Genomic DNA, 56,366 nt, shown 5'->3' with positions numbered 1-56,366 from the left:
CGAGGCGCTCGTCGAGCGCGGGCATGTTCTCGTCGAGGAGCGCCATCTGCTGGGCGAAGCGCGGGTCGTGCGGCGTGTCGGCGAAGATCACCAGCGGCCGGGCGACCCAGAGGAGCTCGGCGAGCGTCGGCGTCTCGGCCGGCGTCTCGGCGGCCACGGGCACGGGCGCCGCGTCCGCCGCGGGGTCGGCGGCGAGGGCGGGCACGGCGAGGGTCGCCACGAGCGCGGCGGCAAGGCGGATCGGCATGGCGTCTCTCTCCCACGAGAGAGATAATCGCATCCGGACGGGATGCGAGAGGAAATCGGAGGCGGGGCGATGAGCGGGGCGGATCTCGGCAAGTGGCGCGAGCTGGCGCAGAAGGAGCTGAAGCGCGCGCCGGAGAGCCTCGACTGGGCGACGCCCGAGGGGATCGTGGTCAAGCCGCTCTACACCGCGGCGGATCTGGAGGGCGTGGCGCATCTCGGCGGCCTGCCGGGGATCGCGCCCTTCGTGCGCGGGCCGCGGGCGACGATGTATGCAGGCCGGCCGTGGACGATCCGGCAATATGCCGGGTTCTCGACGGCGGAGGCGTCGAACGCCTTCTATCGCAAGGCGCTGGCGGCGGGGCAGCAGGGCGTGTCGGTGGCGTTCGATCTCGCCACGCATCGCGGCTATGACAGCGACCACCCGCGGGTGGTGGGCGACGTCGGCAAGGCGGGCGTCGCCATCGACAGCGTCGAGGACATGAAGATCCTCTTCGACGGCATCCCGCTGGAGAAGGTCTCGGTGTCGATGACGATGAACGGGGCGGTGATCCCGATCCTCGCGAACTTCATCGTCGCCGGCGAGGAGCAGGGCGTGCCGCGGGCGCAACTCTCGGGGACGATCCAGAACGACATCCTCAAGGAGTTCATGGTGCGGAACACCTACGTGTATCCGCCCGAGCCCTCGATGCGGATCGTCTCGGACATCATCGGCTACACCGCCCGCGAGATGCCGAAATTCAACTCGATCTCGATCTCCGGCTATCACATGCAGGAGGCGGGGGCGAACCTGGTGCAGGAGCTCGGGTTCACCATCGCCGATGGCAAGGAATACGTGAAGGCGGCGATCGCGGCGGGGATGGACGTCGACGAGTTCGCCGGGCGGCTGAGCTTCTTCTTCGCGATCGGGATGAACTTCTTCATGGAGGCGGCGAAGCTCCGCGCCGCGCGGCTCTTGTGGCACCGGGTGATGACCGGGTTCGGGGCGCAGAAGCAGTCGAGCCTGATGCTCAGGACGCATTGCCAGACCTCCGGCGTTAGCCTGCAGGAGCAGGACCCCTACAACAACGTGGTGCGCACCGCCTACGAGGCGATGGCGGCGGCTTTGGGCGGCACGCAGAGCCTGCACACGAACGCGCTCGATGAAGCCATTGCGCTGCCGACGGAATTCTCGGCGCGGATCGCGCGGAACACCCAGCTCATCCTCCAGGAGGAGACCGGGATCACCCAAGTCGCCGACCCGCTGGCGGGGAGCTACTACGTCGAGGCGCTGACGGCGGAGCTGGCGGCGAAGGCCTGGGCGCTGGTCGAGGAGGTGGACACGCTCGGGGGAATGACCAAGGCGGTGGCGAGCGGCATGCCGAAGCTGCGGATCGAGGAGAGCGCGGCGCGGCGGCAGGCGGCGGTCGACCGCGGCGAGGAGGTGATCGTCGGGGTCAACAAGTACCGCCTGAAAGAGCAGGAGCCGATCGACATCCTCGACGTCGACAACGTCGCGGTGCGCGAGGCGCAGGTGGCGCGGCTGGAGCGGATCCGGGCGACGCGCGACGCGGCGGCCTGGGAGAAGGCCATCGCCGATCTGGAGCGCACGGCGCGCGAGGGCGGCAACCTGCTCGCCGCGGCGGTCGAGGCGGCGCGGGCGCGGGCGAGCGTGGGGGAGATCTCGGACGCGATGGAGAAGGTGTTCGGACGCCACCGCGCCGAGGTCAAGACGCTGGCGGGCGTCTACGGCGCGGCCTATGAGGGCGACGAGGGCTTCGCGGCGATCCAGAAGGACGTCGAGGCCTTCGCCGAGGAGGAGGGGCGTCGGCCGAGGATGCTGGTGGTGAAGATGGGCCAGGACGGGCACGACCGCGGCGCGAAGGTGATCGCGACCGCCTTCGCCGACATCGGCTTCGACGTCGACGTGGGCCCGCTGTTCCAGACCCCCGAGGAGGCGGCGCAGGACGCGATCGACAACGACGTCCACGTCGTCGGCATCTCGTCGCAGGCGGCCGGCCACAAGACGCTGGCGCCGAAGCTGATCGAGGCGCTGAAGGCGCAGGGCGCGGACGACATCATCGTCATCTGCGGCGGCGTGATCCCGCAGCAGGACTACGACTACCTCCACGGCGCGGGGGTGAAGGCGATCTTCGGGCCGGGGACGAACATCCCCGACGCGGCGCGCAACATCCTCGGGCTGATCCGCAGCGCCCGCGCGCAGGCGGCGGAGTAGGGGGCATGTCCGGGCTGCCGGTCTTTCTCATCAATCTGGACCGTCGCCCGGACCGCCGCGCCTACATGGAGGGCCAGCTCGCCGCCATGGGGCTTTCGCCGACGCGCATCCCGGCGAAGGACGCCGAGACGGTGAGCGACGCGGAGATCGCCGCGGAGGTGGCGCTGAGCGACCATCTGATCCGCATGGGCCGCGGCAGCCAGTGCAACGCGCTCAACCATTTCGAGATCATGCGGCGGCTGGTCGCCTCGGACGCCCCCGCCGCCATCACGCTCGAGGACGACATCGAGCTGTCGCCGGACCTCGCCGGCTTCGCGGCGAGCGGCGACTGGCTGCCGGAGGGGATCGGCATCGTCCGGCTGGAGAAGTGGTCGCGGCGGGCGACGAAGAAGCTGCTCGGGCCGGAGATCGGGCGGAGCCCGGCGCCGGGGCGGACGCTGCGGCGGCTCTACTCGCGGATCGGCGGCTCGGGGGCCTACGTCATCACCCGGGCGGCGGCGGCGCGCATCCTGGAGGCCAAGGGCATCCTGCGCCATCCGATCGACCACCTGCTCTTCAACCTCAACATCTCGCCGCTGGCGCGCGAGGTCGGCGTGGCGATGGTGGTGCCGGCGCTGGCGCGGCAGGCCTGGGGGCAGTTCTCCTCCGACATCGCGGCGACCCGCAAGGCCGAGCCACGGCCGCTCGCGGCGCAGCTGCGGCGCGGCTGGTACGAGGTCAACCTCGCGCCCTCGCAGCTCGGGGCGATGCTGTTCCGCGGCGCCCGGCCGGTGCGGATCGACTATGCGGAGCGGACGGCGTGAAGGTCGCGGTCGGCACGGTCAAGTGGGGCACGCGCTTCGGCCCCGACTACGTCAACGTCATCTATCGCGCGGTGCGCGAGAAGCTGGGGATCCCGCACCGCTTCGTCTGCCTGACCAACCAGCCCGAGGGCATCGACCCGGGCGTGGAGGTCATGCCGGTGCCGGAGTTCGGCGTGCCGGAGGTCGAATGGACCAAGCGCGGCTGCTGGCCCAAGGTGGCGCTCTTCAAGGAGGGCGTCTTCGCCGACGACGAGGTGGTGCTCTATCTCGACCTCGACGTGCTGGTGGTGGGCGATCTCGACGCCTTCCCGAAGCTCCTCGAGAACGACAGCGCCTTCTACACGCTGCGCGAATGGAACCCGGCGCTGCTGCGGCTGCTGCCCGTGTCGATGCGGCCCGACCGGGGCAGCCAGGGCTCGGTCTATGTCTGGCGCGCCGGCGAGCAGCGGCATGTCTTCGCCGATTTCACCAGCCGGGTGGAGGAGGTGCGGGCGAGCTACTGGTCGGACCGCTTCTACCTGCCGAAGGTCGCCAGGAACCCGCGCTATCTGCCCTATGACTGGTGCCTGAGCTTCAAGAACCATTGCCTCGCGCCCTGGCCGCTCAACATCGTGCAGCCGGACGCCAGATTGCCGCAAGGCGCGCGCATCATCGTGTTCCACGGCAAGCCGCGGCCCATGGACGTCATGGGGCCGGAGGGCGTGCGCTGGGGCTCGAAACGAAGGTCTGGCGATCGGCCCGTGACATGGGTCAAGGACTACTGGATCCGCTACGGGGGAAAGCTGCCGTAGCCCGAGCCCGCCTCAGAACGGGAAAAAGAAGGGGGAATACATTGTGACCGAGACGAGCGGCAGGGAGAACGCGCGACAGGCGGCGTTGGAATATCACGAGTTCCCGCGCCCGGGTAAGCTCGAGATCCGCGCCACCAAGCCGATGGCGAACCAGCAGGACCTCAGCCGGGCCTACAGCCCCGGCGTCGCCGAGGCCTGCCTGGAGATCAAGGCCGACCCGTCGATGGCCGCGCGCTACACGACGCGCGGCAACCTCGTCGCCGTGGTCTCGAACGGCACCGCGGTGCTCGGCCTCGGCAATATCGGGGCGCTGGCCTCGAAGCCGGTGATGGAGGGCAAGGCGGTCCTCTTCAAGAAGTTCGCCAACATCGACTGCTTCGACATCGAGGTGGACGAGAAGGACCCGGAGAAGCTCGCCGAGATCGTCGCGAGCCTGGAGCCGACCTTCGGCGCCATCAACCTCGAGGACATCAAGGCGCCCGACTGCTTCGTGGTCGAGCGGCTCTGCCGCGAGAAGATGAAGATCCCCGTCTTCCACGACGACCAGCACGGCACGGCGATCGTGGTCGGCGCGGCGGCGATCAACGCGCTGCGCGTGGCGAAGAAGGACATCGGCGAGGTCAAGATCGTCTCCACCGGCGGCGGCGCGGCGGGCATCGCCTGCCTCAACATGCTGCTGAAGCTCGGGGCGAAGCGCGAGAACGTCTGGCTCTGCGACATCCACGGGCTGGTGTGGCAGGGCAGGGCGGAGGACATGAACCCCGAGAAGGCCGCCTTCGCCCAGGCGACCGACCTGCGGACGCTGGCCGACGTCATCCCGGGGGCGGACCTCTTCCTCGGCCTCTCCGGCCCCGGCGTGCTGAAGCCGGAGATGGTCCGGCAGATGGCGGAGGATCCGATCATCCTCGCGCTCGCCAACCCGAACCCGGAGATCGACCCCGAGGCGGCGCGCGCCGCCAACCCGCGGGCGATCATCGCGACGGGGCGGTCGGACTATCCGAACCAGGTCAACAACGTCCTCTGCTTCCCGTTCATCTTCCGCGGCGCGCTCGACGTCGGCGCGACCGAGATCAACGACGAGATGGAGATCGCCTGCGTCGAGGGCATCGCGGCGCTCGCCCGCGGCTCGTCGAGCGCCGAGGCGGCGGCGGCCTACCAGGGCGAGCGGCTGTCCTTCGGGCGCGACTACCTGATCCCGAAGCCCTTCGACCCGCGGCTCCTCGCCATCGTGGCCGGCGCCGTCGCCGACGCGGCGATGAAGAGCGGCGTGGCGACGCGGCCCGTCGAGGACCTCGACGCCTACAAGGAGCAGCTCAGCCGCTCGGTCTACCGCTCGGCCTTCATCATGCGCCGGGTGTTCGAGGCGGCGAAGTCCTCGGTGCGGCGCATCGTCTTCGCCGAGGGCGAGGACGAGCGGGTGCTGCGCACCGTGCTCGCCATGGGCGAGCAGCAGCTCGACGACCGGGCGATCCTGATCGGGCGGCCCGAGGTGATCGAGCATCGCTGCGAGCGGCTGGCGATCCCGATCAAGGTCGGGCGCGACTTCGACCTGGTGAACCCCGAGGACGACCCGCGCTATCGCGAGTACTGGGGCACCTATCTCTCGATCATGGAGCGGCGCGGCGTCACGCCCGACCTCGCGCGCGCGATCATGCGCACCAACACCACGGCGATCGGCTCGGTGATGGTGCATCGCGAGGAGGCCGAGAGCCTGATCTGCGGCACCTTCGGGCAGTATCTCTGGCACCTGAACTACGTCCGCCAGGTGATAGGCTCGCCGAAGCTGAAGCCGATCGGGGCGCTGTCGCTGATGATCCACGAGAAGGGCGTGCTCTTCGTCGCGGACACCCAGGTGAACGCCGAGCCGACGCCGGAGCAGATCGCCGAGATCACCATCGCCGCGGCCCGCCACGTGCGCCGCTTCGGGCTGGAGCCGAAGATCGCGCTCTGCTCGCACTCGCAGTTCGGCAACCTTGACACCGACTCGGGCCGGCGGATGCGCGCCGCGCTGCACATCCTCGACGCGCAGGAGGTGGGCTTCGTCTACGAGGGCGAGATGCACTCCGACGCGGCGCTCGACCCGCAGTTGCGCGCCCGCATCTTCCCGAACTCGCGGCTCGAGGGCGCGGCCAACGCGCTGATCTTCGCCAACACCGACGCGGCGAGCGGCGTGCGCAACATCATCAAGATGGTCGCCGGCGGGCTCGAGGTCGGGCCGATCCTGATGGGGATGGGCAACAAGGCGCATATCGTGACGCCCTCGATCACCGCGCGGGGGCTGCTCAACATCTCGGCGCTCGCGGGGGCGCCGGTGCAGAGCTACGGCTGAAGGGGGGACGTGCATGGGGTATCGTGAGGTCTACGAGGGGTGGAAGGCCGATCCGGAGCGGTTCTGGCTGGACGCCGCCGGGGCGATCGACTGGGTGCGGCCGCCGAGCCGCGCCATCGACGACACGCGGGCGCCCCTCTACGGCTGGTATGACGACGCCCTGTGCAACGTCTGCTGGAACGCGGTCGACCGCCATGTGGAGGCCGGAAACGGCGCCCGCACGGCGATCATCCACGACAGCCCCGTCACCGGGACGAAGAGCACGACCAGCTACGCCGAGCTGCGCGACCAGGTCGCGCGGCTCGGCGGCGCGCTTCAGGCGCGCGGCGTCGGCAAGGGCGACCGGGTGATCATCTACATGCCGATGATCCCCGAGGCGCTGGTCGCCATGCTCGCCTGCGCCCGGATCGGGGCGATCCATTCGGTGGTGTTCGGCGGCTTCGCGGCGCCGGAGCTCGCCGTGCGCATCGACGACGCGCAGCCGAAGGCGATCCTCGCCGCCTCCTGCGGGCTCGAGCCCGGGCGGACCGTCGCCTACAAGCCGCTGGTCGACGCGGCGATCGAGATGGCGGACCACAAGCCCGGGACCGTCATCGTCTTCCAGCGCCCGCAGCTCGCCGCGGATCTGACCCCCGGCCGCGACCTCGACTGGCACGCCGCGCAGGCGGGGGTGGCGCCGGCCGAATGCGTGCCGGTCGGCGGCATGGACCCGCTCTACGTGCTCTACACCTCCGGCACGACCGGCCAGCCCAAGGGCGTGGTGCGGCCCTCCGCCGGCTACATGGTCGCGCTCGCCTGGACGATGCGCGCCGTCTACGACGTGAAGCCCGGCGACGTGTTCTGGGCGGCGTCGGACGTGGGCTGGGTCGTCGGCCACAGCTACATCTGCTACGCGCCGCTGCTGATCGGCGCGACCACCATCGTCTTCGAGGGCAAGCCCGTCGGCACGCCGGACGCCGGCACGTTCTGGCGGGTGATCTCCGAGCACGAGGTGCAGTCGTTCTTCACCGCCCCGACCGCCTTCCGCGCCGTGAAGCGCGAGGACCCCTCCGGCGAGTTCGTGCGGAAGTACGACCTGAGCGGGCTCCGCCTCGTGTTCCTCGCCGGCGAGCGCGCCGACCCCGACACGATCCTCTGGGCGCAGGACCAGCTCAAGGTGCCGGTGATCGACCACTGGTGGCAGACCGAGACCGGTTGGCCGATCGTGGCGAACCCCGCCGGGATCGAGCTCCTGCCGGTCAAGCTCGGCTCGCCGACCCTGCCGCTCCCGGGCTACGACGTGCAGATCCTCGCCGAGGACGGGACGCCGCTGCCGGCGGGCCAGCTCGGCGCGGTGACGATCCGGCTGCCGCTGCCGCCCGGCACGCTGCCGACGCTCTGGAACGCCGAGAAGCGCTTCATCAAGAGCTACCTGACGACCTTCCCCGGCTACTACGAGACCGGCGACGCCGGCATGATCGACGAGGACGGCTACCTCTACATCATGGCCCGCACCGACGACGTCATCAACGTCGCCGGCCATCGCCTGTCCACCGGCGCGATGGAGGAGGTGCTGGCGAGCCACCCGGACGTCGCCGAATGCGCGGTGATCGGCGTCGCCGACGCGCTGAAGGGCCAGGCGCCGCTCGGCTTCCTCTGCCTCAACCGCGGCTGCGAGCGCAGCCCGGACGACGTGATCAAGGAATGCGTCCGCCTCGTGCGCGACAAGATCGGCCCGGTCGCCGCGTTCAAGACCGCCGTGGTCGTCGAGCGCCTGCCCAAGACCCGCTCGGGCAAGATCCTGCGCGGCGTCATGGTCAAGATCGCCGACGGGGAGGACTACAAGACCCCGGCGACGATCGACGATCCGGCCATCCTCGGCGAGATCGGCGAGAGCCTGTCGCGGCTCGGCCTGCCCGCCAAGGCCTGACCCGGACACGACACGGCGGCGCCCGAACCTGGTTCGGCCGCCGCGGAATGCGAGAATCCGCTTGCGTTTTGTGCGAGCCTGATAATCTCTGGTTGAATATCGCAAGTGCAGCACGCCTCAAGCGTGGTCTGGCGGGCGGCGGGACGGAGGCCGGGGGCGCTCTCGCATGGTCGTGTCGGGCAGATCGATTGCCGGCCTCCTTCTCTACGGCCTGCTGGCCGGGACCTCCTTCGCCGCCGCGACGGAGGACCCCGCGCTCACCCTGCGCCGCCGCGCCGAGGTCTATGCGCTCACCATCGACGAGCTCGACGCGCTGCCGCAGGCGACCATCGTCACCGAGAATGAATTCTCGGACGGACCAGTGGCTTATCGCGGCCCTCTCATCCGGGACGTGATCGCGCTGCTGGCGCTTTTCGAGTTCGACACGCTGCGCTTCACCGCGGCGAACGACTACTACATCGACATCCCGACGGAGGATTTCGAGCGCTACGACGTCATCGTCGCGACCGAGGCGAACGGCGTGCGGCTGTCGCGCCGGGACAAGGGGCCGCTCTGGCTCATGTATCCGATCTCCGGCAACGCCGAGCTGGACGCGCCCGAATATACCGAGCGGCTGATCTGGCAGCTCGTCGAGATCGAGGCGCCCTGAGCCGATGCGGGCGCCGCAGCGATACCTCGGACTCGTGGTCCTCCTCGCGATGGCGGGCTTCGCCGCGCTCGGCTACCAGTCGATCCGCCGCGACGTCGAGAGCCTGCGCGCCATCAGCCGCGAGAACATCCTCTGGACCGCGACGCAGATGGAGGTGGAGCTGCTCCGGTTCCAGCTGAGCGTCGCCGACCTCGCGGCCGCGCCGACGCCGGAGGCGCTGGACGCGATGCGGGAGCGCTTCAACATCCTGTGGAGCCGCGTCTTCATGATGGGCGCCGGCCGGATCGGCGAGCTGATCGAGCGCTACGACGAGGGCTTCGACTCGATCCCGCGCTTCCAGCAATACCTCAAGGAGCTCGACCCGGTGCTGGCGGCGCTGCGTCCCGACGACGCCGCGCAGGTCGCGGTGATCCGCCAGGAGCTGGTCACCTTCCAGCACGACCTCCGGCTCTATACGCTGCGCGTGGTGCGCGGCGACACCGAGGCCGCGGCGGCGGTGCGCGACCGCCTTCAGCTCAGCTCGCAGATGACCGCGGCGATCAGCCTCGCCGCCATCCTGCTGAGCGCGCTGGCGCTGGCGCTGATCCTGCGCGAGAACCGCCGCCAGCGCGAGATGGCCGAGCTCGACCGCCGCCTCGCCCAGGAGGCCGAGACGGCGAGCCGCGCCAAGTCGCGCTTCCTCACCACGATGAGCCACGAGCTGCGCAACCCGCTGAACGGCGTCCTCGGCCCGCTGGCGCTGCTGCGCCAGAGCGACCTGCCGGCGCGGCAGCGGCGGCTGGTGGAGCAGGCGCAGCAGTCGGGGGCGGCGACGCTGCAGATGCTCTCCGGCCTCCTCGACCATGCCGAGCTGCAGGACGGGCGGCTGCGGATGCGCCGCCAGCCCTTCCGGCTCGGCGCGCTGGCGGAGGGAGTGGGGGCGGCGCTGGCCGATGCGGGGGAGACCGGGATCCGGGTCGAGGCGACGAGCGAGGCGGGCGACGTCCTCCTCGGCGACCTCGTCCGGCTGCGCGACATCTTCGTCAACCTCGGGGCCTACGTCCGCGCCAGCGCCCGGCCCGGGACGGTCGAGATCGCGTTCGCGCGGCAGGCCGGGACGCTGGTCGGCGAGCTGCGCTTCGTCGCCGCGGATCCCTCGGCCGACTGGAAGCTCGAGCTCGTCACCGGCCTCAACGAGCCGACGCCCGACCAGCTCACCTCCGAGGCGCTGCGCCCGCTGATCGCCCGCGGCCTGATCGCCGCCGCCGCCGGGGTGCTGGAGCTCTGCGACGGCGCCGGCCAGCGCCGCTCGATGCGCGTCGTCATCCCCGCGCCGTCCGTGCGCCAGGAGCCGCTGCGCATCTGGCTGGAGACCCGCTCCGGAGCGCTCGCCGCGATCTACCGCGCGTCGCTCCGCTCCGACCGGGTGAGCTTCGTCGACCGCGACGACGCGGGCCCGGTCGACGTCGTGCTGGTCGACGCCTCCAGCCTCGCCGAGGAGACGCTGATGGCCCGCCTGCGCGCCCGCCACCCCGGCGCGCTCTTCGTCTCCCTCGGCGCGCCGGACCGGCCCGAATCGTTCGACGACATCGTCGAGACCCCCGCCGACATGGGCCGCCTCCGCCACCGCATCCTCGGCGACGCCGCCGGCTGACGCCGGGCGAGGGCGCGCCCCGCCGTCGCGCCCGCCGCCGGCGGGCTCGCCGGCCGCCCGGCGACGCCGGCGGCCATCCCCTGCGCCGCTCCGGCCCGAGCCGGCCTTCGGCGGCGGGGCCCTGCGACGCCGCCGGCCAACCCATGCGCCTCCCCCGGCCGCGGCCGACCGTCGCGTGGCCCGGCCTCGGCGGCGCCCGGCGGCTGCCCCGCGCACGGCCTGCCCCGCGCACGGCCTGCCCCGCGCACGGCCTGCCACCGCGCACGGCCTGCCACCGCGCACGGCCTGCCCCGCGCACGGCCTGCCACCGCGCACGGCCTGCCACCGCGCACGGCCTGCCACCGCGCGCGACCGGGCCTGCGTCTCCGCGCGATGCGATTTGCATTCCGCCCGCCGCCCGCCCTATGAGCGGGCCGGGCGCCGTCGGGGCGCCCCGCCGAGAGGACCGCCGCTTGCCGATGGAACCCGCCCCCGAGCCGGCCTGGCGCCTGTCCGTCGCCCCGATGATGGACTGGACCGACCGCCACTGCCGGTTCTTCCACCGCCGCCTCACCCGGCGGACGCTCCTCTACACCGAGATGGTCACCACCGGCGCCGTCCTCCACGGGCCCCGCGAGCGCCTGCTCGCCTTCCACCCCGAGGAGCGCCCCCTTGCGCTCCAGCTCGGCGGGTCCGAGCCCGCGGCGCTCGCCCGCGCCGCCGCCATCGCCCGCGATCTCGGCTTCGACGAGATCGACCTCAACGTCGGCTGCCCCTCCGACCGCGTGCAGTCCGGCTGCTTCGGCGCCGCGCTGATGCGCACCCCGGGCCTCGTCGCCGACTGCGTCGCCGCGATGATCGCCGCCGCCGGCCCGGTCGAGGTCACCGTCAAATGCCGCATCGGCGTCGACGACCAGGACCCGGAGGCCACGCTCCCCGCCTTCGTCGCCCTGATGGCCGCCGCCGGCGTCCGCCGGGTCGCCGTCCACGCCCGCAAGGCCTGGCTGCAGGGCCTGAGCCCGAAGGAGAACCGCGAGATCCCGCCGCTCGACTACGCCCTCGTCCGCCGCGTCAAGGCCGCCTTTCCCGGCCTCGACATCATCCTCAACGGCGGCGTCCCCGGCCTCGACGCGGCCGAGGCGCATCTCGCCGCCGGGCTCGACGGCGTGATGATCGGCCGCGCCGCCTATCACGAGCCGGCCCTCCTCGGCGCCGCGGACCGCCGCCTCTACGGCGCCGCCACCCCGGACGTGCCCCCCGAGGCGGCCGTGCAAGCGATGCTGCCCTACATCGAGGCCGAGCGCGCCGCCGGGACGCCGCTCGCCCGCATCACCCGCCACATGCTCGGCGCCTTCGCCGGCCGGCCGGGAGCGCGGACGTGGCGGCGCATCCTCTCCGAGGGCGCCCACCGCCCCGACGCCGGCCCGGAGCTGGTCGAGCGCGCCCTCGCCGCGATCGGCCCCGCCGGGCCCGCCCTGCACGCCGCGGGCTGACGGAAGCGCCCCCCGGCGCGCCCTCGTCGGGCGACCGCCGAAAGGGGAAACCATGCGCCGCGCCGCCTCCAGGCCGTTCGCCTCCTCGCTGCCCTCGCCGGCCGGGCCGCGGCGCAGGGGCCGGTCGACCTGGAGACGCTGGCCGGCGCGGAGCGGACGTAAACGCCTACGCAAGGCGCAGATGATCGCATACGTGAAACCAATAAGCCCAAAATTCCATCAATCAGGATGGTTCGCCAAAAATTAGGGCGTCCATCCTTGACGCTAGTTTCCCCTCGTCGTCAGCGTGCCGGCATCGGACCGCCGATGGCGGCGCGCGGCCCAATGGCTCGCCTGCGACCACAATACCCGAACGAGGAGGGGATCGATGAAGGGACTGACCAGTTTCCGGCTCGGCGCGGCGCTTGCGGCGATGCTCGCCGCCGCCCCGGCGCTTGCGCAGGAGGGCGAGCCGATCAAGGTCGGCATCCTGCATTCGCTCACCGGCACGATGGCGATCTCCGAGACGACGCTCAAGGACGTCATGCTGATGCTCATCGAGGAGCAGAACGCCAAGGGCGGCCTGCTCGGCCGGCCGCTCGAGGCGGTGGTAGTCGACCCCGCCTCCGACTGGCCGCTCTTCGCCGAGAAGGCGCGCGACCTGATCGCCACCCAGGGCGTCGACGTGGTGTTCGGCTGCTGGACCTCCGTCAGCCGCAAGTCGGTGCTGCCGGTCTTCGAGGAGCTGAACTCGATCCTGTTCTACCCGGTGCAGTACGAGGGCCAGGAGAGCCAGCGGAACGTCTTCTACACCGGCGCGGCGCCGAACCAGCAGGCGATCCCGGCGGTCGACTACCTGATGAACGAGGAAGGCGTCGAGCGCTGGGTGCTCGCCGGCACCGACTACGTCTATCCGCGCACGACGAACCAGATCCTCGAGGCCTACCTCAAGGGCAAAGGCGTCGCGGCCGAGGACATCATGATCAACTACACGCCGTTCGGGCATTCCGACTGGCAGACGATCGTGAGCGACATCAAGGCCTTCGGCTCGGCCGGCAAGAAGACGGCCGTGGTCTCGACGATCAACGGCGACGCCAACGTGCCCTTCTACAAGGAGCTCGGCAACCAGGGCGTCTCCGCCGCGGACATCCCCGTCGTCGCCTTCTCGGTCGGCGAGGAGGAGCTCGCGGGGCTCGACACCGCGCCGCTGGTCGGCCACCTCGCGGCGTGGAACTACTTCATGTCCGTCGACACCCCGGAGAACGCCGAGTTCATCGACGCCTGGCACAAGTTCATCGGCAACGACGACCGCGTGACCAACGACCCGATGGAGGCCCACTACATCGGCTTCAACATGTGGGTGAAGGCGGTCGAGGCGGCGGGGACGACGGACACCGACGCGGTGATCGAGGCGATGAACGGCGTCGCGGTGCCGAACCTGACCGGCGGCCTCTCGGCGATGAGCGTCAACCATCACATCACCAAGCCGGTGCTGATCGGCGAGATCCGCGACGACGGCCAGTTCGACGTGGTCTGGGAGACTAACGGCCTCGTGCTCGGCGACGAGTGGTCGGACTACCTGCCCGAGTCGAAGGACCTCGTCGGCGTCTGGCGCGCGCCGATGCAGTGCGGGAACTTCAACACCGCGACCGGCGAGTGCGGCGGCGCGACCAACTGACCTCCCGAGCCTGCGCCGCGCCGGGCCGCCCCCCGGGGCCCGGCGCGGCTTTTCCCCGACGGAGCCCGCGCCCCGATGATGCGTCCCCTCGCCGCCCTGCTCGTCTGGCTCGCGCTCCTCGCGGCCCCGGGCTTCGCCCAGACGCTCGAGGAGCTGATGGTCCGCCTTCCCGACGGCAGCTTCAGCGACCGCGCCGAGGTGGTCGGGGAAATCGCCCGCACCGGCGACCCGCGCGCCGTCGGCGTGCTGGAGGCGCTGGGGGCGGGCGAGCTGCAAGTGCGCAAGGACGACGGCGCCATCCTGCGCGTCACCGGCCGCGGCAGCCGCGCCCAGGGCTTCGACCCGCTGACCGGCGCCGGACTCGGCCCCGTCGCCGCCCGCTCGACCGAGGCGATCAAGATCAACAACGGCCTGCGCCGCACCATCCGCGCCGCCCTCGGCACCATGACGCTGGCGGACCCCGACCCCGCCCGCCGCCTCGACGCCGCCGCGGCCGCCTTCCGCGCCGCCGATCCCGAGGCGCTGCCCGCCCTGCGGGCCGCCCGCGCGGCCGAGAAGGACGCCGCCATCGCCACGGCGCTGGACGCCGCCATCGCCATCTCCACCCTGAAATCCGACGCCCCCTCGGCCGAGCGCGTCGCCGCGGTCGAGCGGGTCGCCGCCGCGCCGGCCCGCGACGCCGTCGCCGCGCTGACGCCCGTCGCCGCCGACCCCGACCCGGCGGTCGCCGAGGCCGCCGCCGACGCCGTCGCCGCCATCGAGGCCCGCCAGGCGATGTGGAGCCACGCCCGGAACGTCTGGTTCGGCGTCTCGCTCGGCTCGGTCCTGCTCCTCGCCGCCGTCGGCCTCGCCATCACCTTCGGCGTGATGGGCGTCATCAACATGGCCCATGGCGAGCTGATCATGCTCGGCGCCTACGCCACCTTCGTCACGCAAGCCCTTATCCGCGCCCACGCGCCGGAGCTCTTCGACTGGTCGCTGCTCATCGCCGTGCCGGTCGCCTTCCTCGTCGCCGGCGGCGTCGGCGTCGCCATCGAGCGCGGCATCGTCCGCCATCTCTACGGCCGCCCGCTGGAGACGCTGCTCGCCACCTGGGGCGTCAGCCTGATCCTCCAGCAGACGGTGCGCACGATCTTCGGCCCCACCAACAAGGAGGTCGGCAACCCGTCCTGGATGGCCGGCGCCTTCCAGCTCGGCGAGCTCTCGATCACCTGGAACCGCTTCTGCATCCTCCTCTTCGCCATTGCCGTGTTCTTCGGGCTGCTGTTGCTGCTGCGCCGCACCGCGCTCGGGTTGCAGATGCGCGCCGTCACCCAGAACCGCGCCATGGCGGCCGAGATGGGCATCCGCACCGGCCGCGTCGACGCGCTGACCTTCGGCCTCGGCGCCGGCATCGCCGGGCTCGCCGGCGTGGCGCTCAGCCAGATCGACAACGTCTCGCCGAACCTCGGGCAGGCCTACATCATCGACTCGTTCCTCGTCGTCGTCTTCGGCGGCGCCGGCAACCTCTGGGGCGCCTTCGCCGCCGCCTTCTCGCTCGGGATCGCCAACAAGCTCCTCGAGCCCTGGGCCGGCGCGGTGCTGGCGAAGATCCTGATCCTCGTCTTCATCATCCTCTTCATCCAGAAGCGTCCCCGCGGCCTCTTCCCGCAGCGCGGCCGCGCGGCGGAGGCGTGACGATGGCCCCGCAGTCCGACCGCCTGATCGACGCCCGCATGGGCGTCTTCCTCGCCGCGCTCTTCGTCGTCATCGTCGCCGTCCCCGCCGGCAACCTCCTCGCCACGCCCGGCTCGGCGCTCCACGTCCCCTCGACGCTGGTCGCGCTCCTCGGCAAGTACCTCACCTACGCGCTCCTGGCGGTTTCCCTCGACCTCGTCTGGGGTTACGCCGGCATCCTCTCCCTCGGCCACGGCGCCTTCTTCGCCTTGGGCGGCTACGCGATGGGGATGCACCTCATGCGCGAGATCGGCGCCCGCGGCGTCTACGCGAACCCCGAGCTGCCCGACTTCATGGTCTTCCTCTCCTACGAGCGGCTGCCGTGGTTCTGGCACGGCTTCGACATGTTCTGGTTCGCCTGCCTGATGACGCTCCTCGTCCCCGGCCTCCTCGCCTTCGTCTTCGGCTGGTTCGCCTTCCGCTCCCGCGTCACCGGCGTCTACCTCTCGATCATCACCCAGGCGCTCACCTACGCCCTGATGCTCGCCTTCTTCCGCAACGAGATGGGCTTCGGCGGCAACAACGGCCTGACCGACTTCCGCGACGTGCTCGGTTTCCCCCTCTCCGCCGACACCACCCGCGCCGCGCTCTTCGTCCTCTCCGGCCTCGCGCTCGCCGGCGGGCTCCTGCTCGCCCGCGCCATCACCGTCTCGAAGCTCGGCAAGGTGCTCGTCGGGGTGCGCGACGCCGAGAGCCGGACCCGCTTCCTCGGCTACCGCGTCGAGCACTACAAGCTCTTCGTCTTCACCGTCTCGGCCATGCTCGCCGGCCTCGCCGGGGCGCTCTACGTGCCGCAGGTCGGCATCATCAACCCCTCCGAGTTCTCGCCGGCGAGCTCGATCGTCATCGTCATCTGGGTCGCCCTCGGCGGCCGCGGCACCCTCGTCGGCGCCGCCCTCGGCGCGCTGATCGTCTCGGCGGTCGAGTCCTGGCTCACCTCCGCGGCGCCGGAGGCCTGGGTCTTCGTCCTCGGCGCGATGTTCGTCCTCGTCACCATCTTCCTGCCGCGCGGCGTCCTCGGCCTGATCGAGGACGTGGCGGCGAAACGCCGCGGCGCGCCGGCCGCCATCGCCGCGCCCGAGCCCGCGGAGTAGCGCCCATGAAGGAAACCCAGCTCTACCTCCAGGACGTCCACCGCGCCTTCGACGGCTACAAGGCGATCAACGGCCTCTCCATCGCCATCGCCAAGGGCGAGCTGCGCGCCGTCGTCGGCCCGAACGGCGCCGGCAAGACCACGATGCTCGACATCATCACCGGCAAGACCCGCCCCGATACGGGGCGCGTGGTCTGGGACGAGGACGTCGACCTCACCCGCCTCGACGAGGCGGAGACGGCCCGCCTCGGCATCGGCCGCAAGTTCCAGAAGCCCACCGTCTTCGAGACCCAGAGCGTCGAGGACAACCTGATGCTCTCGCTCGCCGGGCCGCGCGGCGTGCCCACCTCGCTCTTCCACCGCCTCACCGGCCGCGACCGCGCCCGCATCGACGAGCTGCTCGAGACCGTGCGCCTGACCGAGGCCCGCCGCCGCCTCGCCGGCAGCCTCAGCCACGGCCAGAAGCAATGGCTGGAGATCGGGATGCTGCTGGCGCAGGACCCGCAGCTCCTCCTCGTCGACGAGCCCGCCGCCGGCATGACCGACGCCGAGACCATGCGCACCGCCGAGCTCCTCGTCTCGCTCGCCGGCAGGCACTCCGTCGTCGTCATCGAGCACGACATGGACTTCGTCCGCGCGCTCGACTGCAAGGTCACCGTGCTCCATCGCGGCGCGGTGCTGGCCGAAGGCTCCCTCGACCACGTCTCGGCCAATCCCGAGGTGGTCGAGGTCTATCTGGGGCGCTGACACATGCTCTCCGTCGAGGACATCGACCTCACCTACGGCGCCAGCCAGGCGCTGCGCGGCGTCTCCGTCGTCGCCGAGCCGGGGCAGGTGACCTGCGTGCTCGGCCGCAACGGCGTCGGCAAGACCTCGCTGATGCGCGCCATCTCCGGCCGCCACGCCGTCAGCCGCGGCCGGGTGATGTGGGAGGGCGCCGACATCGCCCGCCTGCGCCCCGACGCCCGCGCCCGCCTCGGCGTCGCCACCGTGCCGCAGGGCCGCGAGATCTTCCCGCTGCTCACGGTGCGCGAGAACCTCGAGACCGGCTTCTCGCTCCTGCCGCGGCGCGAGCGGCGCATCCCCGATACCGTCTTCGACCTCTTCCCCGTCCTTCATGAGATGATGGGCCGCCGCGGCGGCGACCTCTCCGGCGGGCAGCAGCAGCAGCTCGCCATCGGCCGCGCCATGGTCACCGACCCGCGGCTCCTCCTGCTCGACGAGCCGACCGAGGGCATCCAGCCCTCGATCATCAAGGACATCGGCCGCGCCATCCGCTACCTGCGCGATCAGGGCCGCATGGCGATCGTGCTGGTCGAGCAGTATTTCGACTTCGCGGCCGAGCTCGCCGACCGCTACGCGGTGATGGACCGCGGCCGAGTCGTCCTCGCCGGCCCGGCCGCCGAGGTGGACCCCGACGAGGTCCGCCGCTGGATGACGGTATGAGCGTGAAGCGCGCGCCATTCCTGGGCAGGTGCGGCAGAAATCTGCCTATCCGCCGGGCGCCGGCCGCCACGCGACGGAAACCGCGCGCTTTTCCTTGATACTGCACCGCAGCAAGGCTATGTTGATGACAAGCGTAAATGGTGCATCAGGTAATCCGGTAGCGTTGTTCGTAGTCGAGGGGCCGTCTGGCGAAAGCCGGGCGGCCTTCTCGTTTTCCGCGTTCTGGTTTGTGCGCCGCAACCTGAGATTGCACCGCGCGACCCATTCCACGCTGATCTATCTATAGTTGCGGCCTCCTCACATAATTGTGAGCCGAGCGTCGCAGTACTGCTTCGCCGCCGCCGCGCCGCCGCCACGCCGAGATGCGCCAGCGCCGCCCACCCGGCGTCCGCCACGGGCGGCCGTCTCAGCCGGCGGTCAACGGCATTCCAGCCGCACCTTGTCGGCGAAGAGGGCGCCGACGTCGTCCTTCGGATCCTCGTCCACGCCGATCTCGGCGAGGCTCAGCTGGAGCGCGACCAGCCGCTCCGTCGGCTTGAAGGGCTCGACCTCGGCGGCGCAGCCCTCGGCGGGGCCTTCGATCCTCGGGGCGTCGGTGACGGCATAGCCGGTGAAGTACGTCGGGTCGTAGACCTCGACCACCGCGTGGCGCGGGCGGAACGGCTGGGCCACGCGACGGTTGAAGCGGATCACCGCGCGCCCGTCGGGCTGCACCTCGGCCTCCGCCGCCTCCGGCCCGCCGAGCCCCACCGGGCGGCCGTCGCTCGACAGGTAGGAATCCCCCGCGAACCCCTCGACCCATTCGGTCTGGTAGGCGGCGAGCCGGGTTTCCTCGTCCGCGGTCAACGCCTTGCCGGCGTCGATGCCGAGATCCTCGAGCATCGTGTGCGAGCTGATCGCGTCGTAGACCCAGGTCACCCGCAGCTCCGACAGCCGGCCCTGCGGGTCGAACAGGAAATCGACGCCGCCGTCGATGAAGACATGCGGATGCGCGAGCGCCGCGCCCGGCGCGAGCAGCGCCGCGACGGCCGCCGCCCGCAGCGTCCCGCCCCGGCTTGCCCGGCCCCGGCTTGCCCGATCCTGTCTCCGCGCCATCGTCCGCTCCCGCGTCGGCGAGCGGGATACGCTCCGGCGCGGCGCTTGTCACCACCCGCGAGGGCGGCGGTCAGACCGGCGGCGCCAGGCAGCCGACCAGTCCGTCCGCCAGCCGGTCGAGCAGGGCGGTGTAGAGCTCCGGCCCCGGCGCGAGCCCGGCGCCCAGCGGGTCGAGCACCCCGGCCCGCGCCGGCGTCCCCTCGATCACCGTCTCGACGAGGCCCTGGTCGAACTGCGGCTCCGAGAACACGCAGACCGCGCCCGCGTCGCGGACGAGCGCGCGGATCTCGGCGATCCGCACGGCGCCCGGCGGCGCGGCGTCGCTCGTCGAGATCGCCCCGGCGGCCGGCAGCCCGAAGCGGTCCTCGAAATAGTGATAGGCGTCGTGGAACACCACGAAGGGACGTCCCCGCGCCGGCGCCGTCTCGGCGGCGATCCGGCTCGTCAGCGCCTCGGCGTCCGCGCCGAAGGCCGCGGCGTTGGCGCGGTAGGCGTCGGCGTTCGCCGGATCGGCCGCGGCCAGCGCCTCCGCCACCACGCCCGCCATCACCGCGGCGTTCGCCGGGTCGAGCCAGAGATGCGGGTCGGCGCCGGTCTCGTCGTGGTCGTGGTCATGATCGTCGTGGTCATGATCGTCATGGCCGGGGTCGTCATGGCCGTGGTCGTCGTGGCCGTGGTCGTCGTGACCCTCCTCCGCGTGCCCGTGCTCGTGCGCCTCGAAGGTCCCGCCGACGCGCCGCGGCAGCAGCCGAATCCCCGGCGCATCGGCCAGCGTCACCCGCGCCGCGTCGCCCGCGAGCGAGTCGATCGGGCCCTCCAGCCACGGCGTCAGGCCGGGACCGATCCAGACGACGACGTCGGCGGCGTCGAGCGCGGCGGCGTCGGAGGGCCGCAGCGCCGCGTCGTGCTCCGACGCGCCCGGCTGGACGAGCAGCGTCGGCGCGCCGAGACCGCCCATCACCGCCGCGACGATCGAATGCACCGGCGCGATGTCGGCGACGACGCGCGGGCTTGCCAGCGCCGGCGCGGCGGCGAGCGACACGGCAAGCGACAGGGCGGGCGCAAGCCCGCCGGGACGAGTGAGCCCGGCCATGGAACCTCTCCGATGCAGCGCCCGGCGGAGCTTGTGGGGCGCGAGGGCCGCGCCTACTATGCCATCGGGCGAGCTTCTGTTATAATGTAACCATGAACCCGTCAACCGCCGATCTCCGCGCCTTCGCAGCGCATGACCATGCCCACTGCCGCTCGCGCGCGCTCGCGGCCGCCGAGGAGCGCTGCCGCGCGCGCCGGCTGCGGCTGACCCCGGCGCGCGCCACCGCGCTCGAGGCGCTCCTGGAATCGCACCGGGCGATGACGGCCTACGAGCTCCTCGACCGCCTGCGCGAGGCCGGCCATGGCGGCCAGCCGCCGGTGGTCTACCGGGCGCTCGCCTTTCTCGTCGAGAACGGCTTCGCGCACCGCATCGAGCGCCTCGGCGCCTATGTCGCCTGCACGGGCGAGGGCGCGCATCCGGCGGCCTTCATGGTCTGCCGCGCCTGCCGCGCCGTCGCCGAGACCGCGCTCGACGTCGAGCCGGGCCTCGCCGAGCGCGCCTCCGCGTTCGGCTTCGTGCCGGAGCGCACCGTGGTCGAGGTCGAGGGCCTCTGCGCCCGCTGCGCCGCGACGGCCGCGGCGTGAACGCGCCGCTCCCGCCGCCGCTCCTCGCCACGCGGGGCCTCGGCTTCGCGCGCGACGGCCAGGCCATCCTGACCGGCGTCGACTTCGCCATCCGCCGCGGCGAGATCGTGACCATCGTCGGGCCGAACGGCTCGGGCAAGAGCACCTTCCTGCGCCTGCTCATCGGCGCCGACCGCCCCGACGCCGGCGCGATCGCCCGCGCGCCGGGGCTGCGCATCGGCTACGTCCCGCAACGGCTCGCCCTCGACCACACCATGCCGATGACGGTCGACCGCTTCCTCGCCATCGCCGGCGACCATGCCGGCCCGGAGGCGCGGCGCGCCGCGCTCGCCCGCGTCGGGCTGGCGGGGCAGGGGGGTCGCCAGCTCATCGACCTCTCCGGCGGCCAGTTCCAGCGCACGCTCCTCGCCCAGGCCGTGCTGCGCCGCCCCGACATCCTCGTCCTCGACGAGGCCACCCAGGGCCTCGACCAGCCCGGCGTGGCCCGCTTCTACCGCCTCGTCGAGGAGCTGCACGCCGAGCTCGGCTGCGCCGTCCTCATGGTCAGCCACGACCTCCACGTCGTCATGGCCGCCTCCGACCGGGTGATCTGCCTCAACGGCCACGTCTGCTGCGAGGGCGCGCCGACGGTCGTCTCCGCGGCCCCGGAATACCGCGCGCTCTTCGGCCTCGGCACCCAGGGGGCGCTCGCCCTCTACCGCCACGAGCACGACCACGAGCACGCGGCCGGCGGGCACGCCCATGCGCACGACCACGACCCCGACCACCACGTCCACGGGACCGGCGGGTGAGCCCGCTCGACGACTTCCTCGTGCGGGCGGCGCTCGCCGGCGTCGGCGTGGCCTGCGCCGCCGGCCCGCTCGGCTGCTTCGTCGTCTGGCGGCGCATGGCCTATTTCGGCGACGCCACCGCCCATGCCGCGCTCCTCGGCGTCACGCTGTCGCTGGCGACGGCGCTGCCCGTGACCCTCGGGGTCGGGCTGACCGCGCTCGCGATGGCGCTGACCATCACCGCCGCCTCGGGGCGCACCTACGCCGCGGACACGCTCCTCGGCGTCGCGGCGCACGGGGCGCTCGCCGTCGGCCTCGTCGCGGTCGGCTTCCTGCCCGGGGTGCGCGTCGACCTGCAATCCTACCTCTTCGGCGACATCCTCGCGGTGACGCGCGGCGATCTCGCGGTGATCTGGGGCGGGGCGGCGCTGGTGGTCGGCCTCCTCGCCTGGCGCTGGCGCAGCCTGATCCTGACCACGCTCAACGCCGACCTCGCCGCCGCCGCCGGCCTCTCCTCGACCCGCGAGCGCCTCGCGCTGACGCTGGCGCTGGCCGCGCTGGTGGCCGTGGCCATCAAGGTCGTCGGCGTCCTCCTGATCACCGCGATGCTGATCGTGCCGGCCGCCGCCGCCCGCGCCCTCGCCCGCACCCCCGAAGCGATGGCGATCGCCGCCGCCGCCGCCGGGACGCTCGCGGCCCTCGGGGGGCTCTCCGCCTCGATCCGCCTCGACAGCCCGACCGGCCCGACCATCGTCGTCGCCGCCATCGTGCTCCTCCTCGCCGCCAACGCCGCCTCCAGTCTCCGCCGCTGACGGCCCGTAGCCGGCGGCAAGGTCCGTCCCGCGACGGCGCCCGCCGCGTGACATCCTCACCCGGGTGGGCGCAAAACCCACGGCCCGAGGGTTTCCCGCGCATCAACCTTCGTTGCCATTGGATCACACTGCACGACAGGAGCCGGTCGCCGCCCGAGGCCGCGTCGCTCCCCCCCATCGAAGCGGGCTCTGCCCGCGAGGCTGCGGCGCGACAAGCGAAAGCAAGGCTTTCGCCGCGCCGACGGCTGGAGCGCGTTGGCGCGTAAGCCGTAGGGGGTCCAGATTTCTCCGTCGCGCGCAATCCGTCCGTGAGCGCGCCGGCGAGCGCGGCAACGCGCTCGCCCCCCGCAGGGGCGATCGCGGACGGATTTGCCACGGGTCAAATCCGTCTGGCTTCACCGTCCCGCACTCTCCCGACCGGGGTTTCTCTCCACTGTCGTGCAGTCTGCCATTGGATAAACAGGAATCGGAATACCAATATATTCCAGCATGTTGACCCGGCTAACACGCGTGTTAGCCGCGCGCCCCGCATCCTCGCCCGCCTCGGTCCGCTCCTCGTCAGGGCCTTTCGCAGAGGCCTCTGCGAGCACATTCCGTGAATTGCCCCGGGATCACTCCCCCGCCCCGGGCTCCCGCCCCAGCCGCCCGGCGCGGCCGCCGCGCCGCCTCGGCGCGACGAGCGCGGCCCGGGCCGGCAGCTCGGCCATCACCGCCCGCCGCTCGGCCGGGGTCATCCGCGACCAGCGGGCGATCTCGTCGATGCTGCGATGGCAGCCGACGCAGAGCCGCGCCTCCGGGTGGATGACGCAGACCTTCACGCAGGGGCTCTCCACCTCCTCGCGCTTCCAGATCTCGTCGCTCACGGCGCGAGCCTCGCCAGCCGGTCGAGCATCCCCTGCAGGATGTAGCCCGCCGCCACGTGGTCGATCACCTCGGCCCGCCGGCGCCGCGAGGCGTCGGCCTCCAGCAGCGCCCGCTCCGCCGCCACCGTCGACAGCCGCTCGTCCCAGAACGCCAGCGGCAGCGGGGTCAGCCGCCCGAGGTTCCGCGCAAAGGCGCGGGTCGACTGCGCCCGCGGGCCCTCGCTGCCGTCCATGTTGCGCGGCAGGCCGAGCACGATCCCGGCGATCCCCCGCTCGGCGACCAGCGCGAGGAGCGCCGCGGCGTCCTCGCCGAACTTCTTCCGGCGGATCGTCCGCAGCGGCGAGGCGATGCGGCGGTCGACGTCCGACACCGCCACCCCGATCGTCGCCGTCCCGAGGTCGAGGCCGGCCAGCGCCCCCCGCGCCGGCAGCGCCGCGGCGAAGGCGACCGGGTCGTCGAACGCCGCGGTCATTCCGTCAGCCCCGCCTGCGTCGCGGTCTCGCGCAGGAGCGCCAGCGCCGCGGGATCGGCGGCGAAGACCTCGCGCGCCTCGCGCCAGATCGCCGTCGCCTCGTCGCCGCGCCCGAGCACGCCGAGCGAGCGAATGAGCTGCGCCCAGTCCTCCGGCGGGCCGCCATCGGCGGCGAGCCGGTCGGCGAGACCCGCCACCATGCCCTCGATCATCGCGTCGCGGTCCTCGTCCGTCGCGGCCCCGGGCGCGCCGGACGCCTCCGGCGGCGGCTGCCGCCCCGCGAGCGCCGCGACCTCGGGCATCTGCGCCCGGATCGGCGGGATCCACGGCGCGTCCGCCGGCCCCTCGGCCAGCAGCCGCGACCACAGGCTGTAGGTCATGTCCGGCCGGCCGCCCTGCAGCAGCGCCAGCCCGGAATAGTAGCGCGCCGCCGGATCGTCCGGCGCGAGCGTCAGCGCCCGGGTCAGCAACGCCTCGGCCTCCGGCGAGACATAGCCGTTGGTGGCGAGGATCATCGTCTCCGCGAGGCCGACGACATCCTCCGCCGTCGCCTCCGCGCCCGCGAGATCCACCGCCCGCCGCCACGCCTCGCGCGCTGCCGCCCAGTTCCCCAGCGACAGCTCGGTCCGGGCGAGCAGCCGCTGCCCGGTGGGGTCGTCCGGCCGCGCCGCCACGGCCACGCGCAGCCGGTCGAGCAGGGCGGCGTCGTCCGGCGCGAGCGCCGGCGGCCGGGGGGGCGAGGGGTGGCCCGCCTCCGCGGCCATCGCCTCGACCTCGGCCTGGCTCGGCCGCTCGGCCCGGGCGCGGGCGAGCGCCGCCAGCCGCTCGGTCAGCGGCGCGTCCGGCCGGCCCGCCGCGCCGAGCGTCGCATAGACGCCGGCCGCCGCGAGGACGAGGGCCACCGCCGCCGCGATCGCCGCAGCGCGCGAGGCGCGCTCGGGGGCCTCGACGGCGGAGGCCTCCGTCGCCTCGGCGTCGGCGGCGGCGAGGAGCCGGCGCGAGACCTCGACGCGGACTGCCGCGGCCTCGTCCGCGGTGATCGCGCCGCGGGCAAGGTCGCTCTCCACCTCGCGCAGCTGGTCGCGGTAGACGCGCAGGTCGTAGCTCGCCCGCCGCTCCGCCCCGCGGCCGCCGCGCAGCAGCGGCCGCAGCACCGTGGCGCCGACGGCGAGCAGCAGCGCCGTCGCCACGATCCAGAACATCGCTCCTGCCTGCATGAAGGGCCCCGCCGCGTCGCGCCGGACCCTAGCCGCGCCGCCGCCGGGGCACAACGACCCGCGGCCGCGCAAGGCCGTGATCGCGCGTCAGCGCGCGGCCAGCGCCTTGCCGAGACGGGGCAGGCCCGCCCGCTTCAGGAGCGCCCGCGGCTCGGGACGCGTCTCCGTGCGCGCCGCCACGGCTGCGGCCACCGCCGCGAGATCGACCCCGTCGGCGAGGAGGTCGCAGAGGAAGCCGTCCGGCTCGCGCGGCAGGACGCCGTGGCGCGCCAGCGTCCGCGGCGGGAAGTCGGCGCGGTCGCGGGTCAGGAGCACGCCGGCGCCGCCGGTCACCGCGGCGGCGAGCACATGCCGGTCGTCCGGATCGGGGAGCGCCAGGGTCGCCTCGAGGTCCGGGTCTGCCGGGACCTCGGCCCCGGGCCATTCGGCCCGCAGCGCCGCGATGGCCGCGCGCGCCTCGGCCTCCACCTCCGGCCCGCGACGGCGCGCGGCGCGGGCCCATTCCTCGAGGATGCGCGCCGACCAGAGCGGGGCGAACCCGCCGGCCGCCGCCGCGCCGAGCAGCACCGCCCGCAGGATCGAGGGCATCAGCACGTTCGCGTCGAGGAGGACCCTCACGGCGCGCCGCGCCGGGACACGACGCCGGCGCCGGGCGCCCTCCCTGTCCCGACCGCCCCGCGTCGAGCGGGTTGAAATGCGTAGATCTGCGGGAGCCGTCGCGAGGCGAGGCGGCGCCCCTGGTCCCACCCATGCCCCCGTCGCGGAGCGCGCCGGGGTCGATTGTTACAGTATAACACAATGAAACAAATCAACGGCTTGACGAATATTCACGCGTGAACACCCGCCGCGGATCACGGGCCGAGCCGCAGGAACAGCGCCTTCAGGTAGGCCGTCTCGGCGAGCGCGGGATGGGTCGGATGGTCCGGCCCGGCGAAGCCGGTGTGCAGGATCTGCGCCGCCCGGCCGGCGCGGCCGACCCCGCGCAGGCTCGCCTCGCGGAAGCGGCCGAGGTCGGCGGCGTGGCTGCACGAGCAGAGCACGAGGAACCCGTCCGGCTCGACCAGCGCCGCCGCGAGCCGCGCCACCCGCTCATAGGCCCGCAGCCCCGCCTCCAGCGCCGAGCGGCTCGGCGCGAAGGCCGGCGGATCGGCCACCACCACGCCGAACCGCGCCCCCTCGGCGGCGAGCGCCGCCATGGCGTCGAAGGCGTCGCCCTTGCGGACCTCGTAGCGGTCCGCCACCCCCGAGGCCCGCGCGCCTCCTTCGGCCAGCGCCAGCGCCGGCGCCGAGCCGTCCACCCCGAGCGCCCGCGCCGCCCCGCCGACCAGCGCCGCGAGCCCGAAGCCCCCGACATGGCAGAACACGTCGAGCACGCTCCGCCCCTTCGCCAGCCGCGCCGCAAAGGCGTGGTTGGGCCGCTGGTCGTAGAAGAGCCCGGTCTTCTGCCCGCCGAGCAGGTCGGCGAGGTAGGTCGCCCCGTTCATCGGCGTCGCCACCGGCCCGTCGAGCCCGCCCGAGAGGAGGACGGTCTCCTCCGACAGCCCCTCCAGCGCCCGCGCCCGCCCGCCGGCGTTCTTCACCACCGTCCGCGCGCCCGTCACCTCCCGCAGGGCGGCGACCAGCGCGCCAAGATGCGCCTCGGCCCAGGCCGCGTTCGGCTGCACCGCCAGCGCGTCGCCGAAGCGGTCGATCACGATCCCCGGCAGCCCGTCCGCCTCCGCATGGACCAGACGATACCAGGGCGCCTCGTAAAGCGTCTCCCGCAGCGCCAGCGCCCGCCGCAGCCGCGCCGCGAACCAGCCCGCGTCGATCGTCGCGCCGGGGTCGCGGTCGAGCATCCGCGCCGCGATCTTCGAGCCGGGGTTGAAGGCGGCGACGCCGAGCGGCGCCCGCGCCGCGTCCTGCAGCTCGACGATCGAACCGGCCGGGATGGCGCGGGTGCGCCGGTCCATCGCCAGCTGGTCGGCGTAGACCCAGGGCGCGCCCCGGCGGATCTGCTGCGCCGGCGCCTTCTGGGTCAGCCGCGCCACCGGCCGGCCGCGCGGCGCGCCGTCCTCCTCGTCCGGCATCGCTCAGGCCGACCGCGGCCGCAGGTGCCTGAGGTAATGCCGCTCCAGCTGGCGGAACAGGAACACGAGGCAGAAGGTGATGAGCATGTAGAGCGCCGCGGCGGTCAGGAAGCCCTCGTAGGCGAGGTAGAACCGCGCGTTGAGCGTGCGGCCCGCCCCGAGGATGTCCTGGATGGTGATGACGCTCGCCACCGCCGTGCCATGCACCATGAATACGACCTCGTTGCCATACTGGGGCAGGGCGCGCCGCATCGCCGAGGGGATCAGCACCAGGAAATCCACCTGCCGCTTCGACAGCCCGAGCGCGTTCGCCGCCTCGATCTCGCCGCGCGGCGTGGTCTCGATCGCCCCGCGGATGATCTCGGTGGCATAGGCCCCCGAGTTCAGCGAGAAGGCGATGAGCGCGCACCACCAGGGCGAGCGCAGGAACGTCCAGGCCCAGCTGTCGCGGATCCATTCGAACTGCGACAGGCCGTAGTAGATCAGGAAGGTCTGCACCAGGAGCGGCGTGCCGCGGAACAGGTAGACGTAGCCGTTGATCAGCTGCGACCAGACCGGCGTCTTGCGGGCGCGGGCGATGCCGGAGGGCAGCGCGATGCAGAAGCCGACCAGCAGCGCGAGGAACGTCAGCTGCAGCGTCATCCACGTGCCCGCCGCGAAGAGCCGCCAGTTCTCGAGGACGAGGTCAACGCGCATGATGGCCCACCAGCGCGTGCCGCCGCTCCAGCCAGCCGAAGACCTGCTGGGAGAGGAAGGTGAAGAGGAGATAGACGAGCAGCACCGCGGTGAAGAACACGAAGGGCTGCCGCGCGGTCTTGCCGGCGTCGTTGGCGAGGCCGACGAGATCCTGCAGCCCGATCACCGAGACGACGGCCGTGGACTTCACCAGCACCTGCCAGACGTTGGCGTAGCCCGGCAGCGCGAAGCGGACGAGCTGCGGCGCGATCACCTTGCGCACCATCGGCCAGCTGCCGAGGCCGAGCGCCTGCGCGGCCTCGGTCTGGCCGCGCGGGATCGTCATGTAGGCCCCGCGGAAGGTCTCCGTCAGGTAGGCGCCGTAGATGAAGCCGATGGCGAGCATGCCCGCCACGAAGGGCGAGACGGTCAGCGGCCCGGCCCCGAAGACGCCCATCACGATGTTCACCAGCCGCTGGCCGCCGAAGTAGATGAGCAGGATCATCACCAGGTCCGGCACGCCGCGGACGATGGTGGTGTAGAGCTGCACCACCATCCGGGCGATGCGGCCGCCGGCGATCTTGCCGGCGGCGCCGAGCGCGCCGAGGGCGGTCGCGACCGCCAGCGACAGGAGCGCGAGCGCAATGGTGATCAGCGCGCCCTTGGCGAGCAGCGGCGCGTAGGCGATGAGCTGCGTCATCCGTGCGTCCCGCCGCGGGCGTCAGGAACCGTAGATGTCGATCTTGAAGTACTTCTTCTCGATCTCCTGGTACTTGCCGCTGTCGCGGATGGCGAGGATGGCCGCCGAGAGCTTGTCGCGCAGCTCGGTGTCCTCCTTGCGGACGCCGATAGCGGCGCCCTCGCCGTGGATCTCGGGGTCGTAGAACTGCTCGCCGATCCGCGCGTAGCCCTCGCCCGCCGGGGTGTTGACGAAGCCCTCCTCGAGCTGGATCGCGTCGCCGACGATCAGGTCGATGCGGCCGGAGGTCAGGTCGAGGATCGCCTCGTCCTGGCTGCCGTAGAGGGTGAGCTGCACGCCCGGATAGTGCTTCTCCACGTAGGCCTGGTGGATGGTGCCGCGCTGCGCGCCCACCACCTTGCCGTCGAGCCCGCCCGGCGCCGCCGGGTCGATGCCGCTGTCGGCGCGGCCGACGAACTCGTTCGGGACCTGGTAGTACTTGGCGGTGAAGTCGATCACCTGCTTGCGCTCGGCGGTCGAGGACATCGAGGCGACGATGGCGTCGCACTTCTTCTCGAGCAGCGCCGGGATGATGCCGTCCCAGTCGACCTTCACGAGGTTGCAGGTGTCGCCGATCTGCTCGCAGATGGCGTTGGCGATGTCGATGTCGAAGCCGACGATCGAGCCGTCCGACGCCGTCTCGGAGAAAGGCGGGTAGGCGCCCTCGACGCAGACGTTCAGGGCGAAGGCCGGCGTGGTCGCCAGGCACAACGCCGTCGCCGCGAGCAGTTTCCGCATGTCGAGCCCCCTGTCGGAGTTAAGTCTCCCTCGTGCCGATTGGTAGATGAGCCCCGGCGCAGGTCAAGCGACTTCGCGCCCGGAGACGCCGCGGAGCGGCCCGCAGCATCTCCGCCCCCCGTCCGGAGCCGTTTCCCGCTCCCGCGAGCCTGCGGGTCCTCGGTCCGGGCCGGCCTCGCGCTCCCCCGGGCTCCGCCGGGCGCTCCGGACGATGGAAGGAATCGCGCATTGTGCTATCCTTTGCCGGGAGCCTGCGGGAGGGTGGGGTGTTCCGGGACTAAGGGCGACTGCGCGGCGGAGGCGTCGGCGCGACGGGGGACGGCTCCGCCGCCGGCTCCGAAGGCGCCTCGACCGGTCCCCGCCGACCGGGGCCGGACCTGAGGAACCGGGAGGAAATCATGGCCCCTCGACTCAACCGCGTCCGTGAGGTGACCGCCCTGGCGGACATAGTCCGCGGGACGCTTGGCCCCGACACGATCGCTGTCGCCGCTGACGGCCAGACCGTCGCCGGCCAGCGGGGGAACGATCGGCTGAGCACCGCCTTCACGGACACCTCCCTGTTCGGCGGCGCCGGCGACGACCGGATGCTCTCGACGTACTCGCTCGGCGCCGCGACGCCGGCTTGGGCTGCGACGCTCGACGGCGGCGTCGGCGACGATCGCCTGACGGTCAGGCTCGACGCCGCCGAAAGCTCGCCGTCCGCCTACGCGGGCAGTGCGTCCCTCCTCGCGAGCGGCAGCGACGGGAACGACCGGATCAACGTCACGGCGAGCTTCGACAGCTATGCCATCTATCCCGAGCTCTCCTTCGACTTCCTCCTTCTCGGCGGGGCTCCGGCGCGCCGCCGAACGCCGACAGCTTCGCCGACCTCGTCGCCAATGCGGCGACGCAGATCGTCGCTTCCGACGACGCCTTCGCCTGAAAGCGGCCACGTCCGGCCGCCATCGCCATAACAGGAGGAACGCCATGACTGCCAAATCCGAGCGCGCCGCGGTGGCGACGCCGCTCGAGGCTCTCTACCTCGGCACGCCGGGGCCGGATCATCTTACCGCGACCGAGGACGGCCAGACCCTCGACGGCCTCGGCGGCGACGACTACCTGGAGAGCGGCTACAGCGACCCGACCCTGCTCGGCGGCGACGGCGACGACACGCTGCGGTCATGGCTCAGCATCGAGGACCGGCTCGGATGGTCCTATGACGTGACCCAGAGCGGCGGCGACGGCGACGACGATCTCGGCGCGCGTTTCGACTTCGACGGCCTGGACGAGGGGTCGGCGCTTTACTCCACGCTGCGGCTGAACGGCAACGCCGGCAATGACGTCATCGACGTCGCGCTGTCGCTCGAGCGGTTCTCCAGCGGCGGCTACTACGACATCGCCATCCTCGGAGGAGCGGGCGACGATACCGTTCTGCTCGACTTCTCCATGAACAGGATCGGCATGAGACCGCCTGAGGTCAGCAGGCTCGCGCTCTCCGGCGGCTCCGGCAATGACATGATCGGCGTCCGTTTGCGGTTTACCGGCGACGAGGATTTGAGGTGCGTCACGAGCGTAGATGCGGGCCGCGGCGACGACACGGTCCGCTTGCGCACGAGCGCCTCGAGCCTCGGGGACATGGATCAGACCTCCTGGGTATATGGGCAGGCGGGAGACGACGACATCTGGGTCCGGCAGACTGCCCAGCCGGGCTTCTCCGCGACCCAGCACACCTTCGTCTGGGGCGGCGACGGCGACGACAAGATCGTGGCGAGCAGCGCCGCGCCCTTCGCGCGTCACCGCAACGTAAGCCACTCGCTGTCTGGCGAGAACGGGAACGACGAGTTGCGCGCGCGCATCGAGGTCACCAGCCCCCTCGACGGCAACCAGGGCTACGCCAACGGTCTCTACGGCGGGTCTGGCGATGACACCCTCTTCGCCGTGATCACCGTCGCCCTCGGCTTCAACACGGTATCCGGCGGCGATGGGGACGATCGGATCTACGTCAGCGGCGGCAACGCGAACCAAATCCGTACCGGGGCCGGCATCGACACCTTCGTCATCGAGCCGTTCGCCGCGACGGGACAGCGCACGCGCCTGCTCGACTTCAACGGCGCCGTCGATCGCTTCGAGATCCTCGGCCTCTCCGACCTGGGCGCGCCCGGCCTCGTCGACGACCTCGACGCCATCGCCACGTTCGCCCCGAGCGGGCCGGGCGACCTGCGCGTGACCATCGGCGCGCTCATCATCGACGTTCGCGGCGCGCCGCCGAACGCCGACAGCTTCGCCGACATCGTCGCCGACCCGGCGACCCAGATCTTCGCCTCCGACGACGCCTTCGCCTGAGCGCGCGTCGACTTGCGGGGCCGCGCCGGGTTGACGCTCGGCGCGGGTTGGGCTAACGCACGCACCTCCGAATTTCCGAGGTGCGGCCGGAGCCGGCCCCCTTGGCGTGCAAGGACCGAGCCTATGTCCCGTCGTTGTGAACTGACCGGCAAGGGCGTGATGACGGGCAACAACGTCAGCCACGCCAACAACAAGACCAAGCGGCGCTTCCTGCCGAACCTCAACGAGGTGACGCTCGCCTCCGAGACGCTCGGCCAGAGCTACCGCCTGCGCATCTCCGCCGCGGCGCTGCGCTCGATCGACCACCGGGGCGGGCTCGACGCCTTCCTCGCCCGCGCCGACGACGCCGAGCTGTCGCCGAAGGCGCTGAAGATCAAGCGCGACATCGCCAAGGCGCAGCCGGCCGCCTGAGGCCCGCCATGACGTCGCCGTTCCGGGCGCTGGCGATCGCCGGCGCCCTTCTCGGGCCTGTCGCCGCCGCAGCCCAGTCCGGGGCGACAATCCGCGCCGGGGCGCTGACGATCAGCGGGGCGGAGGTGGTCGCCGCCACCGCGGCCGCGCCGACGGCCGCGGCCTATCTCACCATCGCCAACGCCGGCGCGACGGCGGACCGGCTCGTCGCGGTCGAGACGCCGGCCGCGCGGCGGGCCGAGCTGCACGAGACCGTGGTCACCGACGGCGTCGCCCGGATGGTCGCGCTCGGGGACGGCGTCGAGGCGCCGGCCGGGGGCGCGGCGACGCTCGCGCCGCGCGGCGCCCACGTCATGCTGATGGGCCTCGCCGCGCCGCTCGAGGACGGCGGGACCCTGCCGCTGACGCTGGTCTTCGAGACCGCCGGCCGGGTCGAGATCGCGGCGGAGGTCCATGTCGGCGCGCCGATGCGAGGCATGGAGCACGGGATGGGCCACGGCGGCTGACCCCGCGTTGGTTAACGTCACGTTCACGAATTATCACATTGACGTAACGTGAATTTAACGGATTCGCCGCGGCGCGGAAAAAGTTCGGCCGAGGGGTAAGTTTTTGCTTGCCATCGGGGTCGTCCGGCCCCATATGCCGGCCCCTGACGCCAACGCACGCACCTCTGCTCGGGCGCGCCTAAGAACCGCGAACTCAAGTAGCGACGGTAACGTCTCTTTTGGAAACGTCGAGGCCCCGCGGGGCCCCTCGGTCTGATGGAGATGACCATGATGCATGTCGCCGCCCGTACGGGCATTCCCGTCGCCTTCGACGCCCACCCCCAGGCCAGCGCGGTCTCGCCGCGGCAGGACGCCTATATCCGCAGCCGCGAGTTCGAGCGGCCGACGATGGTGTTCGACCTCGCCATGCTGCGGGGCAAGTACCGCGCGCTCGCCGAGGGGCTCGGCGAGGCGACGGCGATCCACTACGCCGTCAAGGCCAACCCGGCGCCCGAGGTGGTGGCGGCGCTGGCCGAGGAGGGGGCGCGGTTCGACGCGGCCTCGCGCGGCGAGATCGAGCTCTGCCTCGCGCTCGGCGTGCCGGCGCGGCATGTCGCCTTCGGCAACACGATCAAGCGGACCTCGGACATCGCCTATGCCCATGCCGTCGGCGTGGAGCAGTTCGCCGCCGACTCGGAGGCCGAGCTCTACAAGATCGCCGAGCACGCCCCGGGCGCGCGGGTGATCCTGCGGATGCTGGTCGAGACCTCGGAGGCGGAGTGGCCGCTCAGCCGCAAGTTCGGCTCGTCGCGACGCGAGGCGCTGCGGCTGATGGGGCTCGGGCGGCTGCTCGGGCTCGACGTCGCGGGCATCTCGTTCCACGTCGGCAGCCAGATGCGCGAGCCGCGGCTGTGGGCGCCGACGCTCGACGCGGCGCTGGCGCTGTGGACCGAGGCGGCGGAGCAGGGGCACCGGCTGCGCGTCCTCAACATCGGCGGCGGCTTCCCGGCCTTCTACGGCAGCCCGCTGCCGGAGACGTCGGCCTATGGCGCCGAGGTGATGCGGATGGTGCGCGCCCGCTTCGGCGAGGCGGTCGAGGTGATGGCGGAGCCGGGCCGCGGGCTCGTGGCCGAGGCGGGCGTGATCTGCGCCGAGGTGCTGCTGGTCGCGAGGAAGGACCAGGACGACCTCGCCCGCTGGGTCTATCTCGACATCGGCAAGTTCTCCGGGCTCGCCGAGACGATGGACGAGGCGATCCGCTACCAGATCGAGACCCGGCACGGCGACGACGAGACCGGGCCGTGCATCCTCGCCGGGCCGTCCTGCGATTCGGCGGACGTGCTCTACGAGAAGCGGCCCGTGCAGCTGCCGCTCGGGCTGCGCGAGGGCGACAAGGTGCGGATCCTCTGCACCGGCGCCTATACGACGAGCTACTCGTCGGTCGGCTTCAACGGCTTCCCGCCGCTCGACGCCGTGTTCCTCGACTGAGGCCCCGGGCGGGGGCATAGAAGGGGCCGCCGCAAGGTCGCGGCGGCCCGGGTGAGAGACGACATGACGCCTGCCGAGGACGGCGCGCTCTTCGCCTCCTACAACGTCCACAAGTGCGTCGGGATCGACCGAAGGTTCGATCCCGACCGGATCGGCGCCGTCATCGCCGAGATCGGGGCCGACGTGCTCGCGGTGCAGGAGGCGGACCGGCGGTTCGGCGACCGGGCGGGCCTGCTCGATCTCGCCGCCATCGAGCGCGACGCCGGGCTGATGCCGCTGCCGGTGGTCAGCGGCCATGCCGGCAAGGGCTGGCACGGCAACATGATCTTCGTCCGTGAGGGGATGTTGCGCGACCTGCACCAGGTGACGCTGCCGGGGCTGGAGCCGCGGGGGGCGCTGGTCGCCGACGTCGACCTCGCCTCCGGGCCGGTGCGGGTGGTGGGGGCGCATCTGGGACTGCTCCGGCAGTCGCGGCGGCTGCAGGTCGAGCGGCTGCTCGCCCATGCCGCCGACGGGGCGGACCGGCCGACGGTGCTGATGGGCGACCTCAACGAATGGCGGCACGGGCGGCGCTCGGCGCTGCACGGGTTCTCGGCGAGCTTCGGCCCGCTCGGGCTCGGGGCGCCGAGCTTTCCCTCGTATTTCCCCGTCCTCGCCCTCGACCGCATCCTCGCCACCCCGGGCGGCATCCTCGGGCCGGTCGTCGCCCATGACAGCCCGCTGGCCCGGAAGGCTTCCGACCACCTGCCGATCAAGGCGCGGGTGCGGCTGGGCTAGGAAATGTAGCACTGTGGGATGCCGGTCATATCATTGATATAATTGTGATTTCAAGATATTCACAGGATACGCACAGGCTTATCAACAGGGTTATCCCCAGATTGGATCGGGGTTGCGACGCGGAACCGATTTACCAGCATTGTTGGATATTCACAAAAAATCGGCGTCGTATCTAGGCTAAGCTGATTTGCGCGCAAATATATTTCGAAATATTTTGAATATAAACGGTGAAAATCATTGCACAGTCATCAGCGCCGCATTTCGCGGCGCCGTTCGATTCACTTGAAGCTCGCGCCCTCCCTGCCCGAACCGCTCCGCGTGGAGCAGGATGACATGCGCATGCCATCTTGGCGCCGTGGCGCGGCGAGGCCTTGCCGCCATTCCCGGCATCAAATCTTCCGGTGAACGGATCGGCCGAACCCCGTATGAGACGCGCAAGCAGCTGAGGCGGGGACGCGATGCCGACAGGGACCGGGCGCAGGGGCGTGTTCGCCTGGATGCTGTTCGACTGGGCGAACCAGCCGTTCCAGACGCTGATCGTCACCTTCGTCTTCGCGCCCTGGTTCGTCGCCGAGGCGGTCGGCGACCCAGCGCGGGGGCAGGCGCTGTGGGGGGCGGCGGCGGCCGGGGCGGGGGCGCTGACGGCGGTGCTGGCGCCGGTGCTGGGCGCCGTGGCGGACCGGACGGGGGCGCGCAAGGCCTGGGTGCTGGCGCTGTCGGTCCCTTACGTGGTCGGCTGCCTCGGGTTCTGGCTGGCGACGCCGCGGATGGCGGATCCGGCGATCGTGCTCGTCGCCTACGGGCTCGCCTTCGTCGGCTCGGAGCTCGGGCAGGTCTTCGTCAACGCCATGCTGCCGGGGCTCGCGCCGCGGGCCGAGCTCGGGCGGATCTCCGGCTCGGGATGGGCGCTCGGCTACGTGGGGGGCGTCGCGTCGCTCGTGCTGACGCTGGCGCTGCTCGCGCCGGCGCCGGGGGCGACGACGACGCTGATCGGCATTCCGCCGATCCTCGGGCTCGACCCGGGGCAGGGGGAGCCGGCGCGCGCCACCGGGCCGCTGGCGGCGCTCTGGTACGTGGTCTTCGCGCTGCCGCTGTTCCTGTGGACGCCGGACGCGCCGGCGCGGCCGCTGCGGGGCGCGCTCAGGGCCGGGATCGCCGACCTCGCCGCGACGATCCGCTCGGCATCGGGACGGGGACGGGGGGACCTGCTCCTCTTCCTCGTCGCCTCGATGGTCTACCGCGACGCGCTGGTCGGGGTCTTCACCTTCGGCGGCATCTATGCGGCGGGCGTGCTCGGCTGGGGGCTGTTCCAGCTCGGGCTCTTCGGCATCGTGGCGGCGGCGGTCGGCGCGGTCGGGGCCTGGCTCGGCGGGCGGGCGGACCGCGCCTTCGGACCGCGGCCGGTGATCCTCGGCTGCATCTGGACGCTGGTCGGGCTCTGCGTCGTGCTGGTGACGACGACGCGCGGGACCGTCCTGACGATCCCGGTCGCGCCCGGCTCCCGCCTGCCGGACATCGTGTTCTTCGTCGCGGGCGGGCTGCTCGGCGCGGCGGGGGGCGCGTTGCAGGCGGCGTCGCGGACGCTGCTCATCCACCTCGCCGAGGGGCGGATGGCGCCGGGGCAGGCCTTCGGTCTCTTCGCGCTCTCCGGCAAGGCGACGGCCTTCCTCGCGCCGACGCTGATCGCCACGGTGACCGCGGCGACCGGCTCGCAGCGGCTGGGGCTCAGCCCGGTGATCCTGCTTTTCCTCGTCGGGCTGGTGCTGCTATACCGGATCAAAACGACAACCGGGCAGCATCGAGGACAGGCCGCATGACCGGACGGCTCTTCGCATTGGCGCTCGCCGCGCTCGCCGCGCTTGCGCCCATGGCCGGGGCGCAGACGGCGCAGGCGCTCTTCGCGGCGAAGTCGACGCCGACCGACCACCGGGCGACGCCGATCGGCGGCTACTCGCGGGGCTGCATCGCCGGGGCGGTGCAATTGCCGGAGAGCGGGCCGACCTGGCAGGCGATGCGGTTGTCGCGCAACCATCACTGGGGCCATCCCGAGATGATCGCCTTCATCGAGCGGCTGAGCCGCGAGGCGACGCGCTACGGCTGGGCGGGGCTCTATGTCGGCGACATCGGACAGGCGCGCGGCGGGCCGGTGAAGGGCCACGCCAGCCACCAGATCGGGCTCGACGTCGACATCTGGACGCTGCCGGCGACGCGGCTCGACCTCAGCCGGGCGCAGCGCGAGAGCCTGTCGTCGAACACGATCAAGGCGGCGAACCAGCGCGAGGTGAACGGCAACTGGACCCCGGCGCTCGCGGCGATCGTCGAGACGGCGGCGCGCGACCCGGAGGTCGAGCGCATCTTCATCACCGCGCCGGCGAAGCTCGCCATGTGCGCCGACGCGAAGCGGTCCGACCGGGAATGGCTGCGCAAGGTGCGGCCGTGGTGGGGGCATGACGACCATTTCCACGTGCGGCTGAAGTGCCCGCCAGGCGCGGCGGGGTGCATCGCGAACGATCCGATCCCGCCGGGCGACGGCTGCGCCGACGCGGTCTGGTGGGTGACCGAGGCGCTGGAGCCGCCCGACCCGAACGCGCCGGTCCCGCCGAAGCGGCCGCCGCTGCGCCTCGCCGACCTGCCGGAGCAGTGCGCCGCCGTGCTGAACTGGAAGTGACGCCGGCATTGATCCGGGGGCTGACGCTCGCCGTCGCGCTCGCGATCGGGCTCGCCGAGGCGGCCTCGCCGGGGCCGCGGCTGGAGCTGGCGCGCCGCATCGTGTGGACGGCCGACGACCCGGCCTTCGGCGGCTTCTCGGCGATCGAGGTGGCGGACGGCGGGCGGACCTTCCTCGCGATCAGCGACCGCGGCAGCTGGGCCACGGGACGCTTCGAGCGCGGGGACGGCGCGCCGGAGGCGGCGGAGCTGACCGGGATCGGGCGGCTGCACGCCATCGACGGCGACCCGCTGCCGAGCGGCGAGGAGGCCGACGCCGAGGGCGTGGCGCTCGACGCCGAGGGGCGGGTCTACGTGAGCTTCGAGGGGTTCCACCGCATCCGGCGCTACGACGACATCGACGGGCCGGCGATCCGGGTGCCGAGCCATCCCGACTTCAAGCGGATGCAGGGCAACTCGGCGCTGGAGGCGATCGCCATCGACGGGGCAGGCGCGCTCTATGCGATCCCCGAGCGGTCGGGCAAGCTCGACCGGCCGTTCCCGGTCTATCGCCTGCGCGACGGGATCTGGGACAAGGAGCTGCAGATCCCGCGCTCGGGCGAGTTCCTGGTGTCGGGCGCGGATTTCGGGCCGGACGGGAGGTTCTACGTGCTGGAGCGGGCCTTCGCCTGGTACAGCGGCTTCGCGACGCGGGTGCGCCGCTACGAGCTCGGCGCCGACGGGTTCGACGAGGGCGTGACGCTGCTCGAGACCGGTCCGGGGAGCGTCGACAACTACGAGGGCATCTCGGTCTGGCGCGACGACGCGGGCGCGACCCGGGTGACGCTGATCGCCGACGACAACTTCTTTGCGCTGCAGTCGACCGCCATCGCCGAGTACGTGGTGGTCGAGGGCTGACGCGGTTTCTCGAAAGGACACCCCCCGTGAGCAAGACGATCCCCGGCGCGGCGCGCAAGTACGACCGGCTGATCGCGCAGGTTCGGGAGCTGCCGCCGGCGGTGACCGCGGTGGCGCATCCCTGCTCGCCGGGGGCGCTCGAGGGCGCGACCGACGCGGCCGAGCTCGGGCTGATCGTGCCGATCCTCGTCGGGCCGCGGGAGAAGATCGCGGCGACGGCGCGGGAGGCGGGGATCGACGTCTCGCGCTACGAGATCGTCGACGCGGCGCACAGCCACGAGGCGGCGGAGAAGGCGGTGGCGCTGGTGCGGGAGGGCAGGGCGGAGATCCTGATGAAGGGCTCTCTCCACACCGACGAGCTGCTCGCGGCGGTGGTGCGGCGGGAGAGCGGGCTGCGGACGGAGCGGCGGCTCAGCCATTGCTTCATCATGGACGTGCCCGGGCACGACAACGTGCTGGCGATCACCGACGCCGCGATCAACATCGCGCCGACGCTGGAGGAGAAGGTCGACATCGTGCAGAACGCGATCGACCTGATGCATGCGATCGGCAACGAGGCGCCGAAGGTGGCGATCCTGTCGGCGATGGAGACGGTGAACCCCAAGCTCCTGACCACGATCGAGGCGGCGGCGCTCTGCAAGATGGCGGAGCGGGGGCAGATCACCGGGGGCGTCCTCGACGGGCCGCTCGCCTTCGACAACGCGATCAGCCCGGACGCGGCGCGGATCAAGGGGATCGGCGGGCCGGTGGCGGGCCAGGCGGACGTGCTGGTGGTGCCGGACCTCGAGGCGGGCAACATGCTGGCGAAGAGCCTGACCTTCCTGATGGACGCGGATTCCGCCGGGATCGTGCTCGGGGCGCGGGTGCCGATCATCCTGACCAGCCGGGCGGACAGCGTGGAGAGCCGGCTCGCCTCCTGCGCGGTGGCGGTGCTGATGAGCGCGCACCGCAAGCGGGTGGCGCCGGTGTCGGGGTGAGCCTGTGCCGCCGATCCGCGCGCGCCTGCGTGGCTGGCGCATGCGCGTGACGCGGCGGGAAAGCGTCCGGAAGCAGCGGAGGTTATGGCGTCAGAGGATTGACATCATTTGATATTGCCGATGCCGCCCGCGTCGATGCGGGGCCAGTCGGCCATGCGGTTGCGCAGCCAGCTGCGCTGGCGTTTGGCGTATTGGCGGGTGGCGATGGCCATGGCCTCGCGGGCGGCGTCGAGGGGGAGGCGGCCGTCGAGAAAGGCGGCGAGCTCGGCCGCGCCGATCGCCCGGCCGGAGGGGGCGGCGAGGTCGTGGCCGCCGGCGAGGAAGCGGCGGCATTCGTCGACCGCGCCGGCTTCGATCATCTTATCAATTCTCGCGCGGATGATATTGGCGAGGCGGGATTTGTCGACCTCGACGACCACGTGCGCGGTGGCATTGAGGGGCAGGGCCGGCGGGGCGGGGTCGCGCCGCCAGGCGGCGAGGCCGCGGCCGGTGGCGGCGACGACCTCCCAGGCGCGCATCAGCCGCATCGGGTTCCGGCGGTCGAGGCCGGCGAGCGTCTCGGGGTCGTCGCGGGCGAGGTCGGCCTCGAGCGCGGCGCGGCCGCCCTCGGCGAGGCGGGCCATGGCGCGGGCGCGCACCTCGGGCGGCGTCGGCGGGATGACGGCGAGGCCGCGGGTCAGCGCCTCGAAGTAGAGGCCCGTCCCGCCGACGACGATCGGCCGGCGGCCGGCGGCTCGGGCCTCGGCGAGCGCGGCCGTGGCCTCGGCGAGCCAGGCGCCGACGGAGTAGGGGGCGTCGCAGGGGACGTGGCCGTAGAGGCGGTGCGGCGCGCAGGCGAGGTCGGCGTCGGAGGGTCGCGCGGTCAGCACGCGCCAGCAGGCGTAGACCTGCAGCGCGTCGGCGTTGACGACGACGCCGCCGTCGCGCTCGGCCAGCGCCAGCGCCAGCGCCGACTTGCCGCTGGCGGTCGGGCCGGCGATCAGGATCGGGCGCAAGGCGTCCGGCTCCGGCTCAGGATGCGCTCACGAGGCGCGCTCGGCCTCGCGGGCCAGCGCGCTCGCCACGGTCGAGGTGAAGCGGGCCTCGGGCGGGCGGACGCCGTGGGTGAGCAGCGCCCGGCGGATCTCGGGGTTGGCGGCGGCGATGTAGAGACGGACGCCGCGGCGATGCGACTTGCGCGCGAGGCCCTCGACGACGTTGGCGCCGGTGGAATCGAGGAAGGGCACCAGGGCGAAGTCGAGGACGAGGGCGCGGTTGGTGTCCTGGATCGAGTCGAGGACCGAGCCGATCGAGGCGGCCGCGCCGAAGAAGAACGCGCCGGTGATGTGGTAGACCACGACGGCGGGGTTGGCGGCCGTCGCCTCGTCGTAGCCGGTGCCGGCGTCGGCGACGTCCTGGCCGACGAAGGGCGTCTCGGTCTCGACCGCCGCCTGCTGGCTCATCCGGTTGATGAAGAGCACCGAGCCGAGCGCGAAGCCGACGATGATCGCCTCGGTCAGGTCGCGGAAGATCGTCAGCAGGAAGGTGACGCCGAGCACCGCGGCGTCGCCCCAGCCGGAGCGGACGAGCACGGCGATGGCCGGCTTCTCGATCATGTTCCAGGCGACGACCGCCAGCACGCCGGCGAGCGCCGCCAGCGGGATGAAGGCGGCGAGCGGCGCGGCGACGAGCATGAAGAGCAGCAGGAAGGCGGAGTGCAGCATCCCCGACACCGGCCCGTGCGCGCCGGCGCGGACGTTGGTGGCGGTGCGGGCGATCGTGCCGGTGACGCAGAAGCCGCCGAAGAGCGCCGAGCCGACATTGGCCACGCCCTGCGCCACCAGCTCGCAGTTCGAGCGGTGCCGACGCCCGGTCATGCCGTCGGCGACGACGGCGGAGAGGAGCGACTCGATCGCGCCGAGGAGGGTGAAGGCGACGGCGGCGGGCAGGACCGCGGAGACGAGCTCGAGGCTGAGCTCGGGCAGGTGCGGCGAGGGCAGGCCCGAGGGGATGCCGCCATACTGGCTGCCGATGGTGTGGACCGGCAGCGAGAACGCCGCCGTCGCCGCGGCGGCGAGCCCGACGGCGACCAGCATCCCCGGCCAGTGCGGGCGGAAGCGGCGGAGCGCGAGGATGACGGCGATGGTCCCGGCCGAGACGGCGATGGCGGCCGGGTGCGCCGTGGCGCGCGCGCCCCAGAGCGCGGGCAGACGCTCGAGGAGCGCGCCGGGCTCGTGTTCCAGCGAAAGGCCAAATATCTCCTTCAACTGGCTGGCGAATATGATGACGGCGATCCCGGCGGTGAAGCCGACGGTCACCGGGAACGGGATGAACTTGACGTAGGTTCCGAGGCGCAGGAAGCCGGCGCCGACCAGCAGCAGCCCGGAGATCGCGGTGGCGAGGATCAGCCCGTCGACGCCGTGCTCGGCGACGGTGGCGGAGACGAGCACGATGAACGCGCCGGCGGGGCCGCCGATCTGGAAGCGCGAGCCGCCGAGCGCCGAGACGAGGAAGCCGCCGACGATGGCGGTGAAGAGGCCCTGGGCCGGCGTGACGCCGGAGGCGATGGCGATGGCCATGCTGAGCGGCAGCGCGACGATCGCCACGGTGAGCCCGGCGACGGCGTCGGAGCGGAGCTGCCGGGGCCCGTAGCCTTCGCGCAGCACGGTGACGAGCTTCGGGGTGTAGAGCTCGGCGAAGCTCGCCGTGGGACCGAAGCCCGGCGCGGGTTTCGGCGCGGGTTTGGTCAGGGCCACAGGGGATGGTGTGGGCATCGGGGGGCTTCGCCGTCGCGGGAGTTGCGGGAGTGGTGGCGCTTTCCGGCGCGGGAGGCAAGGGCGCCGGGCCGCGCCGTCAGGGGTTGTCGGGATTGGTTACATAATCTCGCTTATCCGATATAGGCGCGGGGTCGTGATGGCTGTCCCCTGCCGTGGCCCCGCCGCTCAGGGCGTCGCTCACGGAATGACCGGTTGACCGCGGGCGGTTTTCGTTCTGCAATGCCATGGGGGCCGGCCGAAAAAACAACAGGGAGACGACGATCATGGACATCCCGACGATCAACGGCAAGCCGCCGCATTCCGCGGTCCTGCGCATGGCGGCGGCCGCGCGCGCGGGCCGGCTCGATCGCCGCGAGTTCCTCGCCACGGCGACGGCGCTCGGCGTCACCGGCGCCGGCGCCTGGGGGATGCTCGGGCTGACCATGCCGACCCGGGCGCGCGCGCAGGAGCCCGTGCCCGGCGGCGTCATCAAGATCGCCATGCAGGTGATGCGCATGGACGACCCGCGCATTTTCGACTGGTCGCAGAAAGGCAACCAGGGCCGGCTGATCGTCGAGCCGCTGGTGCGCTACACCGCGGACTTCACCTTCCAGCCCTGGCTCCTCGAGAGCTGGGAGGTCAACGACAAGGCGGACGAGTACACGCTCCATGTCCGCAAGGGCGTGACCTGGAACAATGGCGACGCGTTCAACGCCGACGACGTGGTGTTCAACCTGTCGCGGTGGTGCGAGAGCCATGTGCCGAACAACTCGATGGGCACGCGCATGGCCGCCCTGCTCGAGAAGAAGGGCGAGGAGAAGTTCGTCGGCGACGTCACCAAGGAGGACGGCACCGTCGTGCAGGAGGAGCAGGTGCGCGAGATCTTCGGCGCGCGCGACGGCGCGATCGAGAAGGTCGACGACCTCACCGTCAGGCTGCATCTCGCCAACCCGGACATCACCATCATCCCGAACTTCGCCGATTATCCGGCGCTGATCGTGCACCGCGGCTTCACGGGGGACCTGTCGGTCGATCCGGTGGGCACCGGCCCGTGGGAGCTGGTCTCGACCGAGGTCGGCGTGCGCGGCGTCTACAAGAAGCGCACGAACGGGGCCTGGTGGGGCGACGCCGTGCCGGACATGGGGCCGGTCTTCCTCGACGGGGTCGAGTATGTCGACTACGGCACCGATCCCTCGGCGACGATCGCCGCCTACGAGGCGCGCGAGATCCACACGAGCTACGAGACCCCGCCCTCCTATGTCGAGATCTTCGACGGGCTCGGTCTCGCCAAGTCCGAGGCGGTGACGGCCAACACGCTCTGCGTGCGGATGAACGTCACCCAGCCGCCGTTCGACGACCAGAAGGTCCGGAACGCCGTGCAGCTCGCCGTCGACAACCAGGTGGTGCTCGACCTCGGCTACCAGGGGCTGGGGCGCAAGGCCGACAACCACCATGTCGGACCGATGCATCCGGAGTATTTCGAGCTCCCTGCCCCGGCCCGCGACCCGGCCAAGGCCAAGGCGCTGATGGCCGAGGCCGGACACGCCGACACCGAGATCGAGCTGATCTCGCTTGACGACGACTTCAACCGCAACACCTGCGACGCGGTGGCCGCGCAGCTGCGCGACGCGGGGATCAACTGCAAGCGCACGGTGCTGCCGGGCAACACCTTCTGGAACAACTGGACGGGCTATCCCTTCTCCTCGACCGAGTGGAACATGCGGCCGCTCGGGGTGCAGGTCTATGCGCTGGCCTATCGCTCGGGCGAGCCATGGAACGAGACCGGATTCGCCGATCCGGAGTTCGACGCGCTCCTGGCCGAGGCCTATGCGATCGCCGATCCGGACAAGCGGCGCGAGGTGATGGCCAAGATGGAGAAGATCATCCAGGACAGCGGGATCCTGATCCAGGCCTACTGGCGCTCGACCTTCCGGCACATGACCGACGACGTCCACGGCCTCGTCATGCACCCGACCTTCGAGATCCATCTGGAGAAGACCTGGCTCGCCTCCTGAGCCATCCCCACGCCACCCGCCCCGGCGTTCGCGCCGGGGCTTACCGAGGGAGCAAGGGGCCGTGGTCGTCTTTCTCGCGAAACGCATCGGGGTGATCCTGCTGACGGCGCTCTGCCTGACGCTGATCGTGTTCTCGCTGGTCAACCTCAAGCCGAACCTCGTCAAGCTCGCCAAGGAGCAGACGGGCAGCCGCATCACCGAGCAGCAGGTCCAGGTCTGGCTCGACCAGAACGGCTTCAACCGACCCTTCCTCGTCCGCTACGGCGAGTGGCTGGGCGGGGCCGTGCAGGGCGATTTCGGGCGCTCGTCGCGGTTCAACGCGCCGGTCTCGGAGGTGCTGTGGCCGCGGCTGTGGCTCACCGCCAAGCTGATGTTCTGGGTGATGGTGGTGATGATCCCCGGCGCGCTGCTGATCGGGGTGCTGGCGGGGATGCGCGAGGGCTCGTTCCAGGACCGGGCGCTCTCGACCATCGCCATCGCCACGACCTCGACGCCGGAATACGTCTCGGGCGTGGTGCTGACGGTGATCTTCGCGAGCCAGATGGTCGGGCTGCAATGGTTCTCCGGCTCGGCGACCTCGGCGGCGGACGAGGGGATCACCCTCTACAACTTCGCCCTGCCCGTGCTGACCATCGCCATCTACGGCATGGGCTACATCGCGCGGATGACGCGGGCCTCGATGGCCGAGGTGATGACCCAGCAATACATCCGCACCGCGCGGCTGAAGGGCGTGAGCTTCCGCGGCGTGGTGATGCGGCACGCGCTCCGCAACGCGCTGATCGCGCCCTTCACGGTGATCATGCTGCAATTCCCCTGGCTGCTGACCGGCGTGGTCATCGTCGAGACGCTCTTCAACTACCGCGGCTTCGGCTGGCTGCTGATCGAGGGCGCGGCGAACAACGACATCAACCTGCTCCTCGCCTGCTCGATCGTCGCGGTGGTGATCGTGCTGGTCACGCAGCTCATCTCCGACATCGGCTATGTCTGGCTCAACCCGCGCATCCGGGTGAGCGGCTGATGGAGGCGCTGACGCCGCTCGCCATCCTCGCCCGCACGCTGGCGCAGTTCTGGCCGGTCTGGATCGGGCTGGCGCTGATCCTCGCCGTCAGCTGCGCGCGCAGGCGGCGGCTGGGGCTCTACGGGCGGATCTTCTACACGGTGATCGGCACGGTCGGCTTCACGCTGGTGGTGTTCTGGGCGCTGACCGCGATCCTCGCCGACCACGTGGCGCTGTTCGACCCCTATGCGCAGATCAGCGCGCTGCGCAACAAGCCGCCGGGCTCGATCGACCCCGCCTCCGGCCTGCCCTATCTCTTCGGCGGCGACGCGCTCGGGCGCGACGTGTTCAGCCGAATGGTCTGGGGCTCGCGCTCGGTGATGGTGATCGCGCCGCTCGCCACGCTCTTCGCCTACATGGTGGGCATCATGCTCGGCCTGCCGGCGGGGTATTTCGGCGGCTGGCTCGACACGGTGCTGTCGTTCCTCGCCAACCTGGTGCTGGCCTTCCCGGTGATCCTGCTCTTCTACCTGCTGGTTACCCCGGAGATCCGGCAGACCGCGATCCCCGGCACGATGGCGGCGGTGCTCTTCGTCTTTCCGGTGCTCTTCTTCGTCATGTTCTTCTGGAGCCGCTTCCGCGAGCGGCCGGAGACGCTGTGGTTCTATCTCGGGCCGACGCTCCTCGTCGGCGGCTTCGTCTATCTCGGGGTGATCGGGGTCTGGGATCCGACGGGGCGGATCGCGATGGACGCCAACACGCTCAACATCTTCCTCGCCGTGGTGTTCATCTCCTCGCCCACGGTGTTCCGCATCGTCCGCGGGCTCACCCTCGACATCAAGACCCGCGACTATGTCGCCGCGGCGCAGACCCGGGGCGAGAGCCCGTGGTACGTGATGATGTGGGAGATCCTGCCGAACGCCCGCGGCCCGCTGATCGTCGACGCCTGCCTCCGCATCGGCTACACCACCATCCTCCTCGGGACGCTCGGCTTCTTCGGCCTCGGCGTCAGCCCGGAGAGCCCGGACTGGGGCTCGACGATCAACGAGGGCCGCAAGCTCCTGCGCGTCTACGTCCACCCTGCCCTGCCCCCTGCCCTCGCCATCATGAGCCTGGTGCTGGGCCTCAACCTCCTCGCCGACGCGATGCGCGAGCAGAGCCTGAGGGATTGAGCGGCATGGAACCGCCCCCGGGGCCGGCCCCGTCGTCCGGGGCGGAGAGACGGCGCCGCCGGCGCGACGGGGCAGCGCGCCGCGGGCGGAACGCTCGGGCGCGCGCGACCTCGACGCGGCGCCTGGGTCCGGCCGGCGGCGGCGGCCGGAACGGCCGGCGGCGACGGGCGGAGGCGCGCGGGGCGCGAGGCATGTGGGAGGCGCGGAGCCATGGCTGAGCCGATCCTGTCGATCGAGAACCTCTCGATCTCGTTCTTCGTCCGCGCCGGCGAGATCCCGGCGGTGATGGACTTCTCGGCGGCGGTGATGCCCGGGCAGGCGCTGGGGCTCGTCGGCGAGAGCGGCTGCGGCAAGTCCACGGTGGCGCTCGCGGTGATGCGCGACCTCGGGCGGGCGGGGCGGATCGTCGGCGGGCGGCTGATGTTCAAGGGCCGCGACCTCGTGACCATGCCGGAGGCGGAGCTGCGCAGCATCCGCGGGCGCGAGATCGCGATGATCTACCAGGAGCCGATGGCGAGCCTCAACCCGGCGATGAAGATCGGGCGGCAACTCATGGAGGTGCCGATGATCCATGACGGCGCCTCGGCCACGACGGCGCGGGCGGAGGCGAAGGCGATCGTCGAGGCGGTGCGGCTGCCGGACGCCGGCCGGGTGCTCGACAGCTATCCCCACCAGCTCTCCGGCGGCCAGCAGCAGCGCATCGTCATCGCCATGGCGCTGATGTCGAAGCCCGCGCTCCTCATCCTCGACGAGCCGACCACCGCGCTCGACGTCACCGTCGAGGCCGGCATCGTCGATCTCGTCAAGGAGCTCGGCCGCGAGTTCGGCACCTCGATGCTCTTCATCAGCCACAACCTCGGGCTGGTGCTCGAGGTCTGCGACCGCATCTGCGTGATGTATTCCGGCGAGGCGGTGGAGACCGGGCCGATCGAGGAGGTGTTCGCCTCGATGCGCCACCCCTACACGCAGGGCCTCTTCCGCTCGATCCCGCTCCCTGGCGCCGACAAGACCACGCGGCCGCTGGTGCCGATCCCGGGGAACTTCCCCCTGCCCCACGAGCGCCCGCCCGGCTGCAACTTCGGGCCGCGCTGCAGCTACTTCGTCGCCGGGCGCTGCGACGCGCAGGAGATCCCGATGCTGCCGGCGGGGCCCGACCACGCCTCGCGCTGCATCCGCTTCGACGAGATCGACTGGGCCTCGCCGCCCGCCCCGCCGCCGGTCGAGCCCGCCGCCCCGCCCGGGCCGGTGGTGCTGAAGGCCGACCGGCTGCGCAAGTACTACGACGTCGCCGCGAGCGCGCTCACCGGCGGGGCCGGCAAGGTGGTCAAGGCCAACGAGGAGCTCTCCTTCGAGGCGCGCGAGGCCGAGACGCTCGCCATCGTGGGCGAGTCGGGCTGCGGCAAGTCGACGCTCGCCAAGGTGCTGATGGGGATCGAGACGGCGACCGACGGGGCGCTTACCCTCGGCGAGATCGACATCGGCGCGCTGCCGGTCGAGCGGCGCGACACCGGCACGGTCGCCTCGCTGCAGATGGTGTTCCAGAACCCCTTCGACACGCTGAACCCGAGCCACAGCATCGGCGGCCAGATCGTGCGCGTGCTGGAGAAGTTCCGCTTCGGCCGCTCCGACGCCGAGCGCCAGGCCAAGATGCTCGAGCTCCTCGACCTCGTGCGGCTGCCGCGCGCTTTCGCCCGGCGGATGCCGCGCCAGCTCTCCGGCGGCCAGAAGCAGCGCATCGGCATCGCCCGCGCCTTCGCCGGCGCGCCGCGCGTCGTCGTCGCCGACGAGCCGGTCTCGGCGCTCGACGTCTCGGTGCAGGCGGCGGTGACCGACCTCCTGATGGACGTGCAGCGCAAGAACCGCACCACCATGCTCTTCATCAGCCACGACCTCTCGATCGTGCGCTACCTCGCCGACCGGGTGATGGTGATGTATCTCGGCTACGTCGTGGAGATCGGCACGACGGAGCAGGTCTTCGCGCCGCCCTATCATCCCTATACCGAGGCGCTGCTCTCGGCGGTGCCGATCGCCGACGTCACCGTGGAGAAGAACCGCATCCTGCTGCAGGGCGACGTGCCCTCGGCGGTGAACCCGCCGCCCGGCTGCCCGTTCCAGACCCGCTGCCCGCGCAAGCGCCAGGTTCCGGGCGACCTCTGCGAAACCGTGGTCCCGCCGATGCGCCGGCTGGCGGAGGGCCACGAGATCCGCTGCCACCTGCCCGACGACGTCCTCGCCGCGATGGAGCCGGTGATTCGCGTCGACGCCGCCTGAGTCCCTCGCGAATCCCTCGCGGCGGGGAGGCGGGTTCCCGCCGGCCCGCCGGCCCGGGGCGATCGGGGGTTTTGCGGCCCCCGCCGGGGACTTATTTGGGCGCAGGGCGGATCACGACGGGCCGCATTAAACAAGTTGGCGCTATCACGCCCGCGTCACGCTGCGTATGATACGCCGCGGGTGGCGGACGTTCTATTGGCGACCAGGGGGACAAAGGGTATGCGTGGCGCGGCGAATGGGCCCGAGACGGGCTTCTCGGGCATGACCGGCCTGTTCGTCACGGTGGGGATCTTCTCCGCCGTGGTGAACATCCTGATGCTGACCGGATCGCTCTACATGCTCCAGGTCTATGACCGGGTGCTGTCGTCGAGCTCCAGGGAGACGCTGGTCGCGCTGACCATCCTCGTCGCCGGGCTCTTCGCCATCATGGGCGTGCTCGACTACGTGCGCGCCCGGGTCGCCTCGCGCATCGGCGCCACGGTGCAGAGCCGGCTCGACGAGCGGGTGTTCCGCGCCGTGTTGCGCCGCTCGGTGCTGTCGAGCGAGCGCGCCCGCCCGGCCTCGGGGCTGAAGGACCTCGAGGCGGTGCAGCGCTTCATGTCCTCGCCGGTGCTCTTCGCGATCTTCGACATGCCCTGGGCGCCGTTCTTCATCGCGCTCATCTACACGTTCCACCCGCTGCTCGGGCACCTCGCCATCGCCGGCATGGTGATCCTCGTGATCATCACGCTCCTCAACCAGCACTTCACCCGCAAGCACGAGGCCGAGGCGAACCAGGCGACCATGCACGGCGACGGCTTCGCCGAGACGATCCGCCAGCAGGGCGAGCTGATCCACGCGCTCGGCATGCGCGACGCCGCGCTCTCGCGCTGGAGCAAGCTGCGCCAGCGCGCCACGCGGGCGCAGCTCGCCTCGTCGGACCGCGTCGGCCAGTTCTCCACGATCTCCAAGACCTTCCGCTTCTTCCTGCAGTCGGCGATGCTCGGGCTCGGCGCCTATGTCGTGCTCCGGGGCGAGATGTCCGCCGGCGCGATGATCGCGGGCTCGATCCTGATGGGCCGCGCGCTCGCGCCCGTCGAGCAGGCGATCGGCGGCTGGCCGCTCTTCGTGCGCGCCCGCATCGGCTGGGACCACCTGCGCACGCTCCTCTCCTCCACGCCCGACCACGCCGCCGTCACCCCCCTGCCCCGGCCGCGCGCCTTCCTCGACATCACCCAGATCACCGTCTTCCCGCCCGACCAGCAGAAGGCGAGCCTCCGGATGCTCGACTTCCAGATCCGCCCGGGCCAGGCGCTCGGCGTGATCGGGCCCTCGGCCTCGGGCAAGTCGACGCTCGCCCGCGTGCTGACCGGCGTCTGGCGGCCGGCCTCCGGCTCGGTCCGGCTCGACGGCGCGGCGCTCGACCAGTACGACCCCGACACGCTCGGCCGCTACATCGGCTACCTGCCGCAGGACGTCGTGCTCTTCGACGGCACGGTCGCCGAGAACATCGCGCGCCTCGACCCGAACCCCGACCCCGAGGCGGTGGTCGCCGCCGCGCAGCGGGCCGGCGCGCACGAGATGATCCTGCAGCTGCCGCAGGGCTACGACACCCCGGTCTCCGCCGGCGGCGCCCGGCTCTCCGGCGGGCAGAAGCAGCGCATCGGGCTCGCCCGCGCCTTCTACGGCGACCCGGTGATGCTGGTGCTCGACGAGCCGAACTCCAACCTCGACGCCGCCGGCCAGGACGCGCTCAACGTGGCGATCCGCCAGGCGAAGTCCGAGGGGCGCGTCGTCGTCATCATGGCGCACCGCCCGGCCGGCATCGCCGAGTGCGACCTCATCCTGATCATCGACGGCGGCATGACCAAGGCCTTCGGCCCGCGCGACGAGGTGCTCAAGGCGCATGTGCGCAACTATGCGGCCGTCGCCGGCCGCATCGCCCCGGAGGCGCAGTGATGGCCGCCGTCGACCGCGCCCCGCACGAGTCGCACTGGAACGTCCGCGGCTTCCTCGTCCTCGGCTACGCCACGCTCTTCGCGCTGCTGGGCGGCCTCGTGTTCTGGGGGATGCTGACGAGCATCTCCGGCGCGGTGATCGCGCACGGCTTCGTCGAGGTGGAGGGCAACCGCCAGGTCGTCCAGCACCTGACCGGCGGGGTGATCGCGGCGATCCATGTCCGCGACGGCGACGAGGTGCAGGCGGGTCAGGTGCTCGTCGAGCTCGAGGGCGACCAGCTCCGCACCGAGCTCGGCATCGTCGAGGGCCAGTGGTACGAGATCCTCGCCCGCAAGAGCCGCCTCTCCGCCGAGCGCGACGTCAAGGACGTCATCACCTTCGACCCCGAGCTGGTCGCCCGCGCCGCGGTCGATCCCGAGGTGGCCAAGCTGATGACCGCGCAGCAGCAGCAGTTCGACGCCCGCCGCAAGGTGCAGGGCGAGGAGGATTCGCAGCTCAAGGAGCGCGCCGCCCAGATCTCCAACCAGATCGACGGCCTGATCGCGCTGCAGGCGGCGACCCACACCCAGATCGAGCTTCTCGGCCGCGAGATCGACGCGCAGCAGACGCTGCTGAACGAGGGCCTGACCCAGCTCACCCGCCTGCTGACGCCGCAGCGCGAGTTCGCCCGCCTCAAGGGCAGCGAGAGCCAGGTCGAGGCGGCGATCTCCGAGAACCGCGGCAAGATCGCCGAGACCAACATCGAGCGCGTCCGGCTGGTGTCGAAGACCCGCGAGGAGGCGATCGCCGAGCTGCGCGAGCTCGAGTTCCGCGAGATCGAGCTGCGCGAGAAGCGCATCTCGCTCAAGGACCAGATCAGCAAGCTCCAGCTGCGCGCGCCGGTCTCGGGGATCGTCTACGCCAACACCGCCGACACGCTGCGCGGCGTGGTGCGTCCGGCCGAGCCGGTGCTCTACATCGTGCCGAAGGAGGTCCGGCTGATCGTCAAGGCGCGGGTCGACACCACCCATATCGACCAGGTCCATATCGGGCAGGAGGCCAAGATGCGCTTCTCCGCCTTCGACCAGCGCACCACGCCGGAGGTCTGGGGCCACGTCACCAAGGTCTCGGCCGACGCGATCGAGGACCAGCAGACCCGGACGCGCTACTACCTCGTCGAGATCGACATCACCGACGAGGCGCGCCAGAAGCTCTCCGGCCTGACCATCCTGCCCGGGATGCCGGTGGAGGCCTTCATCCAGACCGGCGAGCGCAGCCCGATCGGCTATCTGGTGAAGCCGATGACCGACTACTTCGCCAAGGCCTTCCGCGAGGGCTGACCGCCCCGCCTGCCCGTTCGTTCGACGCCCGGCCGCCCGCGGCCGGGCGTCGGCGTTCCCGGGGCCCCTCAGGACCGCGAGCCGGTGACGGTGGGGATCCGCGGCTCCTCGGCGTCGTCCTGCAGGCGGGCGGCGAGCGCCACGGTCAGCGCCTGGGCGAGGCACATCGGCGCCGCGAGCGAGCGCGAGAAGGTGTAGGCGTGCTCCGGCACCGCGAAGAGCGCCGCCGCGCCCTTGGCGAGCGGCGACAGCGTGCTGTCCGAGATGGCGACCGTCGGCACGCCGCGCGCCGCCGCCTCCTCGACGATGTTGACGACCTCCGTTGCGTAGAAGCGGAAGGCGACCGCGACGAGCAGGTCCGCCGGGCGCATCGTCCGCGCCATGTGGGTGGCGAGCCCGCCGCTCGGATCGAGCAGCACGCAGCGCTTGCCCAGCATGGTCAGCACGTAGCGCAGCAGCTCGACCACCGGCGCCGAGCGCAGCTGCCCGACCAGCCACACCGTCTCCGCCGCCTCCAGCAGGTCGACGGCGCGGGTGAGCTGGGCCGGGTCGATCTCGTCGAGCATCTCCTGCAGCGAGGCGACGTCGCGCACGACGAGGTCGCGCAGGAAGCCGTGGGCGCTGCGGTCCTCGCGCGCGCCGAGCTCGCTCTCCAGCGCCTTGACCCGCGCCTCGAAGCCGGGCGCCGCGGTGGAGAGCCGGCGCTGGAACAGCTCCTGCAGGTCGCGGAACCCGGAATAGCCGAGCGCCTGCGCGAAGCGCACGAAGTTCGAGGCATGCACCCCGCAGCGCTCGGCGATGGCGTTGACCGAGCGCACCGCGACGTCGTTGGGGTTCTGCGTCAGGTAGAGCGCGATCGCCTGGTAGCCCTTGCTCATCCCCTCGTACTGGTCGTGGATGGCCCGGATCAGGTCCTCGTAGTTCGCCGGCGGCGCCGGTTTTTCCAACGAAGGGTGCTCCCGCAATTTTCATTGCAGGATGGACCGATCTCCGCCCCGCCGCCAGCAAAAACCGCCGCTACGCCCCTTGCCCGCGCCTATGCCTCGCCCGCGGCGACGTTGCGCACCACGAAGTCCGCCGGCGCCGAGGACCGGGCGACCAGCCGCGCGTTCGGCAGGTCGTTCCCCTCGAGCTTCGCCACGATCTCGTCTGGCGTCAGCGCGTAGCCCGTCCAGCGCGCCTGCAACCGCGTCTCCAGCGCCGGCTCGGGGACATCGAGGAACACCGTCGCGTCGAAGGCGTCGCGCAGCCGCGCCCAGGCCGGGTCGTCGAGCAGCAGGTAGTTGCCCTCGACCACCACCAGCCGCACCTCCGGCCCGATGATCCGCGCCCCGGCCCGCGCGATCTCGATGGCGCGGTCGAAGACCGGGACCGCCACCTCGCGCCCGTCGTCCGCCGCGAGCCGCCCGAGCAGCGCCGCGAGCCCGTCCACGTCGAAGGTGTGCGGCGCCCCCTTGCGCGGCCGGTGGCCGCGGGCGTTCAGCACCATGTCGTCGAAATGGAAGCCGTCCATCGGCAGCACCGCGGCCGCCACGCCCCGCGCCTCCAGCGCCGCGGCCAGCGCCTCGGCGAAGGTGCTCTTGCCCGAGCCCGGCGCGCCGGCGACCCCGACGATCCGCCGCCCCGCCCCCTGCCCCGCCGCCAGCGCCTCCGCGAGCCCCGCCAGGTCCACGACCCGCGGCGCCCCGCCGCCCTCCCGCCCGCTATCCGCCATTCGCTTCCCCCCGGCAGTCCTCATGGCGGAGGAGGTGGGATTCGAACCCACGGACGGCGTGAACCGTCTCCGGTTTTCAAGACCGGCGCGATCGACCGCTCCGCCACTCCTCCGGCGAGGGCGAGTCGTAGCCGCTTCGCGACCCGCGCGCCAGATCGGCGCGGGGTCGCTCAGGGGTCACTCCATGGCGAGGATCATGTTGCGCACCACCGGGTAGATCTCCTGCTCCCAGCGCCGGCCGGAGAACACGCCGTAATGGCCGACATTGGCCTGGAGGTGGTGGCGGCGCAGGTGCGGGCGCAGCGAGGCGCAGAGCTCGTGCGCCGCCGCGGTCTGGCCGAGGGCGCAGATGTCGTCGCGGCCGCCCTCGACGGTCAGGAGCGCCGTCCTGCGGATCGCCCCGGGGTTCACCCGGCGGCCGCGGTAGAGGAACTCGCCGCTGGCGAGGTCGGCGCGCTGGAACACCCGGTCGATCGTCTCGAGGTAGAACTCCTCGGTCAGGTCCAGCACCGCGAAATACTCGTCGTAGAACTCCTTGATCCGCGCCGCCTCGTCGACCTCGCCGCGGGCGAGGTGCTGGTAGAGCCGGGCATGCGCGCTGCGGTGGCGGTCCATGTTCATCGCCATGAACGCCGAGAGCTGGACGAAGCCCGGATAGACCCGCCGCCCCCGCCCCTTGTAGCGCCACGGCACCCGGCCGATCACGTTGGAGCGGAACCAGTCGATGGTCTTCTCGTTCGCGAGGTCGTTGACCGTGGTCGGGCTCTCGCGCGTGTCGATCGGCCCGGCCATCAGCGTCATCGAGCGCGGCGTCGCCGGGTGGTCCTGCTCCGACATCACCGCGACGACGGCGAGCGTCTGCACGCAGGGCTGGCACACCGCCAGCACATGGGCGCCCGGCCCGATCGCCTCCAGGAAGCGAATCACGTAGTCCATGTAGTCGTCGACCCCGAACGAGCCGGCCGAGACCGGCACGTCGCGGGCGTTCGCCCAGTCGGTGATGTAGACGTCGTGGTCGCGCAGCAGCGTCGCCACCGTGTTGCGCAGCAGCGTGGCGAAATGCCCCGAGAGCGGCGCGATGACGAGAATCTTCGGCTGCGGCGCGTCGACCTCCGGCTTGGCGAAATGCAGGAGGTTCCCGTAGGGCAGGCTCAGCGCCACCTCCTCGACCACCGCGACCTCGGCGTTTCCGCTCGGCACCGAGCGGATTCCGAACTCGGGACGCACATGGGTGAGGCGAAACCGGCTCAGAAGCTCCCACATCGCGGCCATCTCGCGCGCCATCCGCGAGCCGAGCCGCATTCTCCCCGGCAGCCCGGGCAGCCGGGAGGCGGCCTGCGCGAAGCGGCGCACCGGCGACAGCAGGTCCTCGTTGAGCTGGTAGGTCTCGTAGAGCATCGGGCGGGAATCCCCTGGCTGGACGGGCGCGAAATAATTAATGCATTCCCTTGTGCGCCGCGGCAAGAATGTTTGTGCGATGCAACCTAACGTATGAGAGGCCGCCCCCGCGATGCCGCGCGCCACCCTGACCCTGTCCTCGAAGAACTACTCCTCCTGGTCGCTCCGCGGCTGGCTGCTGTGCCGCATGGCCGGGCTCGCCTTCGACGAGCAGCCCGTCGACACCGCCGACCCGAGCCAGCGGCAGGAGCTCCTGCTGCTCTCGCCCTCGGTGCTGGTGCCGCGGCTCTCGCACCAGGGCGTCGAGGTCTGGGACACGCTGGCGATCGCGGAATACCTGCACGAGGTCTTCCCCGAGGCCGGGCTCTGGCCCGCGGACCGCGCGACGCGCGCCCATGCAAGGGCGGTAGCGGGCGAGATGCACTCGGGGTTCTACAACCTGCGCTCGGCCCTGCCGATGAATCTCCGGGCCCGCCACGATAAGTTCAAGGTGTTCTCCGGGGCGCGGCCCGACATCGAGCGGATCCGCACGATCTGGACGGAGTGTCTGGAGCGCTACGGCGGGCCGTTCCTGTTCGGCGCCCCGACAGCGGCGGATGCGATGTACGCGCCGGTCTGCACGCGGTTCCGCACCTATTCCGTCGAGCTTTCGCCCCTGCTGTCCGCCTACTGCGAGACGATCTTCGACTGGCCACTGATGCAGGAATGGACGGAGGGCGCTCGCGCCGAGCCCGACGAGATCATCGAGCTCGAGGTGGAGTTCTGACCCGGCGGCTCATTCCTGCCACCACCACACGTCGGGCAGCCAGCCGGTCCAGTCGCCATAGACCGGCAGCGTCTCGGGGAAGCGCGCCTGGCGGACATGGGCGATGCGGCTGACGTCGGAGAACCAGAACGGGATGACGTAGCGCCCGGTCGTCAGCGCCCGGTCGAGCGCCTGGGTCGCGGCGACGAACTCCGCCTCGTCGCGGGTGGCGAGCAGCTTCGCGATCATCGCCTCGACCGCCGGGCTCGCCACGCCGGGATAGTTGCGCGTCCCCGGCGTCGTCACGCCGCCCGAGCCGAAATAGAGCGTCAGCTCGTTGCCCGGGCTCAGGCTGGTCGCCCAGCCGCCGACGATCATGTCGTAGTCGTAGGCGTTGCGCCGCTCGGTGAACTGCGCCTGGTCGACGACCTTCACCCGCGCCTGCACGCCGAGCTGGCGCAGCGCGTCGACGTAGAGGTTCGCCACCGCCTCGACATTGGCCGAGGAGAGCGTCACTTGCCCCGCCTGCGCGAGGATCTCGAACTCGAAGGGCTCGCCGGCGGCGTTGCGCAGCACCCCGCCCTCGGCCTTCCAGCCGGCCGCCTCCAGCAGCTGCGTCGCCTTGCGCATGTTGGCGCGGTTGCGCTGCGAGCCGTCCGAGGCCGGCAGCGCGTAGGCGTCGAGCGCGTCCGGCGCGAGCTCGGCGGCGAAGGGCTCCAGCAGCGCCCGCGCCTCGCCCTCGGCCGGCCCCTGCCCCATCCCCAGCCGCGAGTTGCCGAAGTAGCTCGCCCGCCGCGGAAAGGCCCCGCCGTTCAGCGTGGCGTTGACGAACTCGAAGTTGAAGGCGTGCAGCAGCGCGTCGCGCACCCGCCAGTCCTGGAAGATCGGGCGGCGGGTGTTGAAGACGAAGCCCTCCATCCCCGAGGGCCGCCCGTGCGGGATCTCCGACTTCAC

General features: G+C 71.8%; 50 protein-coding genes and 1 tRNA gene (2 of these 51 running past the window's edge). 33 read left to right on the top strand and 18 right to left on the bottom strand.

Features of this window, described 5'->3' with window-relative positions:
- A protein-coding gene (locus KBB57_RS05355; RefSeq protein ID WP_290747503.1) for a DUF4174 domain-containing protein crosses the window boundary here: on the bottom strand, positions 1 to 247 show its 5' portion. 203 nt of this gene lie to the left of the window's left edge; only the first 247 of its 450 coding nucleotides appear in the window; its start codon is at positions 245 to 247; the stop codon falls past the left edge of the window.
- A 69-nt stretch (positions 248 to 316) separates the two neighbouring features.
- On the opposite strand from KBB57_RS05355, the gene scpA reads away from it, so the two are divergent.
- The 13 genes from scpA (at position 317) to urtE (ending at position 17,956) form a co-directional block, all read left to right on the top strand.
- Positions 317 to 2,458 (top strand): methylmalonyl-CoA mutase, encoded by a 2,142-nt coding sequence (gene scpA, locus KBB57_RS05350; protein WP_290747502.1) that lies wholly within the window; start codon positions 317 to 319, stop codon positions 2,456 to 2,458.
- 5 nt (positions 2,459 to 2,463) lie between these two features.
- Positions 2,464 to 3,261: a glycosyltransferase family 25 protein gene (locus KBB57_RS05345; protein ID WP_290747501.1), complete on the top strand. Its 798-nt coding sequence runs from the start codon at positions 2,464 to 2,466 to the stop codon at positions 3,259 to 3,261.
- Entirely contained in the window at positions 3,258 to 4,052 is a 795-nt protein-coding gene (locus KBB57_RS05340) for a hypothetical protein (protein WP_290747500.1), read from the top strand. Before KBB57_RS05345 ends, KBB57_RS05340 begins: the two co-directional genes overlap by 4 nt.
- Positions 4,053 to 4,092: 40 nt before the next feature.
- Positions 4,093 to 6,381, top strand: a complete 2,289-nt coding sequence (locus tag KBB57_RS05335; protein ID WP_290747516.1) for an NADP-dependent malic enzyme — start codon at positions 4,093 to 4,095, stop codon at positions 6,379 to 6,381.
- 13 nt (positions 6,382 to 6,394) lie between these two features.
- Positions 6,395 to 8,290 carry a propionyl-CoA synthetase gene (locus tag KBB57_RS05330; protein WP_290747499.1) on the top strand — a complete coding sequence of 632 codons (1,896 nt, stop codon included), beginning with the start codon at positions 6,395 to 6,397 and terminating at the stop codon, positions 8,288 to 8,290.
- Positions 8,291 to 8,456: 166 nt separating this feature from the next.
- Positions 8,457 to 8,939 (top strand): hypothetical protein, encoded by a 483-nt coding sequence (locus KBB57_RS05325; RefSeq protein ID WP_290747498.1) that lies wholly within the window; start codon positions 8,457 to 8,459, stop codon positions 8,937 to 8,939.
- Between the two features lie 4 nt (positions 8,940 to 8,943).
- Positions 8,944 to 10,572 carry a histidine kinase dimerization/phospho-acceptor domain-containing protein gene (locus KBB57_RS05320; protein WP_290747497.1) on the top strand — a complete coding sequence of 543 codons (1,629 nt, stop codon included), beginning with the start codon at positions 8,944 to 8,946 and terminating at the stop codon, positions 10,570 to 10,572.
- Positions 10,573 to 11,030: 458 nt separating this feature from the next.
- Positions 11,031 to 12,044, top strand: a complete 1,014-nt coding sequence (gene dusA / locus KBB57_RS05315; RefSeq protein ID WP_290747515.1) for a tRNA dihydrouridine(20/20a) synthase DusA — start codon at positions 11,031 to 11,033, stop codon at positions 12,042 to 12,044.
- Positions 12,045 to 12,456: 412 nt separating this feature from the next.
- The gene (gene urtA / locus KBB57_RS05310) at positions 12,457 to 13,701 is read left to right on the top strand and encodes an urea ABC transporter substrate-binding protein (protein WP_290747514.1); all 1,245 of its coding nucleotides are present in this window, start codon (positions 12,457 to 12,459) and stop codon (positions 13,699 to 13,701) included.
- 75 nt (positions 13,702 to 13,776) lie between these two features.
- A complete protein-coding gene (gene urtB / locus KBB57_RS05305; protein ID WP_290747496.1) occupies positions 13,777 to 15,378 on the top strand; it encodes an urea ABC transporter permease subunit UrtB in 1,602 nt (533 codons plus the stop codon).
- Positions 15,379 to 15,380: 2 nt separating this feature from the next.
- Positions 15,381 to 16,511, top strand: a complete 1,131-nt coding sequence (urtC, locus tag KBB57_RS05300; protein WP_290747495.1) for an urea ABC transporter permease subunit UrtC — start codon at positions 15,381 to 15,383, stop codon at positions 16,509 to 16,511.
- Positions 16,512 to 16,516: 5 nt separating this feature from the next.
- Positions 16,517 to 17,257 (top strand): urea ABC transporter ATP-binding protein UrtD, encoded by a 741-nt coding sequence (gene urtD, locus KBB57_RS05295; protein ID WP_290747494.1) that lies wholly within the window; start codon positions 16,517 to 16,519, stop codon positions 17,255 to 17,257.
- A 3-nt stretch (positions 17,258 to 17,260) separates the two neighbouring features.
- Positions 17,261 to 17,956 carry an urea ABC transporter ATP-binding subunit UrtE gene (urtE, locus tag KBB57_RS05290; protein ID WP_290747493.1) on the top strand — a complete coding sequence of 232 codons (696 nt, stop codon included), beginning with the start codon at positions 17,261 to 17,263 and terminating at the stop codon, positions 17,954 to 17,956.
- Between the two features lie 417 nt (positions 17,957 to 18,373).
- Here urtE and KBB57_RS05285 read toward each other — a convergent pair whose 3' ends face one another.
- Both KBB57_RS05285 and KBB57_RS05280 read right to left on the bottom strand, forming a co-directional pair.
- Positions 18,374 to 19,051, bottom strand: a complete 678-nt coding sequence (locus tag KBB57_RS05285; RefSeq protein WP_290747492.1) for a DUF1007 family protein — start codon at positions 19,049 to 19,051, stop codon at positions 18,374 to 18,376.
- 70 nt (positions 19,052 to 19,121) lie between these two features.
- Positions 19,122 to 20,144, bottom strand: coding sequence for a zinc ABC transporter substrate-binding protein (locus KBB57_RS05280; RefSeq protein ID WP_290747491.1), 1,023 nt, complete (start codon positions 20,142 to 20,144; stop codon positions 19,122 to 19,124).
- Between the two features lie 92 nt (positions 20,145 to 20,236).
- On the opposite strand from KBB57_RS05280, the gene KBB57_RS05275 reads away from it, so the two are divergent.
- The 3 genes from KBB57_RS05275 to KBB57_RS05265 are packed head-to-tail and all read left to right on the top strand — an operon-like array spanning position 20,237 to position 22,310.
- Positions 20,237 to 20,728 carry a transcriptional repressor gene (locus KBB57_RS05275; protein ID WP_290747490.1) on the top strand — a complete coding sequence of 164 codons (492 nt, stop codon included), beginning with the start codon at positions 20,237 to 20,239 and terminating at the stop codon, positions 20,726 to 20,728.
- Positions 20,725 to 21,519, top strand: coding sequence for a metal ABC transporter ATP-binding protein (locus KBB57_RS05270; protein ID WP_290747489.1), 795 nt, complete (start codon positions 20,725 to 20,727; stop codon positions 21,517 to 21,519). Before KBB57_RS05275 ends, KBB57_RS05270 begins: the two co-directional genes overlap by 4 nt.
- A complete protein-coding gene (locus KBB57_RS05265; protein ID WP_290747488.1) occupies positions 21,516 to 22,310 on the top strand; it encodes a metal ABC transporter permease in 795 nt (264 codons plus the stop codon). The genes KBB57_RS05270 and KBB57_RS05265 overlap by 4 nt, the downstream gene beginning before the upstream one ends.
- A gap of 611 nt (positions 22,311 to 22,921) precedes the next feature.
- Here the strand turns inward: KBB57_RS05265 and KBB57_RS05260 are convergent.
- The 8 genes from KBB57_RS05260 to KBB57_RS05225 all read right to left on the bottom strand — a co-directional run bounded on the left by KBB57_RS05260 (position 22,922) and on the right by KBB57_RS05225 (position 29,084).
- Positions 22,922 to 23,173 carry a DUF1289 domain-containing protein gene (locus KBB57_RS05260; RefSeq protein WP_290747487.1) on the bottom strand — a complete coding sequence of 84 codons (252 nt, stop codon included), beginning with the start codon at positions 23,171 to 23,173 and terminating at the stop codon, positions 22,922 to 22,924.
- Positions 23,170 to 23,646 carry a Holliday junction resolvase RuvX gene (ruvX, locus tag KBB57_RS05255; RefSeq protein WP_290747486.1) on the bottom strand — a complete coding sequence of 159 codons (477 nt, stop codon included), beginning with the start codon at positions 23,644 to 23,646 and terminating at the stop codon, positions 23,170 to 23,172. The genes KBB57_RS05260 and ruvX overlap by 4 nt, the downstream gene beginning before the upstream one ends.
- Entirely contained in the window at positions 23,643 to 24,863 is a 1,221-nt protein-coding gene (ccmI, locus tag KBB57_RS05250; RefSeq protein ID WP_290747485.1) for a c-type cytochrome biogenesis protein CcmI, read from the bottom strand. The genes ruvX and ccmI overlap by 4 nt, the downstream gene beginning before the upstream one ends.
- 87 nt (positions 24,864 to 24,950) lie before the next feature.
- A complete protein-coding gene (locus tag KBB57_RS05245) occupies positions 24,951 to 25,481 on the bottom strand; it encodes an RSP_2648 family PIN domain-containing protein (RefSeq protein ID WP_290747484.1) in 531 nt (176 codons plus the stop codon).
- A 233-nt stretch (positions 25,482 to 25,714) separates the two neighbouring features.
- Complete coding sequence (locus KBB57_RS05240) at positions 25,715 to 26,932, bottom strand: RSP_2647 family RNA methyltransferase (RefSeq protein ID WP_290747483.1); 1,218 nt, start codon at positions 26,930 to 26,932, stop codon at positions 25,715 to 25,717.
- Positions 26,933 to 26,935: 3 nt separating this feature from the next.
- On the bottom strand, positions 26,936 to 27,628 hold the full coding sequence (locus KBB57_RS05235) for an ABC transporter permease (protein WP_290747482.1): 693 nt from the start codon (positions 27,626 to 27,628) through the stop codon (positions 26,936 to 26,938).
- Positions 27,618 to 28,307, bottom strand: coding sequence for an ABC transporter permease subunit (locus tag KBB57_RS05230; RefSeq protein ID WP_290747481.1), 690 nt, complete (start codon positions 28,305 to 28,307; stop codon positions 27,618 to 27,620). The genes KBB57_RS05235 and KBB57_RS05230 overlap by 11 nt, the downstream gene beginning before the upstream one ends.
- A gap of 21 nt (positions 28,308 to 28,328) precedes the next feature.
- Positions 28,329 to 29,084, bottom strand: coding sequence for a transporter substrate-binding domain-containing protein (locus tag KBB57_RS05225; protein ID WP_290747480.1), 756 nt, complete (start codon positions 29,082 to 29,084; stop codon positions 28,329 to 28,331).
- 398 nt (positions 29,085 to 29,482) lie between these two features.
- On the opposite strand from KBB57_RS05225, the gene KBB57_RS05220 reads away from it, so the two are divergent.
- The 10 genes from KBB57_RS05220 (at position 29,483) to KBB57_RS05175 (ending at position 39,108) form a co-directional block, all read left to right on the top strand.
- On the top strand, positions 29,483 to 30,037 hold the full coding sequence (locus KBB57_RS05220; RefSeq protein ID WP_290747479.1) for a hypothetical protein: 555 nt from the start codon (positions 29,483 to 29,485) through the stop codon (positions 30,035 to 30,037).
- A gap of 13 nt (positions 30,038 to 30,050) precedes the next feature.
- Positions 30,051 to 31,406, top strand: a complete 1,356-nt coding sequence (locus KBB57_RS05215) for a hypothetical protein (protein WP_290747478.1) — start codon at positions 30,051 to 30,053, stop codon at positions 31,404 to 31,406.
- A gap of 123 nt (positions 31,407 to 31,529) precedes the next feature.
- Positions 31,530 to 31,817, top strand: a complete 288-nt coding sequence (gene rpmB / locus KBB57_RS05210; protein ID WP_290747477.1) for a 50S ribosomal protein L28 — start codon at positions 31,530 to 31,532, stop codon at positions 31,815 to 31,817.
- Between the two features lie 8 nt (positions 31,818 to 31,825).
- On the top strand, positions 31,826 to 32,323 hold the full coding sequence (locus KBB57_RS05205; RefSeq protein ID WP_290747476.1) for a copper chaperone PCu(A)C: 498 nt from the start codon (positions 31,826 to 31,828) through the stop codon (positions 32,321 to 32,323).
- A gap of 270 nt (positions 32,324 to 32,593) precedes the next feature.
- Positions 32,594 to 33,790, top strand: a complete 1,197-nt coding sequence (locus KBB57_RS05200) for a type III PLP-dependent enzyme (RefSeq protein WP_290747513.1) — start codon at positions 32,594 to 32,596, stop codon at positions 33,788 to 33,790.
- Positions 33,791 to 33,853: 63 nt separating this feature from the next.
- Entirely contained in the window at positions 33,854 to 34,567 is a 714-nt protein-coding gene (locus tag KBB57_RS05195; RefSeq protein WP_290747475.1) for an endonuclease/exonuclease/phosphatase family protein, read from the top strand.
- A gap of 458 nt (positions 34,568 to 35,025) precedes the next feature.
- A complete protein-coding gene (locus tag KBB57_RS05190) occupies positions 35,026 to 36,384 on the top strand; it encodes an MFS transporter (RefSeq protein WP_290747474.1) in 1,359 nt (452 codons plus the stop codon).
- Positions 36,381 to 37,235, top strand: coding sequence for a penicillin-insensitive murein endopeptidase (gene mepA, locus KBB57_RS05185; protein WP_290747473.1), 855 nt, complete (start codon positions 36,381 to 36,383; stop codon positions 37,233 to 37,235). Before KBB57_RS05190 ends, mepA begins: the two co-directional genes overlap by 4 nt.
- An 8-nt stretch (positions 37,236 to 37,243) precedes the next feature.
- Positions 37,244 to 38,131, top strand: a complete 888-nt coding sequence (locus KBB57_RS05180) for an esterase-like activity of phytase family protein (protein WP_290747472.1) — start codon at positions 37,244 to 37,246, stop codon at positions 38,129 to 38,131.
- Positions 38,132 to 38,157: 26 nt separating this feature from the next.
- Positions 38,158 to 39,108, top strand: a complete 951-nt coding sequence (locus KBB57_RS05175; protein WP_290747471.1) for a phosphate acetyltransferase — start codon at positions 38,158 to 38,160, stop codon at positions 39,106 to 39,108.
- Between the two features lie 104 nt (positions 39,109 to 39,212).
- Here the strand turns inward: KBB57_RS05175 and miaA are convergent, their stop codons facing one another.
- Both miaA and KBB57_RS05165 read right to left on the bottom strand, forming a co-directional pair.
- Positions 39,213 to 40,103 (bottom strand): tRNA (adenosine(37)-N6)-dimethylallyltransferase MiaA, encoded by an 891-nt coding sequence (gene miaA / locus KBB57_RS05170; protein ID WP_290747470.1) that lies wholly within the window; start codon positions 40,101 to 40,103, stop codon positions 39,213 to 39,215.
- Positions 40,104 to 40,130: 27 nt separating this feature from the next.
- Positions 40,131 to 41,861, bottom strand: a complete 1,731-nt coding sequence (locus KBB57_RS05165) for a SulP family inorganic anion transporter (protein ID WP_290747469.1) — start codon at positions 41,859 to 41,861, stop codon at positions 40,131 to 40,133.
- A gap of 266 nt (positions 41,862 to 42,127) precedes the next feature.
- Here KBB57_RS05165 and KBB57_RS05160 point away from each other — a divergent pair, with 266 nt between their 5' ends.
- The 6 genes from KBB57_RS05160 (at position 42,128) to KBB57_RS05135 (ending at position 51,555) form a co-directional block, all read left to right on the top strand.
- Positions 42,128 to 43,858, top strand: coding sequence for an ABC transporter substrate-binding protein (locus tag KBB57_RS05160; protein ID WP_290747468.1), 1,731 nt, complete (start codon positions 42,128 to 42,130; stop codon positions 43,856 to 43,858).
- 61 nt (positions 43,859 to 43,919) lie between these two features.
- The gene (locus KBB57_RS05155; RefSeq protein WP_290747467.1) at positions 43,920 to 44,876 is read left to right on the top strand and encodes an ABC transporter permease; all 957 of its coding nucleotides are present in this window, start codon (positions 43,920 to 43,922) and stop codon (positions 44,874 to 44,876) included.
- Positions 44,876 to 46,027 carry an ABC transporter permease gene (locus KBB57_RS05150; RefSeq protein WP_290747466.1) on the top strand — a complete coding sequence of 384 codons (1,152 nt, stop codon included), beginning with the start codon at positions 44,876 to 44,878 and terminating at the stop codon, positions 46,025 to 46,027. The genes KBB57_RS05155 and KBB57_RS05150 overlap by 1 nt, the downstream gene beginning before the upstream one ends.
- A gap of 210 nt (positions 46,028 to 46,237) precedes the next feature.
- Complete coding sequence (locus KBB57_RS05145; protein WP_290747465.1) at positions 46,238 to 48,298, top strand: ABC transporter ATP-binding protein; 2,061 nt, start codon at positions 46,238 to 46,240, stop codon at positions 48,296 to 48,298.
- Between the two features lie 261 nt (positions 48,299 to 48,559).
- Entirely contained in the window at positions 48,560 to 50,236 is a 1,677-nt protein-coding gene (locus KBB57_RS05140) for a type I secretion system permease/ATPase (RefSeq protein ID WP_290747464.1), read from the top strand.
- The gene (locus tag KBB57_RS05135) at positions 50,236 to 51,555 is read left to right on the top strand and encodes an HlyD family type I secretion periplasmic adaptor subunit (RefSeq protein WP_290747463.1); all 1,320 of its coding nucleotides are present in this window, start codon (positions 50,236 to 50,238) and stop codon (positions 51,553 to 51,555) included. The genes KBB57_RS05140 and KBB57_RS05135 overlap by 1 nt, the downstream gene beginning before the upstream one ends.
- Positions 51,556 to 51,623: 68 nt before the next feature.
- Here the strand turns inward: KBB57_RS05135 and KBB57_RS05130 are convergent, their stop codons facing one another.
- From KBB57_RS05130 to KBB57_RS05115, 4 genes are all read right to left on the bottom strand, one after another.
- Positions 51,624 to 52,502, bottom strand: coding sequence for a MurR/RpiR family transcriptional regulator (locus KBB57_RS05130; protein WP_290747462.1), 879 nt, complete (start codon positions 52,500 to 52,502; stop codon positions 51,624 to 51,626).
- 89 nt (positions 52,503 to 52,591) lie between these two features.
- The gene (locus tag KBB57_RS05125) at positions 52,592 to 53,269 is read right to left on the bottom strand and encodes a nucleoside/nucleotide kinase family protein (protein ID WP_290747461.1); all 678 of its coding nucleotides are present in this window, start codon (positions 53,267 to 53,269) and stop codon (positions 52,592 to 52,594) included.
- A gap of 23 nt (positions 53,270 to 53,292) precedes the next feature.
- Positions 53,293 to 53,382, bottom strand: a tRNA-Ser gene (locus tag KBB57_RS05120).
- Between the two features lie 64 nt (positions 53,383 to 53,446).
- Positions 53,447 to 54,667: a polyhydroxyalkanoate depolymerase gene (locus KBB57_RS05115; RefSeq protein WP_290747460.1), complete on the bottom strand. Its 1,221-nt coding sequence runs from the start codon at positions 54,665 to 54,667 to the stop codon at positions 53,447 to 53,449.
- 112 nt (positions 54,668 to 54,779) lie between these two features.
- On the opposite strand from KBB57_RS05115, the gene KBB57_RS05110 reads away from it, so the two are divergent.
- Positions 54,780 to 55,433, top strand: a complete 654-nt coding sequence (locus KBB57_RS05110) for a glutathione S-transferase (protein ID WP_290747459.1) — start codon at positions 54,780 to 54,782, stop codon at positions 55,431 to 55,433.
- A 9-nt stretch (positions 55,434 to 55,442) separates the two neighbouring features.
- Here KBB57_RS05110 and KBB57_RS05105 read toward each other — a convergent pair whose 3' ends face one another.
- Positions 55,443 to 56,366, bottom strand: the 3' portion of a protein-coding gene (locus KBB57_RS05105; RefSeq protein WP_290747458.1) for an extracellular solute-binding protein. It continues 894 nt past the right edge of the window; the window shows 924 of its 1,818 coding nt (coding positions 895-1,818); the start codon falls outside the window, past its right edge — the gene reads right to left on this strand; the stop codon is at positions 55,443 to 55,445.

This window comes from Amaricoccus sp., assembly GCF_017993425.1.
In the GTDB taxonomy this organism is placed as follows: domain Bacteria; phylum Pseudomonadota; class Alphaproteobacteria; order Rhodobacterales; family Rhodobacteraceae; genus Amaricoccus.
Note: the sequence above shows the minus strand (reverse complement) of the source record. Positions and strands in the feature narration are given on the sequence as shown.

What these genes read in the sequence shown, in the direction of transcription:
- mepA (WP_290747473.1), top strand. Translation starts at nt 36,381, where the DNA reads ATGACCGGACGGCTCTTCGCATTGGCGCTCGCCGCGCTCGCCGCGCTT.
- KBB57_RS05110 (WP_290747459.1), top strand. Translation starts at nt 54,780, where the DNA reads ATGCCGCGCGCCACCCTGACCCTGTCCTCGAAGAACTACTCCTCCTGG.
- KBB57_RS05115 (WP_290747460.1), bottom strand. Translation starts at nt 54,667, where the DNA reads ATGCTCTACGAGACCTACCAGCTCAACGAGGACCTGCTGTCGCCGGTG.
- KBB57_RS05150 (WP_290747466.1), top strand. Translation starts at nt 44,876, where the DNA reads ATGGAGGCGCTGACGCCGCTCGCCATCCTCGCCCGCACGCTGGCGCAG.
- KBB57_RS05205 (WP_290747476.1), top strand. Translation starts at nt 31,826, where the DNA reads ATGACGTCGCCGTTCCGGGCGCTGGCGATCGCCGGCGCCCTTCTCGGG.
- rpmB (WP_290747477.1), top strand. Translation starts at nt 31,530, where the DNA reads ATGTCCCGTCGTTGTGAACTGACCGGCAAGGGCGTGATGACGGGCAAC.
- KBB57_RS05165 (WP_290747469.1), bottom strand. Translation starts at nt 41,861, where the DNA reads ATGCCCACACCATCCCCTGTGGCCCTGACCAAACCCGCGCCGAAACCC.
- KBB57_RS05145 (WP_290747465.1), top strand. Translation starts at nt 46,238, where the DNA reads ATGGCTGAGCCGATCCTGTCGATCGAGAACCTCTCGATCTCGTTCTTC.
- urtC (WP_290747495.1), top strand. Translation starts at nt 15,381, where the DNA reads ATGGCCCCGCAGTCCGACCGCCTGATCGACGCCCGCATGGGCGTCTTC.
- scpA (WP_290747502.1), top strand. Translation starts at nt 317, where the DNA reads ATGAGCGGGGCGGATCTCGGCAAGTGGCGCGAGCTGGCGCAGAAGGAG.
- KBB57_RS05345 (WP_290747501.1), top strand. Translation starts at nt 2,464, where the DNA reads ATGTCCGGGCTGCCGGTCTTTCTCATCAATCTGGACCGTCGCCCGGAC.
- KBB57_RS05215 (WP_290747478.1), top strand. Translation starts at nt 30,051, where the DNA reads ATGACTGCCAAATCCGAGCGCGCCGCGGTGGCGACGCCGCTCGAGGCT.
- KBB57_RS05325 (WP_290747498.1), top strand. Translation starts at nt 8,457, where the DNA reads ATGGTCGTGTCGGGCAGATCGATTGCCGGCCTCCTTCTCTACGGCCTG.
- KBB57_RS05225 (WP_290747480.1), bottom strand. Translation starts at nt 29,084, where the DNA reads ATGCGGAAACTGCTCGCGGCGACGGCGTTGTGCCTGGCGACCACGCCG.
- KBB57_RS05285 (WP_290747492.1), bottom strand. Translation starts at nt 19,051, where the DNA reads ATGGCGCGGAGACAGGATCGGGCAAGCCGGGGCCGGGCAAGCCGGGGC.
- KBB57_RS05125 (WP_290747461.1), bottom strand. Translation starts at nt 53,269, where the DNA reads ATGGCGGATAGCGGGCGGGAGGGCGGCGGGGCGCCGCGGGTCGTGGAC.
- KBB57_RS05135 (WP_290747463.1), top strand. Translation starts at nt 50,236, where the DNA reads ATGGCCGCCGTCGACCGCGCCCCGCACGAGTCGCACTGGAACGTCCGC.
- KBB57_RS05320 (WP_290747497.1), top strand. Translation starts at nt 8,944, where the DNA reads ATGCGGGCGCCGCAGCGATACCTCGGACTCGTGGTCCTCCTCGCGATG.
- KBB57_RS05280 (WP_290747491.1), bottom strand. Translation starts at nt 20,144, where the DNA reads ATGGCCGGGCTCACTCGTCCCGGCGGGCTTGCGCCCGCCCTGTCGCTT.
- KBB57_RS05230 (WP_290747481.1), bottom strand. Translation starts at nt 28,307, where the DNA reads ATGACGCAGCTCATCGCCTACGCGCCGCTGCTCGCCAAGGGCGCGCTG.
- KBB57_RS05200 (WP_290747513.1), top strand. Translation starts at nt 32,594, where the DNA reads ATGCATGTCGCCGCCCGTACGGGCATTCCCGTCGCCTTCGACGCCCAC.
- dusA (WP_290747515.1), top strand. Translation starts at nt 11,031, where the DNA reads ATGGAACCCGCCCCCGAGCCGGCCTGGCGCCTGTCCGTCGCCCCGATG.
- urtA (WP_290747514.1), top strand. Translation starts at nt 12,457, where the DNA reads ATGCTCGCCGCCGCCCCGGCGCTTGCGCAGGAGGGCGAGCCGATCAAG.
- KBB57_RS05160 (WP_290747468.1), top strand. Translation starts at nt 42,128, where the DNA reads ATGGACATCCCGACGATCAACGGCAAGCCGCCGCATTCCGCGGTCCTG.
- KBB57_RS05195 (WP_290747475.1), top strand. Translation starts at nt 33,854, where the DNA reads ATGACGCCTGCCGAGGACGGCGCGCTCTTCGCCTCCTACAACGTCCAC.
- KBB57_RS05330 (WP_290747499.1), top strand. Translation starts at nt 6,395, where the DNA reads ATGGGGTATCGTGAGGTCTACGAGGGGTGGAAGGCCGATCCGGAGCGG.
- ruvX (WP_290747486.1), bottom strand. Translation starts at nt 23,646, where the DNA reads ATGACCGCGGCGTTCGACGACCCGGTCGCCTTCGCCGCGGCGCTGCCG.
- KBB57_RS05275 (WP_290747490.1), top strand. Translation starts at nt 20,237, where the DNA reads ATGAACCCGTCAACCGCCGATCTCCGCGCCTTCGCAGCGCATGACCAT.
- urtE (WP_290747493.1), top strand. Translation starts at nt 17,261, where the DNA reads ATGCTCTCCGTCGAGGACATCGACCTCACCTACGGCGCCAGCCAGGCG.
- KBB57_RS05235 (WP_290747482.1), bottom strand. Translation starts at nt 27,628, where the DNA reads ATGCGCGTTGACCTCGTCCTCGAGAACTGGCGGCTCTTCGCGGCGGGC.
- urtB (WP_290747496.1), top strand. Translation starts at nt 13,777, where the DNA reads ATGATGCGTCCCCTCGCCGCCCTGCTCGTCTGGCTCGCGCTCCTCGCG.
- KBB57_RS05220 (WP_290747479.1), top strand. Translation starts at nt 29,483, where the DNA reads ATGGCCCCTCGACTCAACCGCGTCCGTGAGGTGACCGCCCTGGCGGAC.
- urtD (WP_290747494.1), top strand. Translation starts at nt 16,517, where the DNA reads ATGAAGGAAACCCAGCTCTACCTCCAGGACGTCCACCGCGCCTTCGAC.
- KBB57_RS05140 (WP_290747464.1), top strand. Translation starts at nt 48,560, where the DNA reads ATGACCGGCCTGTTCGTCACGGTGGGGATCTTCTCCGCCGTGGTGAAC.
- KBB57_RS05240 (WP_290747483.1), bottom strand. Translation starts at nt 26,932, where the DNA reads ATGCCGGACGAGGAGGACGGCGCGCCGCGCGGCCGGCCGGTGGCGCGG.
- ccmI (WP_290747485.1), bottom strand. Translation starts at nt 24,863, where the DNA reads ATGCAGGCAGGAGCGATGTTCTGGATCGTGGCGACGGCGCTGCTGCTC.
- KBB57_RS05190 (WP_290747474.1), top strand. Translation starts at nt 35,026, where the DNA reads ATGCCGACAGGGACCGGGCGCAGGGGCGTGTTCGCCTGGATGCTGTTC.